Here is a 56,910-nt window from a genome sequence, read left to right as displayed (position 1 = left end):
TACAGTTCCACTTCAACCAAACCATCAGCCGCATTGACCACAACGGACTGCGCATCAAAGCCGTTGAAACCGACAAAGGGCGGTTTGAAGCAGATGCCGTTGTCTGCGCGCTCGGCTGCTTCAGCAGGACTGTTTTGGCGCAGTTGGATCTCAGTCTGCCGATTTATCCCGTCAAAGGCTATTCCTTGACCCTGCCGGTCACCAATTCAGACGGCGCGCCGGTGTCCACCGTTTTAGATGAAAGTTACAAAGTCGCCATCACGCGCTTTGACAACAGAATCCGTGTCGGCGGCATGGCGGAATTGTCGGGATATGAAATCAAACTGCCCGAAAAACGCCGCGAAACCTTGGCTTTAGTCGTCAACGACTTGTTCCCCGAAGGCGGCGATTTGAAACAAGCATTGTTCTGGAGCGGCCTCAGACCGATGACGCCCGACAGCACGCCGTTAATCGGACGCACCTGCTTTGAAAACTTATTCCTAAATACCGGCCACGGCACTTTGGGCTGGACCATGTCGCTGGGTTCGGCAAAATTAACTGCCGATATCGTGAGCGGCAAAGACACCGAAATCCGAAGCGACGATTTGAGCCTGTCGCGCTATCGGGCTTAAGCTGGAAAGCGATAAGGTTTAGCGATGTTTCAAATTTAAAGGCCGTCTGAAAATTATTTTTCAGACGGCCTTTTGTTTAAAATCCATGTATCCAATCAATAAAATAAATAATAACTATTATCATATGCATTAAAAAGTGTTAGTCTGAACCTGTCCCAGCTTTTAGTGCAGGTTTTCTCATGCCCGATTTTTCGATGTCCAATTTGGCCGTTGCCTTTTCCATCACGTTGGCTGCCGGTTTGTTTACCGTATTAGGCAGCGGCTTGGTGATGTTTTCCAAAACGCCTAATCCGCGCGTGTTGTCGTTTGGTTTGGCATTTGCCGGCGGTGCGATGGTGTATGTTTCCCTGACGGAGATTTTCAGTAAATCCAGTGAGGCGTTTGCTGAAATTTATGATAAAGACCACGCGTTTGCGGCGGCGACCATGGCATTTTTGGCTGGGATGGGTGGCATCGCGCTGATTGACCGCCTGGTGCCGAACCCGCATGAAACCTTAGACGCGCAAGACCCGTCGTTTCAAGAAAGCAAACGCCGCCATATTGCGCGAGTCGGCATGATGGCGGCGTTTGCGATTACGGCGCACAATTTCCCCGAAGGTTTGGCGACGTTTTTTGCCACCTTGGAAAATCCGGCGGTCGGGATGCCTTTGGCCTTGGCGATTGCCATCCATAATATTCCGGAGGGCATTTCCATCGCCGCGCCGGTTTATTTTGCCACCCGCAGCCGTAAGAAAACGGTATGGGCGTGCCTGCTATCCGGCTTGGCCGAGCCTTTGGGGCGGCATTGGGCTATTTGGTTTTACAGCCGTTTCTATCGCCTGCCGTGTTTGGTTCGGTATTCGGCGTGATAGCCGGTGTGATGGTATTTTTGGCATTGGACGAGCTGCTGCCGGCCGCCAAGCGCTATTCAGACGGCCATGAAACCGTTTACGGCCTGACAACAGGAATGGCGGTAATTGCCGTCAGCCTGGTATTGTTCCGTTTTTAAAACCCGTATGCCAAAGGCCGTCTGAAATGATTCAGACGGCCTTTTTGCGTTATAATCCGCACATCAAAAATAACCTTAATTTCACAAAGTTCCATCATGTTAGACAAATACAATCCAGCCGAAATCGAATCCAAACATTATCAAAACTGGGAAGAGCAGGGCTATTTCCAGCCTGATATGGATTTGACCAAACCGTCTTTCTCCATCCAACTGCCGCCGCCCAACGTAACCGGCACGCTGCACATGGGCCATGCCTTCAACCAAACCATCATGGACGGCCTGACCCGCTACTACCGCATGAAAGGCTGCAACACCGCCTGGATTCCCGGCACCGACCACGCGGGCATCGCCACGCAAATCGTGGTCGAGCGTCAGCTTGCCGCGCAAAACGTGTCCCGTCATGACTTGGGCCGTGAAAAATTCTTGGAAAAAGTGTGGGAATGGAAAGAAGTTTCCGGCGGCACGATTACCCAACAAATGCGCCGCGTGGGCTGCTCTGCCGACTGGACGCGTGAGTATTTCACGATGGACGACGTGCGTGCCGAAACCGTGACCGAAGTGTTTGTGCGCCTGTTTGAGCAAGGCTTGATTTACCGCGGCAAACGCTTGGTGAACTGGGATCCGGTTTTAGGTACGGCAGTATCTGATTTGGAAGTGGAAAGCGTGGAAGAACAAGGCTCTATGTGGCACATCCGCTATCCGTTGGCCGACAATCCTGCCGAAGCCGTTATCGTGGCGACCACCCGTCCCGAAACGCTGCTGGGCGACGTGGCCGTTGCCGTCAATCCCGAAGACGAACGTTACACTCACTTAATCGGCAAAGAATTAATCCTGCCGCTGACCGGCCGCACTATCCCCGTGATTGCGGACGAATACGTTGAAAAAGACTTCGGCACAGGCTGCGTGAAAATCACGCCTGCGCACGACTTCAACGACTACGAAGTCGGCAAACGCCACGACACGCGCCTGATTAATGTGTTCGACTTGGAAGCCAAAGTGCTGGTAAACGCTGAAGTGTTCAACTTCAAAGGCGAAGCGCAACAAGGTTTTGCCCTGCCTGAAAAATACGCAGGTTTGGACCGCTTTGCCGCGCGCAAACAAATGGTTGCCGATTTGCAGGAACAAGGCTTCTTGGTCGAAATCAAACCGCACACGCTGATGACGCCGAAAGGCGACCGTACCGGCTCAGTGATTGAGCCGATGCTGACCAGCCAATGGTTTGTCGCCATGTCCGCCACGCCAAACGGTGGCGAGCCTGACAGCGAATTCAAAGGATTGAGCCTCGCCGACAAAGCCAAAAAAGCCGTCGACAGCGGCGCGGTGCGCTTTATCCCTGAAAACTGGGTCAACACCTATAACCAATGGATGAACAACATCCAAGACTGGTGTATCTCACGCCAACTGTGGTGGGGTCATCAAATCCCTGCATGGTACGACAACGAAGGCAATGTTTACGTTGCCCGCAATCAGGAAGAAGCCGAAAAACAAGCCGGCAAAACCGGTTTGACCCGCGAAGAAGACGTATTGGATACATGGTTCTCCTCCGCGCTCGTGCCGTTCTCCACGCTCGGCTGGCCGTCTGAAACCGACGAACTCAAAGCCTTCCTGCCGTCCAACGTCTTGGTTACCGGCTACGAAATCATCTTCTTCTGGGTGGCGCGCATGATTATGATGACCACCCACTTCACCGGCAAAGTACCGTTTAAAGACGTGTACATCCACGGCATCGTGCGCGACCACGAAGGCAAAAAAATGTCCAAATCCGAAGGCAACGTCATCGACCCTGTGGATTTGATCGACGGCATCGATTTGGAAAAACTGCTGGTAAAACGTACCACCGGCCTGCGCAAACCCGAAACCGCGCCGAAAGTGGAAGAAGCAACCAAAAAACTCTTCCCTGAAGGCATTCCGAGCATGGGCGCGGACGCATTGCGCTTCACCATGGCGAGCTACGCCAGCCTCGGCCGCAGCGTCAACTTCGACTTCAAACGCGCCGAAGGCTACCGCAATTTCTGCAATAAATTGTGGAACGCCACCAACTTCGTGTTGATGAACACCGAAGATAAAGACTGCGGTCAAGACGAAATGCAGCCGTTGGCGTTTACCTTTGCCGACCAATGGATTATCGGCAAACTGCAACAAGCCGAAGCCGCCGTTGCCGAAGCCTTTGAAACCTACCGCTTCGACCTTGCCGCGCAAACGCTGTACGAATTTGTATGGAACGAATATTGCGACTGGTACATCGAGCTAGCAAAAGTGCAAATCCAAACCGGCTGCCCGACAACCCAGCGCACCACACGCCGCACCCTCGTGCGCGTACTCGAAACCATCCTGCGCCTGCTGCACCCAATCATGCCGTTCATTACCGAAGAGCTGTGGCAGGTCGTTGCGCCTCTGGCGAATGCCAAAACCGCCGACAGCATCATGTTGGCCGCCTATCCGCAAGCCGATAAAGAACAAATCGTTCAGACGGCCTTCGATAAAATGGCCGCATTGAAAGACTTGGTGGAAGAAGTGCGCAAACTGCGCGGCGAAATGGGTATCGCGCCAAACGTCAAAGCGCCGCTCTTCGTCGAAGGCAGCGCAGAACTCGAAGGCCTGCTCAAATACCTGCCGTCGCTCACCCGACTGACTGAAGCCAAGCTGGTGGACAGCCTGCCCGAAGCGGAAGACGCCCCCGTCGCCGTCTGCAACGGCGCGCGCCTGATGCTGAAAGTCGAAATCGACAAAACCGCCGAAACCGCCCGTTTGAGCAAAGAAGCCGAGAAGCTGCAAAAAGCCTTGGACAAACTCAACGCCAAACTCTCCAAACCCGGCTACACCGAAAAAGCCCCGGCACATTTGGTGGAAAAAGACAAAGCCGATTTGGCGGAATTGGAAGACAAAATGGCGAAAGTTCAAACTCAGTTGGCGAAGTTGAAAGACTGATTTTGATTGAATAGGCAAGGCCGTCTGAAGAATGTTTTTTCAGACGGCCTTATCAAAAGGAAATCAAATGATGGACTTCATCATGCCTATATTGCTCATCGTCGCCATCGTCGTACTTCATATTTATACCTGCTTTACCGAAGCAGTCCACCTCAACAAATGGCGGCCGTGGTTGATTATTCTACTGTTGATTTTGACCGGCACTTGGTTTATCTACTTCGTCAGTCGTACCGCACTGATGAAGTTGGGTGTCCAGCTGGTGCTGATTGCCGGTCTCGTGATTTATATTTCTTGAACGTCCGCCTGCAGTAAAATACTCGCAAAGGCCGTCTGAAAATGCAGCTTCAATGTCGTTGCAACTTTTCAGACGGCCTCTTTTAAGAAAGGAAATAGATGAAACTCTTTATTCTGCCGGTGCTTTTATCCGCAACAACCGCCCTGGCTTCTCCGATTGTCGGTACATGGCATTGCGTTGGCTCTGATGAAAACATTCACAGTGATACAAAAGTCGAATATCTTCAGGACGGCAGTTTCCGTGGCGACGCTAAACTCAAAGTGGACGATGACGGCAATGTCTTGGCATACCATGTTGTTGGTGGGGGTAAATGGCGTTTTGCGAACAATGCCTTAACTCAAAGTCAAATCAAGTACAGCGAAGTTTCACAACTCCACAGCCCTGAAACATTGGCATGGTTGGAAGAATCAGAAGACGGCCAATTCTTGGAAAGCATGATATACACCGGATTGGTTGCGTAGATGGCCAAGCCCGGTGAAGATGAAGTGTATCAACTGGATAAAACAGGCAAATTGGTGTCTGAAGACGGGACTTCCCGTGAGGTATGTACGAAAGTGAAGTAAAAAGTGCTTGTAGATCAGATGGGTTTGTCTGATTGATGGCTGAGATAACAAAGGCCGTCTGAAACTTAATTTTCAGACGGCCTTTTTCTTTTTCTCAACCCATCAGATTCAATCAAACCAAACGATCTGACTTTCATCCACGCTGATGCGGATTTCCTGTCCGGTTTGCGGTTTGTCCGTATCGTGGTCGGCGTGGGGATACCAAATCAAATCGCCGTATTGCGGATGGGCGAGGGTAAGGCGTGTGCCCTCGGCGAGGGGGACGGCTTCACTGATGCGGACGGCTGTGCCGTTCGGGTCGAATCGGATGGCGTGTTGGGGAATGTAGCGTGTGTCGCTGGTGTTGGCCAAACCGAGTAGCAGGGCGGCTTGGGCGTTGACGGGGCGGCGGATAAGGGTTTCCGGCGTACCGTGTTGGAGGATGCGGCCTTCGTGCATGATGGCGATGGTGTCGGCCATGGTGCAGGCTTCCTCGGCGGAGTGGGTCACGAGGATGGCGGGAATGTTTTGACTGCGGATGCGTTCGGCGGTCAGGGTGCGCAGGTGGTGGCGCAGGTGGGTGTCGAGGCTGGAGAAGGCTTCGTCCAAGAGCAACAGCGACGGGCGCGTGATGAGGGCGCGTGCGAGGGCAAGGCGTTGCTGTTCGCCGCCGGAGAGGCTTTCGGGTTTGCGTTGCGCTTCGTGTTCCAAACCGATGTCGCGCAAGGCCTGCATGGATTGTTCTTCGATTTCGGCTTTGGGTAGGCGGCGCATTTTGAGGCCGAAGCCGACGTTGTCGAGGGCGGTTAAATGCGGCAAAAGGGCGTAGTCTTGAAACATCAGCGAGATATTGCGCTTTTCAGACGGCATGTCGGTGATGTTGTCGCTGTTGAGCCAGACTTCGCCGCTGTTGGGATGCACCAGGCCGACGATGGTTTTGAGCAGGGTGGATTTGCCGCAGCCGGAGCGGCCGAGTACGGCGAGGATTTCGCCTGCTTCGACGTTTAGGTTGATGTCTTGGGCAACGATTTTGCTGCCGAAGCGTTTGTTGATGTTTTTGAGTTGCAACATGGTTTCAGACGGCCTTTAAAAATGGGGTCGGCAACGGATGCTGTCGAGCCATGCGGACAGCGGATGTTTGGGGTCGATCAGGCCGTATCGCCGGCAGGCTTCGATCGTGACCAACTGGGCATCGTGCATCATGTGCCCGCCCAACATGGCATCGAGCAGGGCGGGGATGTCCATCAGTTCAAAACCGGCGACTTCGCCGTCTTGGTTGGCGGGTTGGAAGCCTTCGGGCAGGACGATGTCGAAGATATACAGAATTTCGTTGTGGACACCGCGGTTAACGGGGCGCAAACTATATATTTGGGCAGTCGGTCGGATATGAGGTGTTAATGAAGCGGGAATGCCTGCTTCTTCTTCGCCCTCGCGGCAGACGGCTTCAGACGGCCTCTCGCCGCTGCTGATACCGCCGCCGGTCAGGTTGTCGAGTTTGTTCGGATCAACGGCTTTGTGCGGACTGCGGCGGCCTATCCAAAAGCGCAAACCGTCTTCTGTTTCGACCAATCCGTTCAAATGCACTGCCTGACTCATCAGGCCGAACGGACGGAAGGCGGCGCGTTCGAGTGCGCATAAAGGCTTGCCCGACTGGTCGCAGATGTCGAACTTTTCACCGCGCCAACCTTTGAGCCAACCGCACTCGCACCATTGTTGCGCCAGCGTTTGCAAACTGTCGCCCATTTCCGCCCAGCTGTCGGTTTCCAAATTCAGGCCGTCTGAAAGGGTCGACTGCCTGCCTGTCCAATCTTGCCCGAGGCGTTCGCGCCATAACGGGTTCAGACGGCCTAAAGGCAGGCCGTTGAGATACAGAATGCACCAATCGTCGGATGCGCCATAGCTTGTCTGCGCCCAATCCCACAATGCGTCGTGGACATTGGGTGTGAATACCTGTTCAAAACGGAAAGACTGAGACATGGCGCATCCTCCAAAAGAACTAAAGATACGTCGATTTTAGCCGTTTACGGCGAATTTGCAAAACAACCGCACTACCCGAAAACCGCTATAATAGAGTAAACCATCCGAAACGAGCACATCATGAGCGAATTGAGCGAAATCCTCGCCTATAACCAACATTTCGTTGAATCGGGCGAGTACGAAAAATATTTCACCAACAAATACCCCGGCCGCGAGCTGGCCATCCTTTCCTGCATGGATGCACGCATTATTGAATTGTTGCCCAATGCGTTGGGCTTGAAAAACGGTGACGCCAAGCTCATCAAAAACGCCGGTGCGCTGGTGACCCACCCTTGGGGTTCGGTGATGCGCAGTTTGTTGGTGGCCGTATTTGAACTCAAAGTCAAAGAAATCATGGTCATTGCCCACCACGACTGCGGTATGCGCGGATTGCACGCCGAAGAGTTCCTCCAACGCGTACACGACAGCAATATCCCCGACGACCGCATCGAAACCCTGCGCAATGCCGGTATCGATTTGGACGGCTGGCTGACCGGTTTTGACAACGTCGAAGACAGCGTACGCCATACCGTCGAGCTGATTCGCAAACATCCGCTGATGCCCGACAACATCGCCGTCCACGGCCTGGTTATCCACCCGACTACAGGCAAGCTCAACCTGATTGTTGACGGCAGCCTGCCTGCTTCAGACGGCCAAAACATCTAACGCAGACACCACCACGAAATGAAAAACATCGGATTATTCGGCGGCACGTTTGACCCCATCCACAACGGCCACCTCCACATCGCCCGCGCCTTCGCCGACGAAATCGGTTTGGACCTTGTCGTCTTTCTGCCGGCAGGCGACCCGTACCACAAAGACAGCACGCGCACGCCGGCGCAAGAGCGCCTCAATATGGTTGAACTCGCCATCGCCGACGAGCCGAAATTTGCCGCCAGCGACTGCGATATCGTCCGCGACGGCGCAACTTATACGTTTGACACCGTCCAAATCTTCCGCCAGCAGTTTCCCGGCGCGCAACTGTGGTGGCTGATGGGCAGCGACAGCCTGATGCAGCTGCACACATGGAAAAAATGGCAAACCCTCGTGCGCCAGACCCATATCGCCATCGCCATGCGCCAAGGCGACAACCTCAACAAAACCCCGCGCGAATTGCACGCATGGCTCGGCGAAGCACTGCAAAACGGCAGCGTCCGCATCCTCAACGCGCCGCTGCACAACACCAGCTCTACCCAAATCCGTGCCGATCTCGCCAAAACCCACCATTCAGACGGCCTGCCGCAACCCGTTGCCCAATACATCCGCCAACACAAACTCTATGAAAAATAGCGTTTATTCAGGCAGATAAGCTATAATGCCGTCTGAAAACATTTCAACTAGGAAAACAATGAACGAACAAGAATTGCAAGACCTGCAAAAAATGGTCGAAGTGGCCGTAAACGCCCTCGAAGACATTAAAGCCAAAGACATCTCTGTTTTGGAAACCCAAGACAAAACCTCCCTGTTCGCCCGCATGATTATTGCCAGCGGTGACAGCACACGCCAAGTCAAAGCACTGGCGAACAACGTTGCCGTCGATTTGAAAGAAGCCGGTTTCGAAATCCTCAGCACCGAAGGCGACACCGGCGAATGGACGCTCGTCGACGCAGGCGACCTCGTTGTCCACGTCATGCTCCCTGCCGTGCGCGACTTCTACGACATCGACACCTTGTGGGGCGGAGAAAAACCGAGTTTCCACGCCGGTATGCAAAAACCTTGGCACGCCGCCGACTAAAACGGTTTATCCATACAAAGGCCGTCTGAAACTTGAAAGCAAGCAAGTTTCAGACGGCCTTTTGCTATAATTCCATTCTTTTCACATTATTTAATTTATTGCACCATCATGCCGCAACCCGATTTCGCCCAAACCCTCTCCAAAGACCGCCATTTTCTGCGATCTGCCTTTAAAAACCCCAATAAATACGGCGGCTTGGCCAAGGTTGAGGAAAAATACAAAAAATCGCACGATCTCTATCTGCAACGCCTGTCCAAACTGCCCAAGCCCGAATTTGACAACACGCTGCCCGTTCACGAAAAACTCGACGAAATCAAAAAAGCCATTGCCGAAAATCAGGTAACGATTATTTGCGGCGAAACCGGTTCGGGCAAAACCACGCAGTTGCCCAAGATTTGTTTGGAACTCGGGCGCGGGGCGGCAGGATTGATCGGGCATACCCAGCCGCGCCGTTTGGCCGCGCGTTCCGTAGCAGAGCGGATTGCCGAAGAGCTGAAATCCGAAATCGGCAGCGCGGTCGGCTATAAAGTACGCTTTACCGACCACACCTCGCGCGATGCCTGCGTCAAGCTGATGACCGACGGCATCCTGTTGGCAGAAACCCAGACCGACCGTTATCTCGCTGCCTACGACACGATTATCATCGACGAAGCGCACGAACGCAGCCTGAACATCGACTTCCTCTTGGGCTATTTGAAACAGCTCCTGCCGCGCCGCCCCGATTTGAAAGTCATCATCACCTCGGCAACGATAGACGCAGAACGCTTTTCCCAACACTTCAACGGCGCGCCTGTGCTGGAAGTAAGCGGACGGACGTATCCCGTCGAAATCCTCTATCGACCGCTGACCAGCAAAGATGAAGACGATGCAGAAGTAGAGCTGACCGACGCGATTGTCGATGCAGCCGACGAATTGGCACGCTATGGCGAAGGCGATATTTTGGTGTTCCTGCCGGGCGAACGCGAAATCCGAGAAGCCGCCGAAGCCCTGCGCAAATCTACACTGCGCCGCAACGACGAAATCCTGCCCCTGTTCGCACGCCTGTCGCACGCCGAGCAGCACAAAATCTTCCACCCCTCCGGCGCAAAACGCCGCATCGTGTTAGCAACAAACGTCGCCGAAACCTCGCTCACCGTGCCGGGTATCAAATACGTCATCGACACCGGCCTCGCGCGCGTCAAACGCTATTCCGCACGGGCAAAGGTGGAGCAGCTTCATGTCGAAAAAATCTCCCAAGCCGCCGCCCGCCAACGCTCCGGCCGCTGCGGCCGCGTCTCCGCAGGCGTCTGTATCCGACTGTTTTCAGAAGAAGATTTCAACAGCCGCCCCGAATTTACCGACCCAGAAATCGTCCGCAGCAACCTCGCCGCCGTCATCCTGCGCATGGCATCACTGAACTTGGGCGACGTAGCAGCATTCCCGTTTTTAGAAATGCCCGATTCGCGGTATATCAATGACGGTTTTCAGGTATTGCTGGAGTTGGGGGCGGTGGAGGCAATATGATTTCAAACAACCAGAAAAAGAAATTACACAAAAAATACCGCTTGGAAAATAAATTTCAGATGGTATTTTGCATTTTTAGACTGGCTGAATACTACACAATTTCTGCTAACGCATTGGCAACGTGCCACATCAATACAGGCGGTACAGCATTGCCAATTGCCCGATATTGACGATTATCTGACACGCTGTCAAATTGAAAATCAAGCGGAAAAGATTGAATATTAGCGGCTTCACGCGGTGAAAATCGGCGATACCGTTCGCCAATCATCAATACAGGGTCTGTGCCATTCAAACTCACTTTTGCCAAATGTGCGCTAATCGTATTGCATGGCTGTTCAATATTTTGTACGCGCCCTTTATTCATTTTTTCACGCACACGCAACATACCCTCTACCGCTTTAGGGCTGAAAAACCATTTTTCATCAAGATTAGCTTGTGCATCCAATGCGAATTTAAGCGGTACTTTTTCAGGCAGCATAACAGGAAATTGAAATTTGAAATAATCGTCAAAATCCCGAAAACCCACCATAAAAACACGTTCGCGCTTTTGCGGTACGCCATATTCAGACGCATTCAGCAATTTATAGTGAATGTGATAACCAGCTTGTTCAAATTCACGCAAAATCATCGGAAAAGCCTGTTTATTATTTGCCGATAACAAACCTTTTACATTTTCCGCAATAAAAAATCGAGGTTGTTTTTCCTTTAAAACTTTAACCATTTCAAAGAATAACTTACCTTTTTCATCTTTATAACCCAAACGCGGCGGATTTTGCGCCACAATAGAAAACGATTGACACGGAAAGCCCCCCAGCAAAATATCATGGTCAGGCAATTCATGTGCCACAATATCGCGAACATCTTTCAATTCAGCATGATGCGTAAAATTGTCGTTGTAAATTTTAATGGCGTAAGGGTCGTTATCGGCAGCATATACAATTTCAAATGGTAATTTGGCGTAGTAGTGCCCTAAATAATCAAATCCACCCAAAATACCTTTATCCATGCCACCGCAACCGCAAAATAGGGATGTTACTCGGAGCATGATACCTCCAACAAAGGCTGCCACTTGCCAGCTTGCGGTAAAAATTCAACCATCCAATGGCTGTCAATTTTTAATAAATTCTCACGATATTTTTTCGCAGGATTTTGAATAATAAAAATATTTTTGCCTGTCTCATTCATAACTAGATAATAAATAAAGTAACTGTCTCCCAAGGTTTCCGCGCTATCCCATTCATTTGGCGTTAATTTAAAGCGATTGCTGTTAATTGCCTTTTTAGAGCGCGTACTTTTCACTTCAATGTATCGTTTATGCTTTTCAATTTCAATACTTTGCAAATCATAACCTACACCCAAAGGCGTTGGGATTTTGTTAATCAAATGTTGGCGGTTGGATTGACCTTTGGTACGTAAATATTCATGCGCCAAAATCAAAGTTTCGCCATAATCGCCAAAAATTTTGGTAGGTAACAATTCTTTACCTTGCATTTTGGCGTAATATTCTTGTACTAATACAGAAATATCTGCTTGTTCCGCTTGATTTAATGACGGAGAAAATTCTGCGATATTGTCAAATTGGTTCACATAATCAAACCATTGTCGTTCTAATGCCCTAATTTCAGCATTACTGATTTCTTTTTGATAATAAAAACAATTGTATTGGTTGAAATAAGCTGTATTTTGCAAATGGCGATTGATTAAATCTGGATTATCCGTATTCAAATAATAGTAATAGTGTGTTCCCTTTGTTTTCAATAAATTAGCCAAAACCATATAATCTAAAATATCGCCAGCATAACGATAGACATCACTAGCAGATGGATAATTACCGTTTATCTTTTTTAATTGCTCATATTCATGAGAGTATTTAATTTTATTTTCTCTATTTTCAATAATGTGCTTGGCAACATCATGTGCTGTTTTGCTATGTTCAGCCGTTACGCGCAAATCAAAATAGGCGCATTGCGTTAATTCTTCGGCGGTTAAACTAAATGGCTTATCGCTTAATTCGCAGGCCGCCTGAAAAATTTGCAAAATAAATTTACACGGCTGAAATTGAATGCCTTTTTTGATCTGTTCAATCACTGCATGATTTTTATTGTGTCCTGCTGGGTATTGAAAAGTGTATAAAAAATAATTAAAAAATTCATCAAGATATTGATTTTCAGCCAGCCTTTTTGCCATGAGACTGGGAAATAATTTTCCTGTTTCGGTTTCTTGAATAAAAGAAAATAAGGCAGCAATTTCAGTGCGCCAATTATCGATGGTTTTTTGTTTAGCAGTTTGATTTTTACCAAAATTTCTCAAAACCGCATTTAATTGTTCGTTAAATTCTTTTTCAGGCAGCGTGTTCAAATCAGAAATAGAATTGGCAACGTACAATAACACTTCTTCTACATTACTTTTAAAACGTGGGCGAATATGATGTAAACGGAAAAAATATTCATCAGGAATTTGATAAATTTGGCTCATAAAAATTCTTTCATTTTCAATGCAATCACTTTTGCCAACATAGGCGGAACAGCATTGCCAACTTGTTTATATTGACTGGTTTTTGTCCCTAAAAACACAAAATCATCAGGAAACGATTGAATCCGCGCACTTTCGCGCACCGTTGGCACACGGTTAAATTCATAATGGAAATGGTGGCGGTGTCCTGTATCAATCGTAAAACTTGGTTTTTGGCTGTTTAAGCGTGTCCATGCAATATTGACGTTTCTCGTTTGGCGCAAATGTTCAGGTAGGCTTTTGTAATTGCCGCCATCAGGTACGAGTGCGATAATTTCTTTTGTTTTATCATTATGTTGAGTGATTTGATGATTAAACAAGCCAGTTGCATTTTGGCGCATCATGTGTTGATATTCGCTGCTGCCTAAAAGTGGATAAGCCGCGCCATCATCAACCGAATAATCAGGTAAATCAGAAATGGCTTGTTTTACAGTAACATATTGATTAACCGTTTGTTTGGGAAAATCAAATGTTATGCCATTTTTAAATCCCACAAAAAATGCGCGTTTACGATTTTGCGGTACCCCATAATCAGAAGCCATTAAAATTTGACTTTTGACGATATAGCCTAGTTGCTCAAAATCTTGAGTAATTTGTTGTTTAATCGCTCCTTTTCCCATTGACATTATATTAGGGACATTTTCCATTAGAAATGCTTTGGGCTGATAAAAACGGACAAAATCCACAAACGCTTTATAAAGTTGATTGCGTTCATCATCAATCATGCGTTTGCCGGCGATAGAAAAACCTTGACATGGTGGCCCGCCAATAATCACATCTATTTGTTTAATTTGAGTTTGTTGGGAGATTTGTTCGGGTGTGATGTTGAATAAATCGGCGACAATGCCTTGTGTGCCTTTGTGTGTGGCGGTGTAGGTGGTAATCGCGTCTTGCCAATAATCTATGCCCAATTTGACATCAAAACCAGCTTGAATAAAACCGAGCGATAAGCCGCCACAGCCGCAAAATAAATCTAAAACAGTAGGTTGGTGTGTGTTATTCATCATATTTTCAAAAATAAGATTTCAGGTGGCCTGAAAAAGCAGAATTATAACTTAGGATAGAACAAATACCGTCTTAAATATTGCTTTAAGACAACATTATCTGTTATTTTTCAGGCAGCCTAAAAGCCCCAAAACCGCACTATCAATTAACCCCTATTGGCAAACAAATGGGTCAACTACCAATTGACCCCAAAGTCAGCCGAATACTGATTGCTGCACAACAAAATGACTGCATGGCAGAAATATTGGTGATCGCGTACGCGCTGTCGATTCAAGATCCACGCGAGCGGCCGCTAGAGGCGCGCGAGGAGGCAGCCAAAGCACACGAGCGTTTTACCGACAAGCAGTCTGATTTCCTTGCCTACCTGAACATTTGGGACAGCTTCCAGCGCGAGTGCGACAAAGACTTATCCAACAAGCAGTTGGTGCAGTGGTGCCGCCAATATTTCCTGTCGCACCTGCGGATGCGTAAGTCGCGCGCGATTGAAATGGGTTTAACCACCAAGGAAGCCGCTTTCAGACGACCTCCCGAAGTCAGGCAACTTTTATTGTGAAATTTCCCATTATGAAAAAATCCCTTTTCGTTCTTTTTCTCTATTCATTTCTACTTACCGCCAGCGAAATCGCCTATCGCTTTGTATTCGGGATTGAAACTCTGCCGGCAGCAAAAATGGCGGAAACGTTTGCGCTGATATTTGTGATTGCTGCGCTGTATCTGTTTGCGCGTTATAAGGCTTCACGGTTGCTGATTGCGTTGTTTTTTGCGCTCAGCATCATTGCCAACAATGTGCATTACGCGGTTTATCAAAGCTGGATGACGGGCATTAATTATTGGCTGATGCTGAAAGAGGTTACCGAAGTCGGCAGCGCGAGCGCGTCGATGTTGGATAAGTTGTGGCTGCCTGCGTTGTGGGGCGTGGCTGAAGTCGTGCTGTTTTGCAGCCTTGCCAAGTTCCGCCGTAAGACGCATTTTGCCGCCGATATTGTGTTTATTGCGGCGATGTTGCTGATTTTTGGACGTTCATTCAGTACGACGCAGGAACACGGTATTTCGCCCAAGCCGACATACAGCCGCATCAAAGCCAATTATTTCAGCTTCGGCTATTTTATCGGGCGCGTATTGCCGTATCAGTTGTTTGATTTAAGCAAGATTCCTGTTTTCAAACAGCCTGCGCCAAGCAAAATTGGGCAGGGCAGTGTTCAAAATATCATCCTGATTATGGGCGAAAGCGAAAGTGCGGCGCATTTGAAATTGTTTGGCTACGGACGCGAAACTTCGCCGTTTTTAACCCAACTTTCGCAGGCCGACTTTAAACCGATTGTGAAACAAAGCTATTCCGCCGCTTTGATGACGGCTGTGTCCCTGCCCAGCTTTTTCAATGCGATACCGCATGCCAACGGCTATGAGCAAATCAGCAGCGGCGATACCAATATGTTCCGCCTCGCTAAAGAGCAGGGCTATGAAACGTATTTTTATAGCGCGCAGGCGGAAAACGAGATGGCAATTTTGAACTTAATCGGTAAGAAATGGATAGACCATCTGATTCAGCCGACGCAGCTTGGCTACGGCAACGGCGACAATATGCCCGATGAGAAGCTGTTGCCGCTGTTCGATAAAATCAATTTGCAGCAGGGAAAGCATTTTATTGTGTTGCACCAACGCGGTTCGCACGTCCCATACGGCGCATTGTTGCAGCCTCAAGATAAAGTTTTCGGCGAAGCCAATATTGTGGATAAGTACGACAACACCATCCACAAAACCGACCAAATGATCCAAACCGTATTCGAGCAGCTGCAAAAGCAGCCTGACGGCAACTGGCTGTTTGCCTATACCTCTGATCATGGTCAGTATGTGCGCCAAGATACCTACAATCAAGGCACGGTGCAGCCTGACAGCTATCTTGTGCCGCTGGTGTTGTACAGCCCGGATAAGGCCGTGCAACAAGCTGCCAACCAGGCTTTTGCACCTTGCGAGATTGCCTTCCATCAGCAGCTTTCAACATTCCTGATTCACACGCTGGGCTACGATATGCCGGTTTCAGGTTGTAGCGAAGGCTCGGTAACGGGCAATCTGATTACGGGCGATGCAGGCAGCTTGAACATTCGCGACGGTAAGGCGGAATATGTTTATCCGCAATAAGCGGCGTGAAACCAATAAAGACAAATTTAGATGATGTCGGGGATAGATGCCCGACCGACAAGACTATGCAAAATATGAAAAACCAAGTACGCGGATCAGGCATGGATGCCCGATCCAACCCAGCCAATATTTCAGACGGCCTGCAAAACAGTTCGGGCCATATCGGTGCCAACACGCGCTACCGCCTGACCAAGCTCGGCGAACAAATGGCGCGCCTGCCCATCGACCCGAAAATCGCGCGCATTTTGCTGGCGGCGAAGAAGCACGACTGTATGGCGGAAATATTGGTGATTGCGTCCGCGCTGTCGATTCAAGACCCGCGCGAGCGGCCGCTGGAAGCGCGTGATGCCGCTGCCAAGGCGCATGAACGCTTTACCGACAAGCAATCCGACTTTCTTGCCTATCTGAATATTTGGGACAGTTTCCAGCGCGAGCGCGACAAAGGTTTGTCCAACAAGCAGCTGGTGCAATGGTGTCGTCAATATTTCCTGTCGCACCTGCGTATGCGCGAGTGGCGCGAGCTGCACTACCAGCTTGCCCAAACCGCGATTGAAATGGGTTTGACCACCAAAGAAGCCGCGTTTAGACAACCTCCTTCCCAAGAGCAATTAAGGCCGTCTGAAAGCCAAGGCGATCAAGATTTGGCGGCCAAACTCAAACAAAAACAATTGGATAAGAAACAACACCGCGCCCAAATCCGCGCCGCCAAAGAAGCGGGCTACGAACAAATCCACCGCGCCCTGCTCACCGGCCTTATCGCCAACGTCGGCATGAAATCGCCCGACGGCAACGACTATACCGGCGCGCGCGGCAGCCGTTTCCACCTTTTTCCTGCATCAGCCCTGTTCAAAGCCAAGCCCAAATGGGTGATGGCTGCAGAATTGGTTGAAACCACGCGCCTTTACGCGCGCGACGTCGCCGTTATTCAGCCCGAATGGATAGAGCAGGAAGCTCCGCACCTCGTCCGCTATCATTATTTCGAGCCACACTGGGAACAAAAACGCGGCGAAGTCGTCGCCAGTGAACGCGTGACGCTTTACGGCCTGACCGTATTGCCGCGCCGCCCCGTGTCTTACGGCAAAGTTGCACCCGAAGAAGCGCGCGAAATCTTTATCCGCGGCGCATTGGTGGCGCAAGAAAGCAATCTTCAGACGGCCTTTTTTGCCCACAATAAAAAGCTGATTAAAGAAATTACCGAACTCGAACACAAATCGCGCAAACAAGACGTATTGGTCGATGACGAAGCCCTGTTTGCGTTTTATAACGAACGCCTGCCCGAGCTGGTGTGGAAAGACGCGAAAGGCGGCGTTTGGGGAAGCGAAGAGGACGGACAAAACCAGTCGGACAAGACGGCCGGACAAAACGGACAAGCAAACCAGCGCAACGCAGGGCGTGTGGCGCAAGCCACGCACGCGGATTCCAAAGATGCGGACAACCGCGAGCATGAACCGAGTGTACACAACCGACAAAATGTTTCAGACGACCCCAAACCCAAAAAGCAGCCAGCATCTCAAAAAGGCCGTCTGAAACCTTTACCCCTTGCCGATATCCGCACCTTTGAAGCCTGGCTCAAAACCGCCGAGCGCGACAATCCGCGCCTGCTGTTCCTAAGCCGCGACGATTTGATGCAACACGCTGCCGCACACATTACCGAAGAGCAGTTCCCCAAATTTTGGCAAACCGCAGACGGCAAGTTCAAACTTTCCTATCGCTTCGAGCCGCACCATCCGCTCGACGGCGTGACCATGACCGTGCCGCTGACCGTCCTCAATCGCTTGCACGCGCCGTCGCTCGAATGGCTGGTGCCCGGTATGTTGCGCGAAAAAATCCAGCTGCTGATTAAAGCACTGCCGAAGCAAATCCGCCGCATTTGCGTGCCCGTACCCGATTTCATCACCAAATTTCTCGAAAGCAATCCCGACCGCCAAGCCGCCATCATTCCCCAGTTGGCGCACTTTATCGCCAAAAGCGCCGGCGATATGCGGATTCTTGAGCAAATCGACCAAGACGCATGGGCGGCGCAAGAGTTGCCCGAACACTGCTATCTGAATCTGCGCATTATCGACGACGGCGGACAAGAGCTTGCCGGCGGCCGCAAACTGCATGAGTTGCAACAACAACTTGGCCAAGCCGCCACCGTCACCTTCCGCGACAACACCCAAGAATTCGAGCGCGACAACGTTACCACATGGGACATCGGCACCCTGCCCGAATCCATCAAATTCGCCCGCGGCAAACAACAGCTCACCGGCTACCTCGGCCTGCAAAAAGAAAAAGACGGCCGCATCGCCCTGCGCCTGTTTGACACCACCGAAGCCGCCGAACAGGCACACCGTCAAGGCGTAATCGAATTGATGAAGCTGCAATTAAAAGAGCAGGTAAAAGATTTGAACAAAGGCATCCAAGGCTTTACCCAAGCCGCCATGCTGCTCAAACACATCAACGCCGATACCCTGCGCGACGACCTCACGCGGGCCGTCTGCGACCGCGCCTTTATCGGCGAAGACGAGCTGCCGCGCAACGAAAAAGCCTTTAAAGAGCAAATCAAACGCGCCCGCAGCCGCCTGCCCGCCGTCAAAGAAGCCCTTAGCCGCTACTTGCAGGAAACCGCCGCCGCTTACGCCGAGCTCAACAGCAAACTCGGCAAACACCCATTGACCCACCTTCTAAGACTACGCCTGCAAACCCTGCTCGCCGCCGGCTTCGCCAGCCATACCCCGTGGGCACAATGGCCACGCCTCCCCATCTACCTCAAAGCCATGACCCTGCGCCTTGAAAAATACAGCAGCAACCCCGCCCGCGACGCAGCCCGCGAAGCCGATATTCAAGAGCTGGAACAAATGTGGCAGGAGAAAACCGACAGCCTGATCAAACAAGGCCTCCCCATTTCAGACGGCCTTGCAGGGTTTAAATGGATGATTGAAGAATTGAGAGTGTCGCTGTTCGCGCAGGAATTGAAGACACCATATCCGGTGTCGGTGAAGAGGTTGATGAAGGAGTGGGGGGAAAGTAAATGAAAGCTAACTAAAAAATATAATGCATATGTTTTTATGCAATTACTGCAAAATAAAATATAAGATAGTACAATCTAGACCATTTCAAATAAAAAAAATATACAAAATATTGTATCAAATATTTTTTTAATACTTATATGAATGATACGTTATGGAGTTTAGCAACATGGCACAAAATAATTTAATTAATCCAAATTCAGATAAAAATACTGTAGATCAACTAGATTTGTCAGATCGAAATAATTTCCCTTTATTCATAAAAAAAATAACCATAGATCGATTAAAACAAATTAATAATCTAACTGTAGAATTTAAGCATCCTATCTCCATTATTGCAGGTGTCAACCGTTCAGGAAAAACCACTATGCTGACCACAATTGCATGTAGTCATGAGAATTTCAAAAAGAGGAATATAACGAATGGCATTCTAGAAAGGCATACATGGCAAGATTTTATGAAATTCACAGTAAATGATTGCCAAAATGATGATTACAAATATTCCATTGAATATAAAATTGGTGGCAAAATCCAAACAAAGAGTGGAAAGCGAAATCAGTTTACGAAAAAATGGTCTGGGGTAGCAAAAAAAGAAGGACAAATTAAAAATAGGGAAGTTAGATATATAGACCTATCTAGACTATTACCTGCTCGTAATTTTGGAAAGGCTATTCTACGAAAAAATCCCAGCAACAGTGCTGTAGATGCAAAACTAACGATGTGCTTATCGCATATTTTAGAAACTAATTTTACTATAACAACCCAATTTTCTCATCAAGATAAGGACACTTTTTGCTATCAAGGGTTATATTCTAGTTTTAATGCTGCCTCAGGCGAAGAATCTTTAATTAGATTATTAAGAGAGATTATAGAGGCATCAGAAAAATCATTAATTTTAATTGATGAAATAGAGGCTAGCTTACACCCCAAAATTCAACGTAGGCTAATAGATATTCTATATTTCTTTTCTAGATATGAAAAGAAACAGTTTATTATTACCTCCCACTCTCCAATAATTTTATCATGCTTACCTAAACACAGTAGAATTTTCATAGAGGAAAAAAATGGCAACTATAAATGCGAACAAGATAAAAGTATAAACTTCATCTTGTCAAAAATGGATTCAATTACATATCCATTAATTGATTTATGCTGTGAAGATGCGGTTGCAATGAGAGTTATAAATAAGTTACTGGATGAATTAATTCATCAAGATTCTTCATATCGAAATTTGATTAACGTTATGGTAACAGGTGCTGCATCAACGACCTTCAATATATTTAACGCTTTCAAAAATACATATAAAGATAGAAAGATTAAAACGGGATATGCTTGTATTTTAGATGCAGATATGAAATCAAACCAAACATACCAAAATAATGAATATATTCATTTTTTACTAGGTCAATATACTAATGAAAATCCCGAAACATTTTTAGTAAAAGAATATTTAGGCCAAAATCCACATGAGAATCTTCAATATTATGTAAATAATGCTAATAACCATGTTCTTTTTAAGAAGATGCATGAATTAGATATAGTTAATTCAAATACTGATGATAATCTAGAAGCATTCAATTTGTGCTGGGGCTCTTTTATTCAAAACAACCCTGATTATTTCAATGATTTTAAATTATTTATTGATAATTTAATTGATAAATTTTCCAATGACAACCTTTAAATTACCTAAAAATAGCAAACCGTAGCCCGCATCCATCTAATTACGTGTGTGCCTTCAGATACATGCCTCATCCATCTGTAGGGTGTGTGCGGTACGCACGCACGCGGTCTTTCTAAACTACTTCCCTTCCTACCCAAACCAAAGGTTGTCTGAAACCCATTTTCAGACGACCTTTTGCCTCTTTGCCAAACAAATCTTCCCTCTACCATCTCCCCAAACGCTGCCCGAACCAGTAAACTTCCCATGTTTCAACCACTTCTTGAAACCAACCATGCCCCGTATCCACCCGCTCCACCTGTTCCCGCCCCACATTGCCGAACGCGGCCTGCTGTATTTTCAGCAGGGCAAGGTTCGCGATGTCCAAAAAACTTCCTCCGGGCGTTATCGGGCGGAGGTGTGCGGTTCGGAAAACTATTGGGTATGGCTGAAGTTGGATAGTGATTTGTACATTAAGGATGGGGGCTGCGATTGTCCTTATGGCGGGGCGTGCAAGCATATGGCGGCGTTGTGGTATGCGGTGCACGCTCAAATGCTGGATGGGCAGCCGGACGAATCCGATGCGCAACAGCCTAAAAAGGGCGGCAATCCGTATCGGCAGCAGCTCTCCCGAATCTTTTCCCGAACCCGATATTATGATTACTACGAAGCCGCTGATTTGGGTATCAGGCTGCAAAACTGGTTGGAAGATGTGGCGCAAGAGGGAACGGCAGCGTTGGCGCAGGCTTTGCCTCTGTTGATACCGCGTTTGCAGGATGCTTTTGAAAAGGCGGACGATTCGGACGGTATGTTGGTCGATGCTATGTATATGGCAATTGACCTTCTGGAAGAAGCGGTCATGGAAAACGTCCCAAAGCGTTTGATCAATTTTTTAGACAAATGTTTGGACGACAGCCGCTATTTTGATTTCTCGGAGGCAGGCAATAAAATCTACCAAATCCGCGCCCGAATCTGGCGGCTGCGCGGTGAATGGCAGGCGTGGCAAGATTGCGTGAATAAACGTTTGGCAGTTGCCAAATTGGATTGGGATTATGAATTTTGGGCACTCGAAGGCTGGCAGGTTTTGCAGGCGAAAGGCGATACTGCTGCCGCGCAGGATTATTTCAGACGACATCTGCGCTTGCCGAAATTCAGACAAATTGCGGTAGAACAAGCAGTCGGGCAGCGAGACCGGGCAGAAGCGGAACGCCTCTTGCGCGAAGGCATCAGTATTGCCGAAGCTGAAGGAACACTCGGCACAGCGCACAAATGGAAGCTGCAACTTTTTGATGTATTGAAGGAAACCGGTAAAAATGTACGCGAAATCGCAGCGGATTTGGCGTTTTCCGTCCCCTTTCATTGCCGCATTATGAAGCATGGAAAGCCACGTTTTCCGCCGCCGAATGGCCGCATGAATTCAACCGCCTGCTTGCGCGCTTGTCGGGTCAATATTCGCTGCAAGCTGAAATATTGGAGCATGAACAGGAATTCGACCGGCTGCTCGCCCTATTGCAGCAACACCTCTTGTTGTTGTACCCAATGGATCGTTTTGCCCCGTCTTTCCCCGAGCCGTATCACGACCAAATCGTGGCTTGCTACCTGAAAATCTTTGCGGCTGAAATCAATAAGGCAAGCAACCGTAAGCAATACCGCCAGCTCTTGAACCAATTAAAGACCCTCCGCCGCCAATATTCCGCACAACGGCAGGCGATGGAAGACTTTGCCGACAAAGTTAGGGAGCAATATAGCGAAAAACCACGCCGACCTGCGCTGTTGGAGGAGTTGGTTCGGGCGGGATTTTAGGAAAAAGCTGTTCATCTTCACTTTATGTAATGGATCTTTCCAAATAGGCTTAAAATCCTTACACATATTCAACGTATCGATTACTCGAAGTTTATGAATATTTAATACAGTCAGAAAATATAAGTGGAAATATTAAGTCTAAGTCGTATGAAGATATCCATAAGTAAGCTGTAGCCAACATCAAACCGCGTGCGTGCCTTTGGGCACACACCCTACCTATGAATCATAAAGAGTTTGAAATTTATATGTAGCAAGCCGTAGCCTCCATGCAACCGCGTGCGTGCCTTTGGGCACACACCCTACCTATGAATCATAAAGAGTTTGAAATCTATGTGTAGGGTGTGTGCGGTACGCACGCACGCGGTCTTTTAAAAATGTTCTTTCCAATCAAACCAAAGGCCGTCTGAAAGTATTTCCCAACTTTCAGACGGCCTTTTTATATTCATATTTCTGTTTATTTTTCCAACCGTGCAATCAGTTCATCAGCTAAGTCCAGATAAGCTTGGGTGCCTTTGGCGTGGGCGTCGTAGGCGAGGGCGGGGAGGCCGTGGCTGGGGGCTTCGGCGAGGCGGATGTTGCGGGGGATGACGGTGTCGAAGAGTAGGTTGCCGAAGTGTTGTTTGAGCTGTTCGCTGACTTCGACGACGAGGCGGCTGCGGCTGTCGTACATGGTGCGGACGATGCCGGTTACGTCAAGGTTGGGGTTGATGGCTTGGCGGATTTTGCGGACGGTGGCCACTAAGTCGGAAATGCCTTCGAGGGCGTAGTATTCGCAAAGCATGGGGACGATGACGCCGTTGGCGGCGACCAGGCCGTTGAGGGTGAGCAGGGTCAGGGACGGGGGCAGTCGATGAGGACGTAGTCGTAGTCGTCGGCAACGAGCTGCAGGGCGTTTTTGAGGCGGATTTCGCGTGCGATTTCTTGGACGAGTTCGACTTCTGCGCCGGCCAGTGTGCGGTTGGCGCCCAATACGTCGTAGCCGCCTTCCTTGCTGCGGACGACGGCGTTGGGGATGTCGGTTTCGCCGAGGACAACTTGGTAAACGCCGTTTTCGATGGTGGCTTTGTTGATGCCGCTTCCTGTGGTGGCGTTGCCTTGGGGGTCGAGGTCGACGACGAGGACGCGGCGGCCTTTGGAGGCCAGGGAGGCGGCTAGGTTGACGGTGGTGGTGGTTTTGCCGACTCCGCCTTTTTGGTTGGCGACGGCGAGGATTTGTGCGCTCATGTGCTTTGCTGTCGTGTTAAGTGTGGATGGCTGGATTGTACCGTTATTCGGTATGCTTGGGTTGTTTTCAGACGGCCTTTTTGCGGATGATGACGATATGGCGTTCGGCATTGAGTTGGGGGACGTGCAATGCTTCGACTTTTTCGACGGCGACACTTTCGGGCAGTTTGTCGATTTCTTCTTGCGGGTATACGCCTTTCATGGCCGCCCAGTAGCCGCCGTCTTTGAGGAGGTGCTCTGTCCAGTTGACAAAGTCGGCGAGTTCGGCAAAGGCGCGGCTGGTGATAACGTCGGCGCGGCAGTCGGCGGCGGCTTCTACGCGGCCGCTGATGACGCGGACGTTTTTTAGGCCGAGTTCGATGACGGCTTGTTGCAGAAAGGCGGTTTTTTTGGTGTTGGCATCGAGGAGGGTGATGTCGAGGTCGGGACGGCAGATGGCGGTGGGTATGCCGGGCTGTCCGCCGCCGGAGCCGACGTCGAGCATGGTTTGCGCGTGTTCGATGTAGGGCAGGAGGGTCAGGCTGTCGAGCAGGTGATGGCTGACGGTTTGGGCGGGATCGCGCAGGGCGGTCAGGTTGTAGGTTTTGTTCCACTTTTGCAGCAGGGCGGCATAGTCTAGAAGTTTGGCCTGTTTGGCTTCGTCGATGTCCAAACCCAGTGCCTGTATGCCGTCGCGGAGCTGTTGCGCCTGATTCATTTGTTATTCCTTATTGGTTAAAACGCGTTGGATGTAATGGTAACGGAAAGCATGCCGTCTGAAAATGTTTGTGCCTGTTGAATCAACGTTTCATCTTGTGAAAGACGATGGGCTGCTCCGGCGCGCGCGTGAGCTGTTTGGGCAGGGCCAGCATGGCGATGATCCATACGGAGAGGGTGTAGTAGAACACGCCTTGCCCACGCAAGCCTGCCAATGCGGCATTGCCTAAGATGGCTTCAAAAATCAATCCTGCCGCCGCCGAGGCACACGCTGCGACCCCGGCAAGGAAGATGGCGTAACGCGAATGCCGGCGCATCATTTTTTATACGCCAGCTTAGTCAGTCCGCCGGCAATCGGCAGGTTGAGGAAGGCAAACATGCCGCAGACGAACCATGCGACGGAATCCTGCCAGCCGCTTTGCCATGCCCATGCGCCGTCTTTGACCGTGACCAGCAGTCCTTGGCCGTCTGAAAAGGCGATTTGCACGATATTGTGCAATATCATCGCCAACGGCAGGGTGAGGAACATCAGTGCGACCAATAGGGGGCGGTAGGGTTTTTCTTGTGTCAGATACATGGCGGTTTGCCTTGTTGTGGGATAAGTCGAAATGATAGCAGATTGGCGGTTGATTCACGTTTGTTAGCGCTGAAATTGCTGACAAAAACGGTCAATTAAAAAAGAAATGAAAAATTCTTTTTCTTGGCAAACGTTGGCGGATAAAGGTTAAGAAAACGTTTTCAGATGGCCTAGTCTCTTATTTTTATATGAACCGAACAGAAAATCTTTGCATTTCTCCGTAAAATCTACTAAATTCTCAATAACATATTATAAAGACCTGAAATCTGGAACCCAAACCGAAACTGCCTTCCGCCATTTACGCTCGGAAACTCAGCAGGCAACAAAAGTTTCATGCACAACAAAAATACAAAATAATTCCTCTGAAATCAGTTGTTTATAATGATAGATAACCACAAGGCAAACCATGCCTGACTTTAGTAGGAGTAAAACCATGGCTGAAGCAACCGATGTCGTATTAGTAGGCGGCGGCATTATGAGCGCCACTTTGGGCGTATTGCTCAAAGAACTCGAACCATCTTGGGAAATCACCCTGATCGAACGCTTGGAAGATGTAGCGTTGGAATCATCAAATGCATGGAACAATGCCGGTACGGGACACTCTGCGCTGTGTGAATTGAACTATGCGCCCCTGACTGCCGACGGCACGATCGATCCGACCCGCGCCCTTAATATTGCCGAACAATTCCATATCAGCCGCCAATTTTGGTCGACTTTGGTCGAAGAAGGCAAACTGACCGACCGCTCTTTCATCAATTCCGTCCCCCACATGTCGCTGGTGATGAACGCCGATCATTGCGATTATCTGCAAAAACGTTTCGACGTGTTCAAAAACCAAAAACTCTTCGAAAAAATGGAGTTTTCTACCGACCGCGCCAAAATCGCCGAATGGGCGCCGCTGGTTATCAACGGCCGTGATGAAAACCAATCCATCGCCGCCAACTACTCCGCCGAAGGCACAGACGTCGATTTCGGCAGCCTGACCCGCCAGATGGTCAAATACTTGAGCGACAAAGGCGTAAAAATCAAATTCAACCGCCATGTCGACGACCTCAACCGCGAATCGGACGGCGCATGGGTGCTGAAAACCAGCAGCACCAAAGACGATGACGACCCGTTGACACTCCGCACCCGTTTCGTCTTCCTCGGCGCAGGCGGCGGCGCACTGACTCTGCTGCAAAAATCCGGTATCCCCGAAGGCAAAGGCTACGGCGGCTTTCCGGTTTCCGGCCTCTTCTTCCGCAACAGCAATCCCGAAACGGCCGCGCAACACAACGCCAAAGTGTACGGCCAAGCCTCCGTCGGCGCGCCCCCTATGTCCGTTCCGCATTTGGATACCCGCAACGTGGACGGACAACGCCATTTGATGTTCGGCCCGTATGCAGGCTTCCGTCCCAACTTCCTCAAACAAGGCTCGCTCATGGATTTGCCGATGTCCATCCACATGGACAACCTCTATCCTATGCTCCGCGCCGGTTGGGCTAATATGCCGCTGACCAAATACCTCTTGGGCGAATTGCGTAAAACCAAAGAAGAACGCTTCACTTCGCTCTTAGAGTATTATCCGGAAGCCAATCCTGACGATTGGGAACTGATTACCGCCGGTCAGCGTGTGCAAATCATCAAAAAAGACCCGAAAAAAGGCGGCGTACTCCAATTTGGTACCGAAATCGTCGCCCATGCCGACGGCTCGCTGGCCGCATTGCTGGGCGCGTCCCCAGGTGCATCAACCGCCGTACCTTTGATGATTAAGCTGATCAACCAATGCTTCCCAGATCATGCCGAATCATGGTCAGGCCGTCTGAAAGAATTGGTGCCCGGCTACGGTATCAAGCTGAACGACAATCCGTCTTTGGCGGACGAAATCATCAGCCACAACGCGTCCGTTTTGGGCATTCATCACTAAATTGAAGCAGACACAAAGGCGGGCATTCTTGCCCGCCTTTTTTCAAACCATTAAAATAGCGGCATTCAGGCCGTCTGAAATCTAATCTGCAGCAGCATGTTGCACGATTCAAACCCGAAAATCAGCCCCAATAGAAAAACGCCATGACCGATATTCTCAACAAAATCCTTGCCACCAAAGCAGAAGAAGTGGCCGCCCAAAAAGCCGCCGTTTCCTTGGAAGACATCAAAGCCCAAGCGCAGGCTGCTGCGCCGGTTCGCAGCTTTATCGGCTCGATCCGTGAAAAACACGCGCAGAATCTGCCTGCCATTATTGCCGAAGTCAAAAAAGCCAGCCCGAGCAAAGGCCTGATCCGTCCTGATTTTCATCCTGCCGAAATCGCCGCTGCCTATGAAAAAGCCGGCGCGGCCTGTTTGTCCGTGTTGACGGACGAACCTTATTTCCAAGGCTCGCCCGAATATTTGAAACAGGCGCGTGCGGCTGCGGCGCTGCCGGTCTTGCGTAAAGATTTCATCATCGACGAATACCAAATCTATCAGGCGCGCGCGTGGGGTGCGGATGCGGTTCTTCTGATTGCCGCTGCCTTGGAAGCCGAGCAGCTTGAGCGTTTTGAAGCCGTTGCCCACGAATTGGGCATGACTGTATTGTTGGAGTTGCACGATGCGTCCGAGCTGGAAAAATGCCGCAACATGACCACGCCGTTGTGGGGCGTCAACAACCGCAACCTGCGTACGTTTGAAGTGACCCTGCAACAAACCCTCGACCTCTTGCCCGAATTAAACGGCAAAACCGTTGTAACCGAAAGCGGCATCCGCAACAAAGAAGACGTCGATTTCATGCGCGGCCACGGCGTGCATACTTTCCTGATCGGCGAAACCTTTATGCGAGCCGACGATATCGAAGCCGAAGTCAAAAAACTGTTCTAAACCCTAAAAAACATCAGGCCGTCTGAATTTTCAGGCGGCCTGAATCCATTGGAGACGAAAAAAATGTTTACCGTACAGCGCATTTACGCCTATCAACCCGATTCTAAACAAACCGCCGTCTTTATCGACCGCCTCTATCCGCGCGGCGTCCGCAAAGAGGTTTTCGCTACTGCACTTTGGCTGAAAGACATTACGCCCAGTGCAAACCTGCGCCGCTGGTATCACGAAAATCCGGCTCAAAATTTCGACGGTTTTGTCAGCCGTTATCATGAAGAGTTGCATGGCGATACGGAGCAAGCCGCCATCAAGCGGCTGCTGGATTTGGAAAAACAACACGGCAATATCTTGTTGCTGACCGCCATCAAAGACCCTCGACATTCCCACGTCTCCGTACTGGCTCAATTTTTGGGCGCAACGTTTGAATATCGCGATTAAAAAATCAGTGTTTGGGCTGAATACAAAAAGGCCGTCTGAAATCAAGGTTTCAGACGGCCTGCTATTTTCAAATCAAGAAGGATAACGGTGTGCCACCAATTTTCCGTCTATGTATTCGCCGATATAGACTTGCGAGGCTTCAAGGTGGAGGCGGGCAAGCTCTTGTTGCAGCCATTCTTCATCACGCTTAATGATTTCGAGGATGTCGGGGTCAACTTGGCCGTCTGTAATCAGTGGATAGCGCAGGCTTTCGTCGCCGTACTTAATGACGGCGAGCTGGCCGTTTTGTTCCATCACGGCACGTTTGACGGCAGAGATTTCGTAGATGCCGGCGGCGCGGAGTTTGAACATGAGGTCGTGTGCGCTGATGCCGTTTTTCATGCATTCATCGGTTTGGATTTTGCCGTTGACGATAACCCAGACGGATTTGCCGTCAATGATGGATTTGACCCAGCGATTGTGGTTTTTGATGAATTTCAGGCTTAAGACCAACAGCGTCCACAAAATCAGTACGAGGAAAAATTGCAACAGGCCGACGCTGTCGCTGTAAATCACGCCACCGATGATGCCGCCGAGTACATAGTTTTGCACTTGGTCCATGGCAGAGGTCGGCGCGAGGTTGCCTTTACCTAAGAGGTTGATTTGCAAAATCAAACCTAAAATACCCATCAGTAGTTTGAGGGCGAGCAGGGAGTATGCTTCCATGTGTGTGTATCCTGTTATTCTTTATCGATGAGTTCGATATTGTTGTTGACCAAATTGATGGGCGTCAGCGTGTAGGCGGAGAAGTCTTGATTGAAATGGACTTCGTAGTATTGGTTTTTGATGCCGATAATCATGCCGTTGAACAGGCGCGTGCTGTTGACGATGATGTCTTGTTTTTCAACTTTTTGGTTTTCAATCAAGGCATTGAGAAAACCTACCATGCGCGAAGTATCGGCGGCAAAGTTTTGACGCTCGCTGTATGAAAGATATTGCGTGCCGCAGATGAGGATGAGCAACAACAGCGCAATAATGCTCAGGTCGCGGTATTTGGTGTCCATGCGGTGGCGCAGGTATTGCGATACGGTGAGCAGGAGGATGACGAGGGCGGCGAAAATCAGGATATATTTCAAGTAGTCGTGGAAATACATATGATTTTCAAGATAAAAGTGAGAAAAGAATTTCATGGTATTTGATAAATTTGGGAAGGGTAATAAGGCCGTCTGAAACTTACATTTCAGACGGCCTCGTCTATTAAACAAGGATGTTGCGTCAAGGTTTCGGATAAAGCATACATGGCGCTTCCTGAAGTAGTATCAGTTGATAAATCCGTCGTCCTTCATTTTCTTTTCGGAAAAATACTGGCTGATGACCAGTAAGCTGGCCAGAATGATAATGAAAAAACCTGCCATGGTCAGGGTGATTTTGAGAAACATATCGGCATCGATGAAGGAAAACCAAAGTTGCAAAATCAAGAGCAACACCCAGCTGACGAACAATCCGAGACAGGCATAGACGCCGAGTTTAAACACGTTCTTTTTCCAAAATAACGACGTAGGCTTCACGCACGAAAAACAGCAGCATGCGGCGCTGGTCTTTTTCCATGGTAACGACCTTCCATCCTTGCGAAGCGTGGCTGTTGAGGAAATCGCTGAATTTGACCGGATTGATTTTGGCACTGCCGAAAACCAAACTGGAAAGCAGGTTCTCTTGATAAATGACGGCCTTATATTCTTTCATTTTATTCCTTTAAAAAATAAGGGGGCTTTAAAGCCCCTCATTCTACTCCTTATTATTCAACTGCGGTAATACAGAGCCTTCGCCCAATGCCAACAAACCGCTTTGCGAGTAAATACCCAGTTTGGCGCGTGTGTCGGTGATGTCGAGGTTGCGCATGGTCAGTTGGCCGATGCGGTCGAGCGGTGTGAACGCTGCGTCTTCGACTTTTTCCATGCTCAGGCGTTCCGGTTGGTAGGTCAGGTTAGGCGATTCGGTGTTCAGAATCGAGTAGTCGTTGCCGCGACGCAGTTCGAGGGTGACTTCGCCGGTAATGGCTTTGGCAACCCAGCGTTGGGCGGTTTCGCGCAACATGAGGGCTTGGCTGTCAAACCAGCGGCCTTGGTAGAGCAGGCGGCCGAGGCGCAGGCCGTTGATGCGGTATTGTTCGATGGTGTCTTCGTTGTGGATACCGGTCACCAAACGCTCGTAGGCGATGTGGAACAATGCCATGCCCGGGGCTTCGTAGATGCCGCGTGATTTGGCTTCGATGATGCGGTTTTCGATTTGGTCGCTCATGCCCAAGCCGTGACGGCCGCCGATGCGGTTGGCTTCGAGGAAGAGTTCGACAGGATCGGCGTATTCTTTGCCGTTCAGTGCAACCGGCACGCCTTCTTCAAAGCGTACGCTGACTTCTTCAGGTTTGACTTCGACGTTTTCGTCCCAGAAGGCAACGCCCATGATAGGCTTAACGATTTTGATGCCGCTGTTGAGGAATTCCAAGTCTTTGGCTTCGTGGGTGGCACCCAGCATATTGGAGTCGGTAGAGTAGGCTTTTTCAACCGACATTTTGTAGTTGAAGCCGTTGGCAATCAGAAATTCGCTCATTTCGTGACGGCCGCCGAGTTCGTCGATAAATTGTTGGTCTAGCCAAGGTTTGTAGATTTTCAACGCGGGATTGGTCAAGAGGCCGTAGCGGTAGAAACGCTCGATGTCGTTGCCTTTGTAGGTGCTGCCGTCGCCCCAGATATTCACATCGTCTTCTTTCATGGCGGAAACGAGCATGGTGCCGGTAACGGCGCGGCCCAGAGGCGTGGTGTTGAAGTAGGCGATGCCGCCGGTAGAAACGTGGAACGCGCCGCATTGGATGGCGGCGATGCCTTCGTGTGCTAACTGCGCGCGGCAGTCGATCAGGCGGGCATTTTCCGCACCGTATTCCATCGCTTTTTTAGGAATGGCGTTGTAATCGTCTTCGTCAGGTTGGCCGAGGTTGGCGGTGTAGGCGTAAGGCAGCGCGCCTTTGAGTTTCATCCACAACAGTGCGGCAGAGGTATCAAGACCGCCGGAGAAGGCGATGCCGACTTTTTGACCGATGGGGAGATTTTGTAAAATGGTATGGTTTTGGCTCATTGGGATTCCTCCAGACTTGAAAAGTTGAAACCATTATCTTATAAATGGAATACATTGTCAGCAATTAGGCCGTCTGAATGTTCGGAGGGCCGTATTAAAGAAACCTCATCATGAACGCTTTTAACCTCATCATCATCGGCGACGAAATCCTGCACGGCAGCCGTCAAGACAAGCATTTCGCCTTTTTTAAATCTTTATTGGAATCGCACGGGCTGAAGCTCAATCAGGTGCAATATCTGCCTGATGAACCCGATTTGTTGGTCAAACAACTGCGCCGCAGTTTTTCAGACGGCCTGCCGACTTTCGTTACTGGCGGTATTGGTTCTACGCCTGATGACCACACGCGCCAAGCCGCAGCGGCTGCTTTGGATTTGCCTGTCGTCCGTCATCCTGAAGCCGCCAAGTTTATCGAAGGCGTGACCCAGAAACGCGGCGAACCGCTCGATTCGCCGGAACACGCCCAACGCCTGAAGATGGCGGATTTTCCCGAAGGCGCGGAATTGGTGCCCAATCCGTTTAACAACATCGCCGGATTTTCCATCCGCGAGCATTATTTCTTCCCCGGTTTCCCCGTGATGGCGCACCCGATGGCCGAATGGGTATTGGAAACTTATTACGCCGACCGCTTCAACCAAACCGAACGCGGCAGCCGCAGCGTGTATGTGTTCGACCAACCCGAATCGCGCATTACGCCGATTATGGAACATCTTGAGCGTACCTACGCCGGTATCCGTTCGTACAGCCTGCCCACCGTGGGCCGTACCGATTCAGACGGCCGTTATACTCCGCCGCATATCGAGTTCGGCATCAAAGCGGAAGGCGAGGCCTGCCGCTTGCTGGATGCTGCGTGGGAAGATGCGTTGCAGGGTTTGCAGGCGATTGGCGCGACTTTGAAAGAAACGGTGGAATAATGCACTTATCCCCGGCCCAATCCAAACGCGTACTGACTTTTGCCTCTTTGCTGTTTTTGCCGCCGACCCTCATCATCGGCATTTGGCTGGCGCAATATGGCGGCTTTGCTTTTGAGCCGCCGCTGATGCACGCCGTCCATGCTCACGCAGGCACATGGTTTGATCCGATTGCCACCGTGTTGCACTATCTGGGCAAAACCGCGATTGCCGTGCCGCTGATCGGCGCAGTCGCCGCAGCCCTGTATTTTGCCGATAAGAAGCGCGAGGCACTGTTTTGCGTGTTGGCGGCATTGGTACCGACTTTGAATATGCTGATTGTGAAGGTTTGGTTTGCCCGCGAACGTCCGCTGCTTTGGCCGCGTCTGATTGAAGAGAGCAATTTTTCCTTCCCCAGCGGCCACAGTACGTTTTCCGCCGCCATTGCCGTCATGCTGATATTGTTTTGCCGCCGCACGCGCTACCGCCGCGCCGCTTGGATAGGCGGTATTTCCTTTGCCCTGCTGACCGGGTTTTCACGCATTTATTTGGGCGTGCATTATCCCACCGACGTTTGGGCAGGCTGGACAAACGGCACGCTGACTGCCTTGCTGGTGTATATACTCATCTTCAGGCCGTCTGAAAAATAGAAGAAACGAATTATGAATACACGTTCACCCAACACGCCTTATTGGCTCAGAAACGGCCATGCCGACACCCTGTTTGCCAAGCTGCTGCAAGGCAAAGCGCCCGACTACCGCCGCGAGCTTCTGCCCGACAGTACCGGCAAAACCCAAGTTGCCTACGATTTTGTCGACAGCGCCGACCCCGATGCGCCGTTGGTGGTTTTGTTCCACGGACTGGAAGGCAGCAGCGAAAGCCATTACGCAGTCGAGTTGATGAAAGCCGTACAGCAGCGCGGTTGGAACGGCGTGGTTGCCCATTTTCGCAGTTGTGGCGACATAGAAAACACCGCGCCCGTGTTCTACCATCTCGGCGATACGCCCGAAATCGCTTTTATGCTCAACACGCTGGCACAACGCTATTCAACCATCTACGCTGTCGGCGTTTCTTTGGGGGGTAATGCCCTGGCCAAATATTTGGGCGAGCAGGGCAGCAATGCCGTTCCGCGCGCTTCTGCCGTCGTTTCCGCACCGGTTGATGCCGTGGCGGCCGGTACGCGTTTTGATCAGGGCATGACGCGACTGATTTACACGCGCTATTTTTTAAACTCGCTGTTGCCGAAAGCCCGAGCGATTCCCCGGTTTCAGACGGCCTTAAGCCAGCAAAACTGCAAAACGCTTGGCGATTTTGACGACCGCTTTACCGCGCCGCTACACGGTTTTGCCGACCGCCACGATTACTATCGCCGCAATTCCTGCAAACCGTTCCTGAAAGGCGTGGATACGCCGTTGCTGCTGCTCAATGCCGTCAACGACCCTTTCCTGCCGCCGGAAGCCCTGCCGACCGGGCGGGACGTGTCCTCGGCCGTTACGCTGCTGCAACCGGCATACGGTGGGCATGTCGGCTTCGTCAGCCGCGATCAAGGCCGTCTGAATCTGCAATGGCTGCCGCAAACGGTGTTGGACTATTTCAAACAGTATCAACCGTAAATGAAAAAGGGCATGTATGCGACATACCCTTAGTGTGTAGAAAGTAAAAAGGCCGTCTGAAAACGAATTTCAGACGGCCTTTTGAATGGCTTGATTATTTGCCTTTGTTGTCGGCTTTAGCTTCTTTTTTCAGAGAAGCGTACAACTCAGGGTCGCGGTTTTTCAGCAAGGACGCAACGGCCAAGTCGTCACGGTTGACTTTAGCCAAATCTACGCGCTCAATGTGTACCAAACGCAGCAATTCGCGTACAGGTTTAGGCATGTTGCGGCCGGATTCGTAACGGGAACCACCGGATTGAGTCACACCAATGCGGCTCCAGAAGTCCATTTGGTTCAGGCCGAGTTTTTTACGGATATCGCGGATGTTTTCAATTTTTTCGAACGATTTCATGAATCTTCCTTATTGTGGTATTTGTTGCATGCCTCTAGGCATAAAAATGGGTCTGCAAGAATGCCGGCATCCCTTTCCTGTAGGCTTTTGGGGTGATATGTAGGCGTATTGCAAATGACTGATCTAGATAATTAGACAGTATATTCGAAAGAAGTTTTCTGCTGTCTACCATAATTTGTGTAAATATTTCTTAATTCATTATTTCGGTAAATTTTCATTATATAAATCATTTAATTATGCGTTTATCTTAAATATGGCGTAAGCAAATTTTTACATAATTAAACAATTCAATTTAGGTAAAAACTTAATTTCGAGTTTTTATTCGGTTTTCTAGGGTGAGAATGCGAATAAATTTCAGGCCGTCTGAATCTGTATTTTCAGACGGCCTGAAGGTTTTTTCAAGGTTAAGGCTTACCGCTGGCAGGGCTGATGGTGAGGATTTCGTAGCCGGTTTCGGTAACCAAAACTTCGTGTTCCCATTGGGCGGAGAGGGAGCGGTCTTTGGTGACCACTGTCCAACCGTCGTTCAGGATGCGCAGATGGCGTTTGCCTTGGTTGATCATCGGCTCGATGGTGAAAATCATGCCCGGTTTGAGGACGAGACCCTGACCTTTGCGGCCGTAGTGGACCACTTGCGGCGCTTCGTGGAAACCGCGGCCGATGCCGTGTCCGCAGAATTCCTGTACTACGGAGTAGCCGGCATTTTCGGCAACCTGTTGGCAGGCATAGCCAACATCGCCGAGGGTGGCGCCGGGTTTGACCGCTTCAATACCTGCCATCATGGAGGCGTGGGTCACGTCGATCAGGCGTTGGGCAATCGGGGAGACTTTGCCGACGGTAAACATACGGCTGGAATCGCCGTGGAAGCCGTCTTTTTTAATGGTCAGGTCGATGTTGACGATGTCGCCTTCTTTCAGCGGTTTGTCGTCGGGAATGCCGTGGCAGATAACGTGGTTGACGGAGGTGCAGCAGGATTTCGGGTAGGGCGGGTTGCCGTAGTTGAGGGGGGCTGGATAACCGCCTTGAACGTTGACGTGGTAGTCGTAAACGAGTTTGTCGATTTCGTTGGTGGTTACGCCGGGTTTGACGAATTGGCCGATGTAGTCGAGGGCTTCGGCGACCAAGCGGCCGAGTTCGCGCATTTTTTCGATTTCTTCGGGGGTTTTGATGATGACTTTGTCCATGAGGTTTCCTTCTTGTTTCAGACAGTATGGAGGCCGTCTGAACGGGACGGGTATGCCGTCTGTTTAAAACAGGTTGTCGAGATTGTCTTTATTGCGCGGTTTGGCTTGTGGTTTGGCATCAGGCTCGGCTTTCGGAGTCGGTTTGGACTCGGGGGCTTTGGTTTTTGCCGGTTTGTTTTCTGCTGCTTGTGCGGCAGGTTTGCTGTCTGCGGCTTTGTTTGCTACCGGCTGGCTGTCTGCTTGAGGTGTGTTTTGGGCGGCAGGGCTGCTGTTGTCGGATTGTGTTTTTTCTGATTTGTCGGTTTCGGCGCGTTTGTTTTCTGTGCGTTTGCCGCGGTGTGCGGCAGGACGGTCGTTTTTTGCACCTTCTTCGGCGTTGTCGCTTTTTTCGTTCTGTGGGACGACAGGATTGCCGGAGGCGGTTTTTGCGTCGCTGTCTTTGGTAGGCTGAACGGTTTCAGGTTCGACAGTGCCGTTGGGGCGCCAAACTTCAATGCGTGTGTCGGTTTGTTCGGCAGGGCTTTTTTCGGGTACGTCGGTTTTACCGGAGTTTAGGGTGCTGAATACGCCGGCAACAAGGGCTGCGACGGCGATAAAGCTGACAAGGAATAAAGCGCGGATTAAGTGTTTGGGCTTAAGTTGGAAAGGGGTTTTATTATTCTTGGACATGATGTGGCAGGTAATTGTTGGAGGAATGGCCGTCTGAATGTTCAGACGGCCCCAGGTTGCCTGTGAATCAGTTGGCAACGTAGTTTTGATAGAGGGTCACGACTTTTTGTACGCCGACGGTCGTGCTGACTTTTTGGGTCACGCGGGCTTGTTCGTCAGGCGTGAGAATGCCCATCACATAGGTCACGTTGCCGTAAGTCACGATTTTGACGCGTGCTTGGGTGGCCGGGCTGAGACCCAACAGGGTGGCGCGGACTTTGGATGTGCCCCAGGTATCGTTGGTCACATCGCCGAGCGAACGCGCTTGTGAGGCAACGGTGATGTAGTTGTACACGCCTTCTGCGGCTTGTTCGGAACGGGCGATGCGTTCAACAAATTGTTTTTCGCCTTCGGTAGCCACTTGGCCGAGCAGGAGCAGGTGGCGGTTGTAGCCGACAACGTTCAGTTTGGGCTTGTAGCCTTGGACTTGGTTGTTTTGGCGCAGATACGAGCGTGCAGTGGTTTCGACGCGCAAGGCCATAACGTTGTCGTCGGTTTGCGCGCCGGTGGTGCGGCGGTCGACGGCGGATTTGGTGCCCACGGCTGCACCGCCGATCAGTGCGCCGACGCAGCCGCTCAGACTCAGGCTCAAGAGGGTCGCTGTCAGAACGGGGAGGGCGTAGCGTTTGATATTCTTCATATCCTTTTCCTTGGGTATGGACGGTTGGGTGTTCAGACGGCCTTTAAGGGATGGGCCGTCTGAAAAGAAAGGGTTACATGCCTTCAAGCAGGACGGAGTCGATGCAGTCGCACATGGCGTGAATCAGCAAAATATGGTTTTCCTGAATGCGGGCAGTGCGCGGATAAGGGACGTTGAGCAAAACGTCGGTATCTTTGAGCATGGCGGCGATTTTTCCGCCGTCGCGGCCGGTCATGGCAATGACGTGCATGTCGCGCTCGTGTGCCGCTTTGATGGCTTCGATGATGTTGGTGGAATTGCCGGAGGTGGAGATGCCGACCAATACGTCGCCGGCACGTCCGAGCGCGCGCACTTGTTTGCTGAATACGTGGTCGAAACCGTAGTCGTTACCGATGGCGGTCAGGGCGGAAGTGTCTGTTGTCAGTGCGACAGCGGCCAATTCCATGCGTTCTTTTTCAAAACGGCCGGTCATTTCGGCGGCGAAGTGTTGCGCGTCGGCAGCCGAACCGCCGTTGCCGCAGGCCAGGATTTTGCCGTCGTTCATCAGGCATTGCAGCATCAGCTCGGCAGCCTGTGCAGTCGGCTCGACCAGTACTTTTTCAGCTTCCTGCTTGGCGCGGATGCTCTCGGCAAAATGTGCGGAAACGCGTTCTTGTAATGTTGTCATGAGGTTAACCTGTAATATTTTGAATCCATTCGGGTTGGCCGTCGCCCTCAATCAGTACCGCATCCAAGCGGCAGGGCGCATGGTTTAACCCGTGCTTTTGCAGATAATACTCTACACTTCGTTGCAATTTCAATAATTTGGACGGCGAGATGCTGTATGCTGCACCACCGAAACCTCGGTTTTTGCGGTATTTTACTTCAACAAACACAATCGTACCGCCGTTTTTGACGATTAAATCGATTTCGCCGTAGGCACAATGCCAGTTCCGTGCCAGCAGCGAGCAGCCTTTGCCCAGCAGGAATACCAGCGCCGCATCTTCGGCCACCGCCCCCTGTTTGTGGTTTAAACGCATGAAAAGTTTACCCGTTATATAATCATTGTTTTTAAAGAGACGCCGTTTCAGACGGCCTTGAATCTATGTACACAAAACACCTGCAAAAAGCCGTCGACAGCATCGAAAAACAGACATTATACGTTGTCGCCACACCCATCGGCAATTTAGCCGACATAACGTTGCGCGCACTGGCCGTGCTGCAAAAGGCCGACATGATCTGCGCCGAAGACACCCGTGTTACCGCCCAGCTTTTGAGTGCGTACGGCATTCAGGGCAAACTTGTGAGCGTGCGCGAACACAATGAGCAGCAAATGGCCGATAAAATCATCGCCCATCTTTCAGACGGCCTGAGCGTCGCCCAAGTTTCGGATGCGGGTACGCCTGCGGTTTGCGATCCCGGTGCGAAACTTGCCGCCCGCGTGCGCGAAGCCGGATTTAAAGTGGTGCCTGTGGTCGGCGCAAGCGCGGTCATGGGGGCATTGAGCGTGGCCGGTGTGACGGAATCCGATTTTTACTTCAACGGTTTCCTGCCGCCTAAGGCCGGAGAACGCCAAAAGCTGCTGGCCAAATGGGCGGAAGCCGATTTTCCGATTGTGATGTTTGAAACGCCGCACCGTATCGAGGCAAGCCTTGCGGATATGGCCGCGCAGTTCCCCGATCGCCGTTTAACATTGGCGCGAGAAATTACCAAAACGTTTGAAACCTTCCTCAGTGGCACGGTTGCCGAAATCCAAGCCGCCCTTAAAAACGACAGCAACCAAACGCGTGGAGAAATGGTGCTGGTGTTGCATCCTGCGGTGAAAGAGAAACACAGCGATTTGCCCGAGGCGGCGCAAAACACCATGAAAATCCTTGCGGCCGAGTTGCCGACCAAACAAGCTGCCGAGCTTGCCGCCAAGATTACCGGCGAGAATAAAAAGGCGCTGTATGATTTGGCTTTGGAATGGAAACGGATTTCAGACGACGCTTGAGGTCTTGCAGGCTTATTTCTCTCAACCTGTGGTGTAAACAACGCGACGATTTCCTACAGGTAAGGCTGGGTATTGTTCGTTATCCGTTTGCCGGTTCTACAGGCTTTATATAGGTAAAGTTCTGTTTGCCGCATTGCTCCCCCCCCCCTTGTAATTTACAATGACACTGCATACAACTAGTATGTTCTTAAATCTTTCAATCTACGGGAGTGGACTTATGAAACAAAACATCATCGTTGCCTTATTCGACATCTCCAGCGAAGCTTATCAAGCCTTTTCTGAATTGAAAGCTTACTCGCAGATAACAGATGCTTTGGTGGCACAAGCCGTTTTGGTTAAAAAGGAAAATGGTCTGATTATCCCAGCAGAAAGCACCGACTTTACCGCCAATACGGTCGAAGGCACATGGACGGGCGGCCTCATTGGTTCGCTGGTCGGCATCCTCGGCGGTCCTATCGGTGTTCTGTTGGGTGGAGCTACTGGCGCACTCATCGGCAGTGATGTAGGCACTGCCCAAACATTGGGAGAGGGGGCGTTGCTGGAAAATACAGCCAAAAAACTGGATAACGGCAGTACTGCAATCATTATTTTGGCGCAAGAATCCGACGAGGCTGTATTGGATGCTTTCTTCCACCGTTTCAAAACCGTTATTCTCCGGCAAGATGCAGCCGTTGCCCAACAGGACGTATTGGCAGCAATAGAAGCGCAGGAAGAAGTGGCACGTCAGGCACACGAAGCTTGGAAAAAACAGCGCAAAGCCGAACGCAAAGAGAAAGTGGAAGCCTTCAAGGCCGACATCAAACAAAAATTCGACGAATTGGCAGCCAAGTTGAAATAACACTGCCACCAACCCAAGGTATGTAACCGCTCAAATTTTCCGTTTCGGATGCATGCCAAACCGGTTTGAGGCTACCTGAAAATCTATTTTTCAGGTAGCCTCTCCCTTTTTCATGCCCCGAGACCTTTGCAAAGGTCTCGGCCTTTTTATAATTGGATTTTAGATTGATCCAATAGGTTCAATACGCTTCTAAGTTTGCGTTTCAGACGGCCGCGATGTTTGGCAAACCTGCTTCAACGCTGCCATGCGCTGCGCAAATATTCGATGCAGTCGGTCAGGGAGTAAAACGGGGCGTTGCCGTGATTGGCGTTGGGGTAGAGGGTGAAGCGGACATCTGCGCCGAGGTGGTGCAAAGTGCCGGCAAGGATTTTGGCTTGTGCGACCATGCCGCGGCTGGTTTGGTCGGGGCGGTTGTTTCTGCCTTCATGTTCGCCTGCGCCAAGGCGGATGCCGATTCCTTGCGGTAAAGCGTCGGGCAGCCAATCGAGTACGCGGCGGTCTTGCCACCAGATAGACGGCGAAACCAGCAAATAATGGCGGAATCGTTCGGGATGGGTGAACAGGGAATAGAGGCCGTACAGTGCGCCGAACGAATGGCCGAATACGGCTTGGTTTTGGGTATCGATGCGGTATTTGCTGTTGAGCAGGGCGGAGAGTTCGTCATCGATAAAGCGACTGAAGCGGTCGGCTTGGCCGTATTGTTTGCGTTCGGATTCGGGCGCGTTGTCGGGCAGCGGCGGCGTGTAGTCGAGGGCGCGTTGGCTTAAGTCGCGGATGTTGCCGCCGGTGTAGCCGATACCGACAATCAGACAGGCGGCATGGCTTTTGGTGATGGGGTTGATGAGCAGGGATTGCGCCATATTGAGGATGGCGGGGAAAAAGGCATCTCCGTCAAGGATATACAGTACGGGATAGCCGTCTGCCGGACGCTCGCCGAGTGCCGCGGCTTGAATGCGGTAGGTGCGGCCGGTGTGGGCGGAGGTAACGGAGGTTTCTTCGGCTTGCAGCAGGGTGGCGGTTTGCCAGTTGGGACGGATGGGCATGATGGGGTGCTTTAATCAATGGGTTGCTTAAGTAAAAGGAGAGAAGGCCGTCTGAACAATGGATTTCAGACGGCCTTATTGTACGGATTTCTGCTTTTTTAACAATACGCGCAATTAGCGTACGTCAACGTATGAGCTGCTGTGCAGTTCGCGTAGGAGGTTGGTGGTCGCCTGTTGTGCTTTTTGTTGGGACAGATATTGGCGGACGGCGTTTTGTTGGCGCTCTTCAGGCGTACCTGCTTCGCGGACGTCGTTCAGCTTGATGATGTGCCAGCCGAATTGGGTGCGGACAGGGGCGCTGATTTGGCCGGGTTTGAGTTTGTGGACGGCTTCTTCAAATGGGGCAACCATCATGCCGTCGGCAAACCAGCCCAAATCGCCGCCATTGCCGGCGCTGCTGTCTTGCGAGTATTGGCGTGCCAAACCGCCGAAATCTGCGCCGCTGCGGGCCTGTGAGTAGATTTTGCGGATGGTGCTTTCTGCGCCGACGGCGGCATTGTCGTTGTCGGCTTTAATGAGGATGTGTTGGGCATGGTATTGGCGCACAGGGTCTGCTTCAGGCAGGGTCACGCCTTGTTGTTTGGCCTGCTCGATGTAACGTGCCACTTCGGAGTCGCTGACGCGGCTGTTTTGCATGATGGCTTGTTGGCGCACTTTTTCAACAATAATGCTGTCGGCGATATCTTGACGGACGGCGGCAGACGGATTTTTGATGTTGGGGTTGTGCGCGATAACGGCTTCGATTTCGCTATCGGTCGCTTGGATGTTGCGGCGTTTGCCTGCTTGGAGGATCAGGGATTGGTTGATCATTTGTGCCAAAACTTGTTGGCGCAGCTCGTTGGCGTCCATTTGCGTGCCTTTAGGCATGGTTTGACGCGCTTGCGCTACGGCTTGCGCTACTTGGCGGTGGGTAATGACTTCGTTGTCGACAACCGCGGCAATGCCGTCTGAAAGATGTACGCCGCTTTGTATGGCAGGCATGGTAGTGGCGCTGACGACTGGAGTTTTGTTGGTACGCGCTTTGGTCGCTTTGGCTTTAGGAGCGGCGTGTGCGCCTGCTGCGAGAGTGAGTGCGGCGACGAGAATCAGGGGTTTGAAGTTCATTGTTTGACTACCTCGTTGGTTTTGCTGTAACCGGGGATGGCTAAGCGGAGTTTTTCGAATGGGTTGTTGCCGATATTGCTCAAGTCTTTGAGTTGGAGGTTGAAGAATACGGCGTTTTTGTGGCTGTTTTCGCCGGTAACATAGCGTTGGCCGACCAAGCTTGCGCTCCAGCAGCCGCAGTTGCTTTTGTATTCTGCACCGATGAGCATTTCCAGCGGTTTTTTGGCTTCGATTTCGTAGTTGTAACGGGCGACGGCGTACAGGTTTTTACTCAACGGCCATTGGGCGACAAGGTCGATTTGACTGAGTCTGTCGTAGAAATAGTCGCCGTTGGCTTGCAGATAAATGCGCTCGTTGCGTCCATATTTGTAGCGCGCGCTTAAGACTTTGCCGGGCTCGGGGTTGTAGGTAATCCCAGCGGCGTAGCTTTCGGCACGGCTTAGGTTTTGGTTGTAGTGGATATCCAAATCAATGCGGGTGCTCGGAGTAAGGTTGCCGTGTGCAAAGGCTACCCAGTCGGATTGGCTGCGCGGATAATTGCTGACGTTGCCGTCAGGCAGGACGTTGTCTTTTTTGAAATAAAACTTCTGGCCGATACCTGCACGGAAGAGTTCCGCACCGGTGTTGGGGTTGAGGATACGGCTTTGTGTAGCCAGCGTCAGGCTGTTGGCCGAATTGATGCGATCGTTGCCCGAATACAGGTTTTCGCGGAACAGCTGCGAATAGGTAAAGCTGTTTTCGGAGCTGTCGAAATTAGGCAGGTCGTTTTGGGACTTGGTCGGAATGTAGTTGTAAAACATGCGCGGTTCAAGCGTTTGCAGGTATTCTCCGCCGAATAGACGGGCCCTGCGCTCGAAAGTCAGGCCGCTGTCGACGTTGATGATCGGCAGGACGCGGCTGACATTGCGGCTGCTTTGGCCGTTGAAGCTGTTGAGGCTGTAATAAGTGGCATGTACGCCGACTTTAGGTCGGATGTAGCCCCATTGGTTGTGGAAGTCCCATTTAACGCTCGGGTAGAGTACCACGCGGCTGCCGTCTTGCTTGGTATCGTGGTCAAAACGGGTGAATTGGCCGAACACGTTGAGTTGCGCTTTGCCGAGATGGCTTTGCCAACGGCCGGTCAGACGGGGCATGATGGCATAAGGTTCGTCCTTATAGCCGTCTTGGTTGGCCAGCGTTTGGTATTTTTGTACGCGTAACGAGCCGTCGAAGCTGCCGCCCAACAGTTTGTCGCTGTAATTGAGCCATGCCTGACGGTCGAGGTTGACGTTGCGCGCGATGTCTTCGCGGCCGTAGAAGTCGCGGTAGTAATCGTCGTCGGAAACTTGGTTGTAGTTGATGCCGCCGCTGATTTTGCTGTTCAGCTGCTGCTGGTGTTTCCATTTGAACTGGTAGCGGTTGTTGTGGACGCTTTTTTGGTCGTTCGGCATCCAGTCGCCATCGACTTCGCCGCTGTAATTCGGTTGCAGATAACGCACTTGGCCGCCCAGTTGTACACCGCGTTTACTGATAATGCCCGGGCGGAAGGTGGCATCCAAATTCGGCGCAAGGTTGAAGTAGTAGGGCAGGCTCAGCTCAAGGCCGTCTGAACCGGTGGCAATGGTCGGAACGAGCAGGCCGCTTTTGCGGTTGCCGTTGATGGGGAAGTCCGCCCAAGGCGTGTAGAGGACGGGGACGCCGCCGAATACCAGTGAAGCGTGTTTGGCCACGCCGATGCCTGTCGATTCATCGGCTTCGATGCTTTGCGCTTGGATATACCAGCTGGCGTCGCCGGGCGAACAGGTGTTGAATTTGGTATTGATGAGTTTATAGAGGCCTTTGCCTTTGAGTTCGGCTTTTTCGCTGACACTTTGAAGGCGGCGGCCGCCTTGTTCGGTATTGAGGCGCACGGCGGTGCCGGAACCGGTTTGGTTTTTGAGGTTGTAAACCAATTGGTCGCCGGATACGGTCGAACCGTTTTGATACAGGGTAAAGCGGTCGCCGGCGGTAACAGTATCGGCGGCTTGGTCGTATTGTGCCCAATCGGCGTTGAGAACATCGGCATTGCGCTCGACAATGACGTCGCCTTCGGCACGGACGCCGACTTGGGTCTGGCCTTCTATTTTATCGGCGTTGACGCGGGTGTAATCGGCAGGCAGGGCAGGCTCGCCGCTACGTTTGATTTCGGCGGTTTCGGCCGGCTTGGCATCTTCATGGTCGCAAAACAGGCAAGTGCTGCCCAAGGAAAGCGGATCGGCTTCGCTTTGGCCTGTTTTTGCCGGTTTGGATTCGGCGGCGTGGGCAGGGGTATAGTCTTCCGCCTGCGGAACAGAAGCATCTTCCGCGCGCACGGCTGTTGCGCCAAAGCCCATAATTAAGGCGAGTACCAAGGGTTTGAGTGAAAATAAACGAGCCAAAATCGCCCCTTAAATCGGTTTGCCAGTTAGAATAGCGGTTATTGTAACCTGAAATTCTGCGATACCGCTATGCAACGACAAACCGAATTACAAAACTGGCTGGCGTCTGTTTACCCGAACCAGCCGTTCGAATTGAGCTTTGCGGCAGCCGATGCCGACTTCCGCCGTTATTTCCGCGCGACGTTTTCAGACGGCCAGACCGTTATCTGTATGGATGCGCCTCCTGAGAAGATGAGTGTTGCGCCTTATTTGAAAGTGCAAAAACTGTTTAACATGGTCAATGTGCCGCAAGTGCTTCATGTGGATGAAGCGTTGGGCTTTATGGTGTTGAACGATTTGGGCAATACCACATTCCTGACCGCCATGAATCAGGAAAACAGTGAAACCGCCCACAAAGCCCTGCTGCTCGAAGCCATCGACGAACTGATCGAGCTGCAAAAAGCCAGCCAACCCGGCAAACTGCCGGAATACGACCGCGAAGTCATGCTGCGCGAGATTAACTTGTTCCCCGAATGGTTTGTGGCCAAAGAATTGGGCCGCGAGTTGACCTTCAAACAACGCCAGTTGTGGCAGCAAACCGTCGATACGCTGCTACCGCCCCTGTTGGCACAGCCCAAAGTGTATGTCCATCGCGACTTTATTGTCCGCAATCTGATGCTGGCAAAAGGCCGTCCGGGCGTGTTGGATTTCCAAGACGCGCTTTACGGCCCGATTTCCTATGATTTGGTGTCGCTGTTGCGCGATGCGTTTATCGAATGGGAAGAAGAATTTGTGTTGGACTTGGTCATCCGCTACTGGGAAAAAGCACGCGCTGCTCAATTGCCTGTGCCTGCCGAGTTTGACGAGTTCTACCGCTGGTTTGAATGGATGGGTGTACAACGCCATTTGAAAGTGGTTGGTATTTTTGCCCGCCTGTACTACCGCGACGGCAAAGACAAATACCGTCCTGAAATCCCGCGCTTCTTGAACTACTTGCGCCGCGTATCGCGCCGCTACAACGATTTGGCGCCGCTCTATGCGTTGCTGGTCGAATTGGTCGGCGATGACGAATTGGAAACAGGCTATACCTTTTAAGCTTGGTTTTTTAAGATTTGATTCCACTTTTCAGACGGCCTGATCAATAAAAGGCCGTCTGAAACCTTTACAGAACACATAAAAATGACTTACATGATTTACCCCAAAACCTACGACGTGATTGTCGTCGGTGGCGGCCATGCCGGTACCGAAGCCGCACTTGCCGCCGCACGCATGGGTGCGCAAACCCTGCTGCTCTCACACAACATCGAAACCCTCGGCCAAATGTCGTGTAACCCTTCCATCGGCGGCATCGGCAAAGGCCACCTTGTGCGCGAACTCGACGCATTGGGCGGCGCGATGGCGTTGGCCACCGACAAATCCGGTATCCAGTTCCGCCGCTTGAACGCCAGCAAAGGCGCAGCAGTGCGAGCCACGCGCGCGCAGGCAGACCGCATCCTATATAAAGCCGCCATCCGCGAAATGTTGGAAAACCAAGAAAACCTCGACCTTTTCCAACAAGCCGTCGAAGACGTAACGCTTGATGGCGAACGCATCAGCGGCGTGGTTACCGCGATGGGCGTGGAGTTTAAAGCACGCGCCGTCGTGTTGACCGCAGGCACGTTTTTGTCCGGCAAAATCCACATCGGTTTGGAAAACTACGAAGGCGGCCGTGCCGGCGATCCAGCTGCCAAATCCTTGGGCGGCCGTTTGCGCGAATTGAAGCTGCCGCAAGGCCGTCTGAAAACCGGCACACCGCCGCGTATCGACGGACGCACGATTGACTTCTCCCAACTGACCGAACAGCCCGGTGATACGCCTGTGCCCGTAATGTCCGTACGCGGCAGCGCCGATATGCACCCGCGCCAAGTGTCCTGCTGGATTACGCATACCAACACGCAAACCCACGACATCATCCGCTCAGGCTTCGACCGCAGCCCGATGTTTACCGGCAAAATCGAAGGCGTCGGCCCGCGTTATTGTCCGTCTATCGAAGACAAAATCAACCGCTTCGCCGACAAAGACAGCCACCAGATTTTCCTCGAACCCGAAGGCCTGACCACGCACGAATACTATCCTAACGGTATCTCCACCAGCCTGCCGTTCGACATCCAAATCGCGCTCGTGCGCAGCATGAAAGGCCTGGAAAACGCCCATATCCTGCGCCCCGGCTACGCCATCGAATACGACTATTTCGATCCGCGCAACCTCAAAGCCAGCCTCGAAACCAAAACCATCCAAGGCCTCTTCTTCGCCGGACAAATCAACGGCACGACCGGCTACGAAGAAGCCGCCGCACAAGGCCTGCTCGCAGGCGCAAACGCCGTGCAATATATCCGCGAACAAGATCCGCTCCTGCTGCGCCGCGAACAAGCCTATCTCGGCGTATTGGTGGACGACCTCATCACCAAAGGCGTGAACGAACCCTACCGCATGTTCACCAGCCGCGCCGAATACCGCCTGCAACTCAGGGAAGACAACGCCGACATGCGCCTGACCGAAGACGGCTACAAAATCGGCTTGGTGGGTGAAGAGCAATGGCGCATGTTCAACGAAAAACGCGAAGCCATCGAACGCGAAATCCAACGTTTGAAAACAACGTGGTACACGCCGCAAAAACTCGCCGAAGAAGAGCAGCTGCGCGTATTCGGCCAAAAACTCAGCCGCGAAGCCAACCTGCACGACCTCCTGCGCCGCCCGAACCTCGACTACGCCGCGCTGATGACTCTGCCCGACGCACAACCTGAAACTGCGCTTGCCGACAGCGTGGTCGAACAAGTCGAAATCCAAGTCAAATACCAAGGCTATATCGACCGCCAAAACGAAGAAATCGACAGCCGTCGCGACATCGAAACCTTGAAACTACCTGAGGATATTGATTACAGCAAAGTCAAAGGTTTGTCGGCAGAAGTGCAGCAAAAGCTCAATCAGCACAAACCCGAAACCGTCGGACAAGCCAGCCGAATTTCCGGCGTCACGCCTGCCGCCGTCGCATTGCTGATGGTGCATTTGAAACGCGGATTTAAAGATGCTAAGTAAGGTTTAATCCGAATAAAGGCCGTCTGAAACTTTCAGACGGCCTTTATTTATCAGGAGATTGACGGTGTTGCACCTTATTTCATTAATTTTTTAAAGAGTTCGGATTGTCAGCAAGATGGGCGTGTTCTGATGAAAAAATGAAGAAGAAAACGTTTTTTCAGGACGCGTCATAAGCTGCCGCTTTTTCGAGCAGTTTTACCCTTGCCTGCGGCCATTCCTCACGCAGCAGGCTGTATTCAACCGTATCGCGCACGCTGCCGTCTTTCCGCAGCTTGTGGCAGCGCAAGATGCCGTCTTGGTGTGCACCCAAGCGTTCGATGGCGCGTTGGGAGGCGGTGTTGAGGTTGTCGGTCTGCCAGCAGGCGCAGCGGCAGTTTAAAGTGTCGAAAACGTAGTCGAGCAACATGATTTTGCAGGCGGTATTGATGCGTGTGCGCCGTGCCGACAGGGCGTACCATGTGAAACCGATGTAGAGGCGGGGGATGGCGGGGTCGATGTGGTAAAGCGAAGTCGAGCCAACAATTTTTCCCGTGTCTTCGTTGATGACGGCAAAGGCGAGGCGGGTTTGCGTGGCGGTGCGGATGTAGTCCGCCACTTGGTCGGGTTCGGGCGCGCTGGTTACGTTCAGCTTCCAGACTTCGCCGTCGCAAACTGCTTCGCGCAAACCAGCTTCGTGTGCCGCCGTCAAAGGTTCGAGACGGACACGGTCGAAGGACAAAACGGGAGCGGATGAAAAATCAGCCATGTGGTTTCCTTTGTATTTGATGGTTTGATTTTTCAGACGACCTTTTATAGTGTCTTAACGGACGGCATCTCTGAGGTCGTCTGAAAGCTATTGATTAATGATGTTTGAACACCAGCACGCCCGACTCCGATACAAACCCGTCCAACGGCAGGTCGTGCGGTTCGCGTGGCAGTGTGTCGGTCAGTTGGCAGCCGAAGCCTACGCCGAGGGTTTGGGTTTGCAGGCGGTATTTCATGGCGGAGAGGGTGGCGTCGTAATAGCCGCCGGCCTGTCCGAGGCGGTAGCCGCGTTTGTCGATGCCGACGATGGGGACAAGCAGCAGGCTGAGTTGGTGGACGCGGATTTTTTTGCCGGTGAATTGGGGGACATGCAATTTGGCGCGGCCGCGTTTGCGTTCTTGTTTGGCACCGTCGGCAGGGTAGGGGGTGAACCACATCCGCCGTGTGTTCGGTTCGATATAGGGCAGGTAGAGTTTTGCGCCGCGTTTTTGTGCGGCACGGACAAAGCCGTCCAATCGCAATTCCTTGCCCATCGGCCAATACACGCCGATTTTCCGTCCTTTTTTGATGTAGGGCTTGAGCAGGCGGTTGATGGTTTCGGTGGCGGCGTTTCGCTCGTCTGCGCTCATTTGGGCGCGTGCGCGGCGAAACTGTTTGCGTAATGCCGATTTTTCGGGATTCCTCATTTTCAGACGGCCTTTCAGGATTGCGGTAGAATGTTGCGATTATAACGATTTTGTTAACATTCAAACAGGACGCACACAATGTGGCACATTGTCGCCATCGGCTATCTTTTTGTTGCCGTGATGTTTTCCGCCGCGCAGCCGAGTATTGCGCGCGCGTTGATTTATTTGGTTTTTTGGGCGGTGTTGCCCACTGTGTTCACGGTCTTCGTCGTGACCATCCGCCGCCGCAACCGCTTGATGAAACGACAGGAGCAGGCGGAGTTTGAAGCGGCCCGCCAAAAGGCGGTACAGACGGATAAAAAACAGGACGGAAAGGTATAAAATCCCTTTTCAGACGGCCTCTTATCCGCTATAATCCGTCAGTTTTCCATTTCGGAAACACTCTTTTATTTTTTTAAACTTATGCCCACTTTCGCCGAAGGGTGCTTGACAATAGGCGCCGCCTATCAAGTTCTATGCGATTGAATGTGTGCTCTTTAACCCTTTCAAGGAAATAACATGTCTCAAATTACTATGCGTCAGATGATTGAAGCCGGTGTTCACTTCGGTCACCAAACCCGTTTTTGGAACCCGAAAATGGCTCAATACATTTTCGGTGCGCGCAACAAAATCCATATCGTAAACTTGGAAAAAACTCTGCCAATGTTCCAAGAGGCGCAAGAAGCCGTACGTCGTCTGGTTGCCAACAAAGGTACAGTATTGTTCGTAGGTACCAAACGCCAAGCCCGCGACATTATCCGCGAAGAAGCTACCCGTGCCGGTATGCCTTTCGTTGATTACCGCTGGTTGGGTGGTATGCTGACTAACTACAAAACCGTTAAGCAATCCATCAAACGCCTGGAAGAAAAAACTGCTGCCCTGGAAAACGCTGCTGAAGGCGGTTTCAACAAAAAAGAAATTCTGGAAATGCAACGCGACGTTGAAAAACTGGAACGTTCTTTGGGCGGTATCAAAAACATGAAAGGCCTGCCTGACGCGATTTTCGTTATCGATACCGGCTACCAAAAAGGTACTCTGGTTGAAGCTGAAAAATTGGGCATCCCTGTTATCGCCGTAGTCGATACCAACAACAGCCCTGACGGCGTGAAATACGTTATCCCTGGTAACGATGACTCCGCTAAAGCTATCCGCCTGTACTGCCGCGGCATCGCTGACGCAGTTTTGGAAGGCAAAAACCAAGCGCTGCAAGAAACTGTAGCCGCTGCCCAAGAAGCTGCTGCCGAGTAATTCGGTACACAGAAGAGGGGCGTTATGCCCCTTTTCTCAAATCCCGTTCTGAAATCCGTTTCAGACGGCCACTATTTCCAAACACGGCGATGGCCGTGTTCCCAAAAATCTAGGAGATTCAAAATGGCAGAAATTACTGCAAAAATGGTTGCCGACCTGCGCGCCGCTACCGGCCTGGGCATGATGGAATGCAAAAAAGCCTTGGTTGAAGCTGAAGGCAACTTCGACAAAGCCGAAGAAATCCTGCGTATTAAATCTGGTGCGAAAGCCGGTAAACTGGCTGGCCGTACTGCTGCCGAAGGCGTATTGGCTTACGCGATCAACGGCAATGTCGGCGCATTGGTTGAGGTAAACTGCGAAACCGACTTCGTTGCTAAAGACGCCGGCTTTGTAGAATTTGCCAACTTCGTTGCTAAAACTGCTGCCGAGAAAAAACCGGCTTCTGTTGAAGAACTGAGCGAACTGGTTGAAGCAGAACGTAAAGCCATCATCGCTAAATTGGGCGAGAACATGTCTGTTCGCCGCTTCCAAGTGATCGACACTGCCAACCAACTGGTTGCCTACATCCACGGTGCTTTGGCTACCGAAGGCGTATTGGTTGAGTACAAAGGCTCTGAAGACGTAGCACGCAAAATCGGTATGCACATTGTTGCCGCCAAACCTCAATGCGTAAGCGAAGCCGAAGTAGATGCTGAAACCGTTGAAAAAGAACGCCATATCTACACCGAGCAAGCTATCGCTTCCGGCAAACCTGCCGACATCGCCGCTAAAATGGTTGAAGGCCGTATCCGCAAATTCTTGGCTGAAATCACTCTGAACGGCCAAGCATTCGTGATGAACCCTGACCAAACTGTTGCCCAATTCGCTAAAGAAAACGGCACTGAAGTGATTAGCTTCGTACGCTACAAAGTAGGCGACGGTATCGAGAAAGCCGTTGTTGACTACGCAGCCGAAGTTGCTGCCGCTGCTAAAGTGTAAGGCACTTATGAAAAAGAAAGCACCTAGATTCCAAACGAATCAGGGTGCTTTTTTTTGAGAAAACCGTTTACGGTACCTATTTTAAGACGACCGAATATAAAGGCCGTCTGAAAACAAAACAATAATAGAACGACACACCATATCATTGTAATCCGACCGTTTGAAATTCAGACGGCCCAACTCCGACCGACGACATTCAAGAAAGCAAGGTATCCCATGACACAGCAAATCAAATACAAACGTGTATTACTGAAACTCTCCGGCGAATCCCTGATGGGCTCTGATCCATTCGGTATCAATCACGATACCATCGTTCAAACTGTCGGCGAAATTGCCGAAATCGTGAGAATGGGCGTGCAAGTCGGTATCGTTGTCGGCGGCGGTAACATTTTCCGCGGCGTATCCGCCCAAGCAGGCAGCATGGACCGCGCCACTGCCGACTACATGGGCATGATGGCGACCGTTATGAACGCCTTGGCACTCAAAGACGCATTTGAAACCTTGGGCATCAAAGCGCGTGTTCAATCCGCACTGTCTATGCAGCAAATCGCTGAAACTTACGCCCGTCCTAAAGCCATTCAATATTTGGAAGAAGGCAAAGTCGTGATTTTCGCCGCCGGTACCGGTAATCCGTTCTTCACGACCGACACTGCCGCCGCATTGCGCGGCGCGGAAATGAACTGCGACGTGATGCTCAAAGCCACCAACGTCGACGGCGTGTACACCGCAGACCCGAAAAAAGACCCATCTGCAACACGCTACGAAACCATTACTTTTGATGAAGCCTTATTGAAAAACCTCAAAGTGATGGATGCCACTGCTTTCGCCCTCTGCCGCGAACGCAAGCTCAATATCGTGGTATTCGGCATTGCTAAAGAAGGCTCGCTCAAACGCGTGGTAACCGGCGAAAACGAAGGTACGCTGGTTCACTGCTAATCATTGAAAGGCCGTCTGAAACAGCCGAACGGGATACATTCGGCTTTCAGACGGCCTTTTATTTTCAGTCGGTTGCGTGGGCATTGGCTCATGGTTTGAAAAGGTTGAGAACTTGCTTGACCATAATGCCCAACCGACAATTCGATAACAAAGGATACTCCATGAATATCACCGTCTTGGCTGTCGGCACGAAAATGCCGCGTTGGGTGGATGAAGCCGTCGGCGAGTACGCCAAACGCTTCGGGCGCGATGTCAATTATGCGCTGAAAGAAATCAAGCCCGAAAAACGCGGCGCGGGTGTGAATGCGGCTCAGGGCATGGCAGCTGAAGAAAAACGCCTGCTGGAAGCCATACCGCAGGGCGCGTTTTTGGTGGTATTGGACGAACGCGGCAAAGCGCCGACTTCGGTCGAATTGGCACAACATCTGAAAAGCTGGCAGCAAAACGGCGAACACGTCTGCTTTATTATCGGCGGCGCAGACGGCATGACCGACCGTTTGAAACAGCAGGCAAACATGATGATGCGCCTTTCCAGCCTGACTTTGCCGCACGGCATGGTGCGCGTTTTGCTGACCGAGCAGCTTTATCGCGCCGTTTCGATTTTGCACAATCATCCGTATCATCGGGAATAATCTGTTTTGGTCGCTGGGATAAGACGGCAATGCCACCTTGTCGGTTTGAAAGGGAATAGGGCAAGTCGGTTTAAAGCGGGACTGAACCTGCTTTCAGACGGCCTGATTTTTCCGCATGAATCCTTTATAATCGTTTCTTTGATAAATCAACATCTTTCGGGAGAACCCAAATGTCCGATTTCCGTCAAGACTTCCTCAAATTCGCTTTGGCACAAAACGTGTTGAAATTCGGCGAATTTACGACCAAGGCCGGCCGTCAGTCGCCTTATTTTTTCAATGCCGGTTTGTTCAATGACGGCGCATCGACTTTGCAGCTGGCGAAGTTTTACGCCGAGGCCATTATTGCCAGCGGCGTGAAGTTCGATATGCTGTTCGGCCCAGCCTATAAAGGCATTATTTTGGCGGCGGCAACAGCGATGATGTTGGCGGAAAAAGGCGTAAACGTACCGTTTGCCTACAACCGCAAAGAAGCCAAAGACCACGGCGAGGGCGGTGTGTTGGTGGGTGCGCCTTTAAAAGGCCGCGTGCTGATTATCGATGATGTGATTTCCGCCGGTACATCTGTGCGCGAGTCAGTCAAACTGATTGAGGCCGAAGGTGCAACGCCTGCTGCAGTGGCCATTGCGCTCGACCGTATGGAAAAAGGCACGGGCGAATTGTCGGCGGTGCAGGAAGTCGAAAAACAATACGGCCTGCCGGTGGTTTCGATTGCCAACCTGAACGACTTGTTCACGCTCTTGCAAAACAATGCCGAATTTGGCGGCTTCTTCGAGCCGGTCAAAGCCTATCGCGAACGTTACGGCGCGGTTTAAACCATAACATCATGCTCAGGTCGTCTGAAACAGTTTTCAGACGGCCTGAAACATTGGCTAAAATATATTTTTGATTCAATACACTTACGGAAAATACTCATGCCTGCTTGTTCTTGTCCTCATTGTAAAACGCCGCATTGGGTGAAAGATGCCCAGTTGAACGTAGCGCAGGGTTTCGTGGTCTGCACGCGTTGTTCGGGGATGTTTAAGGCCAAGGATTATCTGTCGGGCAACCTGCCGGCCGATCCGGCCCATCTGCCTGTGGCGGTAACGGATGTGCGCCTCGTGCATAACATCGGCGCGCAAATCCTCAAGCATTCCAAACTTTCGCGCAAAGAAATTTCCGATTTGCTCAACAGCGCGCTCAAGGAAGAGCCTAAGGCGGAAGAGCAGGCGGCAGTCAAAACGCGCAAGGACGGTTTCAACTGGACGTTGGCATCGCTGATTGCGCTGACGGTTTTGATTATGCAACTCTTTTATCTTGCCCTGCTATGAGTGCCATCGCCTATTTTGTTGCCAGCTTTCGCGAGGCCGCGCCCTATATACAATATTTGCGCGGCAAAACCATGGTGGTCGGCGTGACCGACAGCTTGTTGGAAGGCGAAACCCTGATTCGTTTGGCCGCAGATTTGAACCTGTTGGCCAGCTTGGGCTTGCGTTTGGTCTTGGTACATGGTTCGCGGCATTTGCTCGACAAATTGGCTTCGGGTCGGAATTTTGTTCCGAAATACAGCGGCAGCCGACGGATTACCGATGAAGCGACTTTGATGGAAGTGAAGCAGGTGGCAGGGATTATCCGCAGTGATGTGGAAGCCGCCTTGTTCAGCAGCGTATCCGCACAGCAACGGAGTAAGCCGCCGGTTATCGCGTGCGGCAACTTTATTACCGCCCGTCCGTTGGGCGTTATCGACGGTGTGGACATGGGCTATACCGGTACCGTCCGCAAAATCGACGCGGAAGAAATCCGTTTGCGTTTGGATGGCGGCGCGGTGGTGCTTATCAGTCCTTTGGGGCATTCGTACAGCGGCAAAACCTTCAACCTGAGTATGTGCGAAACCGCGCAGGAAGTGGCCATGGCTTTGCAGGCGGAGAAACTGGTTTTCTTGACCGAAGAAGCCGGTATTCGTCGTGCCGACGGCTCGTTGGCCAATACTTTGTCTGTCGGCGAAGTGCAGGAATTGATACACGACAATCCCGATGCGCCGGCCGATTTGCTGCATGCGGCGGTAGGCGCGTTGGAAAACGGCGTATCGCGGGTGCAGATTCTCAACGGCCGTGAAGACGGCAGCCTGCTGCGTGAGCTGTTTACCCGCGAGGGCAGCGGTACATCTATTGCCCGTGAGCCGTTTGTTTCCATCCGTCAGGCACGCAGCGACGACATTCCGCACATCATCGCCTTAATCCGTCCTTTGGCGGAACAAGGCATCTTGTTACACCGCAGCCGCGAGTATTTGGAAAACCATATTTCCAGTTTTTCCGTATTGGAACACGATCAAAACATTTACGGCTGCGTGGCGTTGAAAACCTTTTCCGAGCCGGACTGCGGCGAATTGGCCTGCCTGGTGGTGTCGCCCGAAGCGCGTGATGGCGGCTACGGCGAATTGCTGTTGGAACATCTGTTTCAAAAAGCACGCGCCTTAAATATTAAAACGCTCTTCGCCTTATCCACGCATACGGGCGAATGGTTTGTCGAACGGGGCTTTCAGACGGCCTCAGCCGATGACCTGCCTGCCGAACGCCGGCAGGAATACAATGCCAACGGCCGCAATTCCAAAGTATTTGTTTATGACTTGCAGGCCGTCTGAAAACCTCAATCCTATTATCCGTTTTTAAAAATCACTCAAATCTTATGTTGAAAATCATCTCTGCCAACGTCAACGGCATCCGCTCCGCCTATAAAAAAGGTTTTTATGAATACATCGCCGCTTCCGGTGCCGACATCGTCTGCGTGCAGGAACTGAAAGCACAAGAGGCTGATCTGTCAGACGATATGAAAAATCCGCACGGTATGCACGGCTACTGGCATTGCGCCGAAAAGCGCGGTTACAGCGGCGTGGCGGTGTACAGCAAACGCAAGCCCGACAATGTGCAAATCGGCATGGGCATTGAAGAATTTGACAGGGAAGGCCGTTTTGTCCGTTGCGATTTCGGCAATTTGTCGGTAATTTCGCTGTATCTGCCCAGCGGCAGCAGTGCGGAAGAGCGCCAACAAGTGAAATACCGCTTTTTGGACGCGTTCTATCCCATGCTCGAAGCCATGAAAAACGAAGGGCGCGACATCGTCGTCTGCGGTGACTGGAACATTGCCCACCAAAACATCGACTTGAAAAACTGGAAGGGCAATCAGAAAAATTCGGGCTTCTTGCCTGAAGAGCGCGAATGGATAGGCAAAGTCATCCACAAGCTCGGTTGGACGGATATGTGGCGCACACTTTATACCGATGTGCCGGGCTATACCTGGTGGAGCAATCGCGGACAAGCGTATGCGAAAGATGTCGGGTGGCGTATCGATTATCAGATGGTTACGCCGGAGTTGGCCGAAAAAGCTGTTTCCGCACATGTTTATAAAGACGAAAAATTCTCGGATCACGCCCCTTTAGTTGTGGAGTATGACTATGTTGCCGAATAAGGTTTTTGGTAAATATGATTGGAATATAAACGGCAAAACCGGCGTAGGCGCAGCGTGGGTCGTAGCGGCATTTGTGCTGCCTATGCTGGTGTGGGCGGTGTTTATGCTGGCGCGGATGTCCGGCTGGGTTGCGCCGACCAAGGCCAATCCGACGTGGGCGTTGGTATGGCTGCTGTTTTCCCTGCCTTGCCTGCTGATTGCGGCCAAATGCTTTGCTTGGAAGGGCTGGCGGCTGGTGGCTAACATCGTACTTTGTCTGGCGACTTGTGCCATCCTCAGCGTGCCTGCCGCATTGCTGATTGCATTTACTCTCAACGACTTGCTCAAATAGGCCGTCTGAAATGCAGAGCTTCGAACTCGAAGAAATGGCACTGTTTCTGATACGCGATGCGGATGAAGCAGAAATGTGGATAGATCGCTGGGCGGTTAGCTATCCGATTGTTCAAACTGCCGAAGCCGATAGTCGGCAAACCATTTCCGAATGGCAACACGCCATTCAGACGGCCTTCGAGCATATCGTCAGCAGAAGTATTGCCGTTGTAGCTCATGGTGCCGGCGTATCCGCATTTTTGGCATGGTTGTATCAAGCCGACATCATGACGCAAAAACGCCTGACCAATATTATTTTGGTCTCGCCGCGTCCAGAAGCTTTTCCCGAAGACGAAATCCATACGTTCCAGCGCGTCCGCTGCCCTTGCCGTACAGCGCTGGTTATTGCCGAAACAAACGGCACGCCACGCGATTGGGCGCAAGAACAGGCTGACCGCTGGCATGCACGCCTGCTTCAATCGCCGCATTCCGGCCGGTTAAACGGCGCACT

At 51.2% G+C, this 56,910-nt stretch carries 56 protein-coding genes and 4 pseudogenes (2 of these 60 only partly in view); 36 read left to right on the top strand and 24 right to left on the bottom strand.

What is annotated here, in order from left to right; translation table 11 throughout:
* The 5 genes and pseudogenes from KCG54_RS10495 to KCG54_RS10475 all read left to right on the top strand — a co-directional run.
* Window positions 1–611, top strand: the final stretch of a protein-coding gene (locus KCG54_RS10495) for a D-amino acid dehydrogenase (protein ID WP_254324138.1). 646 nt of this gene lie to the left of the window's left edge; 611 of the gene's 1,257 nt are visible here — the last part of the coding sequence; its start codon lies off the left edge, out of view; the stop codon is at window positions 609–611.
* Window positions 612–790: 179 nt separating this feature from the next.
* Window positions 791–1,599: pseudogene (zupT, locus tag KCG54_RS10490) on the top strand (zinc transporter ZupT).
* A gap of 96 nt (window positions 1,600–1,695) precedes the next feature.
* Window positions 1,696–4,527, top strand: coding sequence for a valine--tRNA ligase (locus tag KCG54_RS10485; RefSeq protein WP_254324137.1), 2,832 nt, complete (start codon window positions 1,696–1,698; stop codon window positions 4,525–4,527).
* Window positions 4,528–4,594: 67 nt separating this feature from the next.
* Complete coding sequence (locus KCG54_RS10480; protein WP_063076217.1) at window positions 4,595–4,822, top strand: hypothetical protein; 228 nt, start codon at window positions 4,595–4,597, stop codon at window positions 4,820–4,822.
* A 98-nt stretch (window positions 4,823–4,920) separates the two neighbouring features.
* Window positions 4,921–5,283, top strand: coding sequence for a hypothetical protein (locus KCG54_RS10475; protein ID WP_254324136.1), 363 nt, complete (start codon window positions 4,921–4,923; stop codon window positions 5,281–5,283).
* Between the two features lie 210 nt (window positions 5,284–5,493).
* Here KCG54_RS10475 and KCG54_RS10470 read toward each other — a convergent pair whose 3' ends face one another.
* Together KCG54_RS10470 and KCG54_RS10465 are read right to left on the bottom strand one after the other, a co-directional pair.
* A complete protein-coding gene (locus tag KCG54_RS10470) occupies window positions 5,494–6,435 on the bottom strand; it encodes an ABC transporter ATP-binding protein (RefSeq protein WP_254324135.1) in 942 nt (313 codons plus the stop codon).
* A 15-nt stretch (window positions 6,436–6,450) separates the two neighbouring features.
* Window positions 6,451–7,341, bottom strand: a complete 891-nt coding sequence (locus tag KCG54_RS10465; RefSeq protein ID WP_254324134.1) for an NUDIX hydrolase — start codon at window positions 7,339–7,341, stop codon at window positions 6,451–6,453.
* A 120-nt stretch (window positions 7,342–7,461) separates the two neighbouring features.
* On the opposite strand from KCG54_RS10465, the gene KCG54_RS10460 reads away from it, so the two are divergent.
* From KCG54_RS10460 to hrpA, 4 genes are all read left to right on the top strand, one after another.
* The gene (locus KCG54_RS10460; RefSeq protein ID WP_254324133.1) at window positions 7,462–8,046 is read left to right on the top strand and encodes a beta-class carbonic anhydrase; all 585 of its coding nucleotides are present in this window, start codon (window positions 7,462–7,464) and stop codon (window positions 8,044–8,046) included.
* Window positions 8,047–8,064: 18 nt separating this feature from the next.
* Window positions 8,065–8,670: a nicotinate-nucleotide adenylyltransferase gene (gene nadD, locus KCG54_RS10455; protein ID WP_003684732.1), complete on the top strand. Its 606-nt coding sequence runs from the start codon at window positions 8,065–8,067 to the stop codon at window positions 8,668–8,670.
* Between the two features lie 58 nt (window positions 8,671–8,728).
* A complete protein-coding gene (gene rsfS / locus KCG54_RS10450; protein WP_049322451.1) occupies window positions 8,729–9,115 on the top strand; it encodes a ribosome silencing factor in 387 nt (128 codons plus the stop codon).
* Window positions 9,116–9,223: 108 nt separating this feature from the next.
* A complete protein-coding gene (gene hrpA, locus KCG54_RS10445; protein WP_254324132.1) occupies window positions 9,224–10,618 on the top strand; it encodes an ATP-dependent RNA helicase HrpA in 1,395 nt (464 codons plus the stop codon).
* Between the two features lie 91 nt (window positions 10,619–10,709).
* On the opposite strand, the gene dcm is transcribed toward hrpA, so the two are convergent.
* From dcm to KCG54_RS10430, 3 genes are read right to left on the bottom strand one after another with little or no spacing between them, the layout of a single operon-like run.
* Window positions 10,710–11,663, bottom strand: a complete 954-nt coding sequence (gene dcm / locus KCG54_RS10440; RefSeq protein ID WP_070631767.1) for a DNA (cytosine-5-)-methyltransferase — start codon at window positions 11,661–11,663, stop codon at window positions 10,710–10,712.
* The gene (locus KCG54_RS10435) at window positions 11,651–13,093 is read right to left on the bottom strand and encodes a protein NO VEIN domain-containing protein (RefSeq protein WP_070631763.1); all 1,443 of its coding nucleotides are present in this window, start codon (window positions 13,091–13,093) and stop codon (window positions 11,651–11,653) included. Before KCG54_RS10435 ends, dcm begins: the two co-directional genes overlap by 13 nt.
* The gene (locus KCG54_RS10430) at window positions 13,090–14,136 is read right to left on the bottom strand and encodes a DNA cytosine methyltransferase (RefSeq protein WP_254324131.1); all 1,047 of its coding nucleotides are present in this window, start codon (window positions 14,134–14,136) and stop codon (window positions 13,090–13,092) included. Before KCG54_RS10430 ends, KCG54_RS10435 begins: the two co-directional genes overlap by 4 nt.
* Window positions 14,137–14,300: 164 nt before the next feature.
* On the opposite strand from KCG54_RS10430, the pseudogene KCG54_RS10425 reads away from it, so the two are divergent.
* The 6 genes and pseudogenes from KCG54_RS10425 to KCG54_RS10400 all read left to right on the top strand — a co-directional run.
* Window positions 14,301–14,678: pseudogene (locus KCG54_RS10425) on the top strand (ATP-dependent helicase); the annotation flags it as partial.
* A gap of 17 nt (window positions 14,679–14,695) precedes the next feature.
* On the top strand, window positions 14,696–16,273 hold the full coding sequence (locus KCG54_RS10420; RefSeq protein ID WP_254325023.1) for a phosphoethanolamine transferase: 1,578 nt from the start codon (window positions 14,696–14,698) through the stop codon (window positions 16,271–16,273).
* Window positions 16,274–16,374: 101 nt separating this feature from the next.
* Entirely contained in the window at window positions 16,375–19,290 is a 2,916-nt protein-coding gene (locus KCG54_RS10415) for a DUF3418 domain-containing protein (protein ID WP_432761031.1), read from the top strand.
* Window positions 19,291–19,453: 163 nt separating this feature from the next.
* Complete coding sequence (locus KCG54_RS10410; RefSeq protein ID WP_254324129.1) at window positions 19,454–20,965, top strand: AAA family ATPase; 1,512 nt, start codon at window positions 19,454–19,456, stop codon at window positions 20,963–20,965.
* A gap of 145 nt (window positions 20,966–21,110) precedes the next feature.
* The gene (locus KCG54_RS10405) at window positions 21,111–22,544 is read left to right on the top strand and encodes an SWIM zinc finger family protein (protein WP_254324128.1); all 1,434 of its coding nucleotides are present in this window, start codon (window positions 21,111–21,113) and stop codon (window positions 22,542–22,544) included.
* Entirely contained in the window at window positions 22,529–22,744 is a 216-nt protein-coding gene (locus tag KCG54_RS10400; protein ID WP_254324127.1) for a hypothetical protein, read from the top strand. Before KCG54_RS10405 ends, KCG54_RS10400 begins: the two co-directional genes overlap by 16 nt.
* Before the next feature lie 454 nt (window positions 22,745–23,198).
* On the opposite strand, the pseudogene KCG54_RS10395 reads toward KCG54_RS10400, so the two are convergent.
* The 3 genes and pseudogenes from KCG54_RS10395 to KCG54_RS10385 all read right to left on the bottom strand — a co-directional run bounded on the left by KCG54_RS10395 (window position 23,199) and on the right by KCG54_RS10385 (window position 25,241).
* Window positions 23,199–23,968, bottom strand: a pseudogene (locus KCG54_RS10395) (ParA family protein).
* A gap of 67 nt (window positions 23,969–24,035) precedes the next feature.
* Window positions 24,036–24,665: a 16S rRNA (guanine(527)-N(7))-methyltransferase RsmG gene (gene rsmG / locus KCG54_RS10390; RefSeq protein ID WP_036493627.1), complete on the bottom strand. Its 630-nt coding sequence runs from the start codon at window positions 24,663–24,665 to the stop codon at window positions 24,036–24,038.
* An 82-nt stretch (window positions 24,666–24,747) separates the two neighbouring features.
* Window positions 24,748–25,241 (bottom strand): annotated as a pseudogene (locus KCG54_RS10385) (hypothetical protein).
* Between the two features lie 433 nt (window positions 25,242–25,674).
* Between KCG54_RS10385 and KCG54_RS10380 the strand changes: the two are divergent.
* From KCG54_RS10380 to KCG54_RS10370, 3 genes are all read left to right on the top strand, one after another.
* Complete coding sequence (locus KCG54_RS10380; protein WP_254324126.1) at window positions 25,675–27,147, top strand: malate:quinone oxidoreductase; 1,473 nt, start codon at window positions 25,675–25,677, stop codon at window positions 27,145–27,147.
* Window positions 27,148–27,290: 143 nt separating this feature from the next.
* Window positions 27,291–28,073: an indole-3-glycerol phosphate synthase TrpC gene (gene trpC, locus KCG54_RS10375; RefSeq protein WP_254324125.1), complete on the top strand. Its 783-nt coding sequence runs from the start codon at window positions 27,291–27,293 to the stop codon at window positions 28,071–28,073.
* A gap of 63 nt (window positions 28,074–28,136) precedes the next feature.
* Window positions 28,137–28,508 (top strand): DUF488 domain-containing protein, encoded by a 372-nt coding sequence (locus tag KCG54_RS10370; RefSeq protein ID WP_254324124.1) that lies wholly within the window; start codon window positions 28,137–28,139, stop codon window positions 28,506–28,508.
* A gap of 72 nt (window positions 28,509–28,580) precedes the next feature.
* On the opposite strand, the gene KCG54_RS10365 is transcribed toward KCG54_RS10370, so the two are convergent.
* The 5 genes from KCG54_RS10365 to argG all read right to left on the bottom strand — a co-directional run bounded on the left by KCG54_RS10365 (window position 28,581) and on the right by argG (window position 31,616).
* On the bottom strand, window positions 28,581–29,213 hold the full coding sequence (locus tag KCG54_RS10365; RefSeq protein WP_254324123.1) for a DUF421 domain-containing protein: 633 nt from the start codon (window positions 29,211–29,213) through the stop codon (window positions 28,581–28,583).
* A gap of 14 nt (window positions 29,214–29,227) precedes the next feature.
* Complete coding sequence (locus KCG54_RS10360) at window positions 29,228–29,677, bottom strand: DUF3290 domain-containing protein (protein ID WP_107724199.1); 450 nt, start codon at window positions 29,675–29,677, stop codon at window positions 29,228–29,230.
* Window positions 29,678–29,806: 129 nt separating this feature from the next.
* Window positions 29,807–30,022 carry a hypothetical protein gene (locus tag KCG54_RS10355; protein ID WP_254324122.1) on the bottom strand — a complete coding sequence of 72 codons (216 nt, stop codon included), beginning with the start codon at window positions 30,020–30,022 and terminating at the stop codon, window positions 29,807–29,809.
* Window positions 30,015–30,230: a DUF4177 domain-containing protein gene (locus tag KCG54_RS10350; RefSeq protein WP_003749376.1), complete on the bottom strand. Its 216-nt coding sequence runs from the start codon at window positions 30,228–30,230 to the stop codon at window positions 30,015–30,017. The genes KCG54_RS10355 and KCG54_RS10350 overlap by 8 nt, the downstream gene beginning before the upstream one ends.
* Window positions 30,231–30,272: 42 nt before the next feature.
* The gene (gene argG, locus KCG54_RS10345; protein WP_049322465.1) at window positions 30,273–31,616 is read right to left on the bottom strand and encodes an argininosuccinate synthase; all 1,344 of its coding nucleotides are present in this window, start codon (window positions 31,614–31,616) and stop codon (window positions 30,273–30,275) included.
* Window positions 31,617–31,726: 110 nt separating this feature from the next.
* Between argG and KCG54_RS10340 the strand changes: the two genes are divergently transcribed.
* Genes KCG54_RS10340 through KCG54_RS10330 form a run of 3 tightly spaced genes read left to right on the top strand, consistent with a single transcriptional unit; the run spans window position 31,727 to window position 34,116 of the window.
* On the top strand, window positions 31,727–32,527 hold the full coding sequence (locus KCG54_RS10340; protein WP_070590443.1) for a competence/damage-inducible protein A: 801 nt from the start codon (window positions 31,727–31,729) through the stop codon (window positions 32,525–32,527).
* On the top strand, window positions 32,527–33,153 hold the full coding sequence (locus tag KCG54_RS10335) for a phosphatase PAP2 family protein (RefSeq protein WP_254324121.1): 627 nt from the start codon (window positions 32,527–32,529) through the stop codon (window positions 33,151–33,153). Before KCG54_RS10340 ends, KCG54_RS10335 begins: the two co-directional genes overlap by 1 nt.
* Window positions 33,154–33,165: 12 nt before the next feature.
* Entirely contained in the window at window positions 33,166–34,116 is a 951-nt protein-coding gene (locus KCG54_RS10330; RefSeq protein ID WP_254324120.1) for a YheT family hydrolase, read from the top strand.
* Between the two features lie 94 nt (window positions 34,117–34,210).
* On the opposite strand, the gene KCG54_RS10325 is transcribed toward KCG54_RS10330, so the two are convergent.
* From KCG54_RS10325 to KCG54_RS10300, 6 genes are all read right to left on the bottom strand, one after another.
* On the bottom strand, window positions 34,211–34,507 hold the full coding sequence (locus tag KCG54_RS10325) for a helix-turn-helix domain-containing protein (RefSeq protein WP_003680641.1): 297 nt from the start codon (window positions 34,505–34,507) through the stop codon (window positions 34,211–34,213).
* 404 nt (window positions 34,508–34,911) lie between these two features.
* Window positions 34,912–35,712, bottom strand: coding sequence for a type I methionyl aminopeptidase (gene map, locus KCG54_RS10320; RefSeq protein WP_432761030.1), 801 nt, complete (start codon window positions 35,710–35,712; stop codon window positions 34,912–34,914).
* Between the two features lie 42 nt (window positions 35,713–35,754).
* Entirely contained in the window at window positions 35,755–36,360 is a 606-nt protein-coding gene (locus tag KCG54_RS10315) for a hypothetical protein (protein WP_254324119.1), read from the bottom strand.
* Window positions 36,361–36,427: 67 nt separating this feature from the next.
* Entirely contained in the window at window positions 36,428–37,039 is a 612-nt protein-coding gene (locus KCG54_RS10310) for a BON domain-containing protein (RefSeq protein ID WP_039862284.1), read from the bottom strand.
* A 73-nt stretch (window positions 37,040–37,112) separates the two neighbouring features.
* Window positions 37,113–37,706, bottom strand: coding sequence for a phosphoheptose isomerase (locus tag KCG54_RS10305; protein WP_070503928.1), 594 nt, complete (start codon window positions 37,704–37,706; stop codon window positions 37,113–37,115).
* A gap of 4 nt (window positions 37,707–37,710) precedes the next feature.
* Entirely contained in the window at window positions 37,711–38,058 is a 348-nt protein-coding gene (locus KCG54_RS10300; protein WP_254324118.1) for a YraN family protein, read from the bottom strand.
* A gap of 65 nt (window positions 38,059–38,123) precedes the next feature.
* Between KCG54_RS10300 and rsmI the strand changes: the two genes are divergently transcribed.
* Complete coding sequence (gene rsmI / locus KCG54_RS10295; RefSeq protein WP_254324117.1) at window positions 38,124–39,011, top strand: 16S rRNA (cytidine(1402)-2'-O)-methyltransferase; 888 nt, start codon at window positions 38,124–38,126, stop codon at window positions 39,009–39,011.
* A gap of 217 nt (window positions 39,012–39,228) precedes the next feature.
* Window positions 39,229–39,849, top strand: coding sequence for a DUF1269 domain-containing protein (locus KCG54_RS10290; RefSeq protein WP_070814123.1), 621 nt, complete (start codon window positions 39,229–39,231; stop codon window positions 39,847–39,849).
* 233 nt (window positions 39,850–40,082) lie between these two features.
* Here the strand turns inward: KCG54_RS10290 and KCG54_RS10285 are convergent, their stop codons facing one another.
* From KCG54_RS10285 to KCG54_RS10275, 3 genes are all read right to left on the bottom strand, one after another.
* On the bottom strand, window positions 40,083–40,892 hold the full coding sequence (locus tag KCG54_RS10285) for an alpha/beta hydrolase (RefSeq protein ID WP_254324116.1): 810 nt from the start codon (window positions 40,890–40,892) through the stop codon (window positions 40,083–40,085).
* A gap of 114 nt (window positions 40,893–41,006) precedes the next feature.
* Window positions 41,007–41,996, bottom strand: a complete 990-nt coding sequence (locus KCG54_RS10280; RefSeq protein ID WP_063076196.1) for a peptidylprolyl isomerase — start codon at window positions 41,994–41,996, stop codon at window positions 41,007–41,009.
* Window positions 41,993–44,392: an LPS-assembly protein LptD gene (locus tag KCG54_RS10275; protein ID WP_349306429.1), complete on the bottom strand. Its 2,400-nt coding sequence runs from the start codon at window positions 44,390–44,392 to the stop codon at window positions 41,993–41,995. The genes KCG54_RS10280 and KCG54_RS10275 overlap by 4 nt, the downstream gene beginning before the upstream one ends.
* A 69-nt stretch (window positions 44,393–44,461) precedes the next feature.
* On the opposite strand from KCG54_RS10275, the gene amgK reads away from it, so the two are divergent.
* Complete coding sequence (amgK, locus tag KCG54_RS10270) at window positions 44,462–45,466, top strand: N-acetylmuramate/N-acetylglucosamine kinase AmgK (RefSeq protein ID WP_254324115.1); 1,005 nt, start codon at window positions 44,462–44,464, stop codon at window positions 45,464–45,466.
* Between the two features lie 84 nt (window positions 45,467–45,550).
* Window positions 45,551–47,446, top strand: a complete 1,896-nt coding sequence (gene mnmG, locus KCG54_RS10265) for a tRNA uridine-5-carboxymethylaminomethyl(34) synthesis enzyme MnmG (RefSeq protein ID WP_254324114.1) — start codon at window positions 45,551–45,553, stop codon at window positions 47,444–47,446.
* 157 nt (window positions 47,447–47,603) lie between these two features.
* Here mnmG and KCG54_RS10260 read toward each other — a convergent pair whose 3' ends face one another.
* Window positions 47,604–48,191, bottom strand: a complete 588-nt coding sequence (locus KCG54_RS10260) for a GNAT family N-acetyltransferase (protein ID WP_254324113.1) — start codon at window positions 48,189–48,191, stop codon at window positions 47,604–47,606.
* Window positions 48,192–48,285: 94 nt separating this feature from the next.
* A complete protein-coding gene (locus tag KCG54_RS10255; RefSeq protein ID WP_254324112.1) occupies window positions 48,286–48,876 on the bottom strand; it encodes a 5-formyltetrahydrofolate cyclo-ligase in 591 nt (196 codons plus the stop codon).
* Between the two features lie 78 nt (window positions 48,877–48,954).
* On the opposite strand from KCG54_RS10255, the gene KCG54_RS10250 reads away from it, so the two are divergent.
* The 11 genes from KCG54_RS10250 to KCG54_RS10200 all read left to right on the top strand — a co-directional run.
* The gene (locus KCG54_RS10250; RefSeq protein WP_254324111.1) at window positions 48,955–49,197 is read left to right on the top strand and encodes a hypothetical protein; all 243 of its coding nucleotides are present in this window, start codon (window positions 48,955–48,957) and stop codon (window positions 49,195–49,197) included.
* Between the two features lie 177 nt (window positions 49,198–49,374).
* On the top strand, window positions 49,375–50,103 hold the full coding sequence (rpsB, locus tag KCG54_RS10245) for a 30S ribosomal protein S2 (RefSeq protein ID WP_002230071.1): 729 nt from the start codon (window positions 49,375–49,377) through the stop codon (window positions 50,101–50,103).
* 123 nt (window positions 50,104–50,226) lie between these two features.
* Window positions 50,227–51,081 carry a translation elongation factor Ts gene (gene tsf, locus KCG54_RS10240; RefSeq protein WP_002223203.1) on the top strand — a complete coding sequence of 285 codons (855 nt, stop codon included), beginning with the start codon at window positions 50,227–50,229 and terminating at the stop codon, window positions 51,079–51,081.
* Window positions 51,082–51,297: 216 nt separating this feature from the next.
* Complete coding sequence (pyrH, locus tag KCG54_RS10235; protein ID WP_003708812.1) at window positions 51,298–52,017, top strand: UMP kinase; 720 nt, start codon at window positions 51,298–51,300, stop codon at window positions 52,015–52,017.
* Window positions 52,018–52,178: 161 nt separating this feature from the next.
* A complete protein-coding gene (gene rlmH / locus KCG54_RS10230; protein ID WP_036493712.1) occupies window positions 52,179–52,649 on the top strand; it encodes a 23S rRNA (pseudouridine(1915)-N(3))-methyltransferase RlmH in 471 nt (156 codons plus the stop codon).
* Window positions 52,650–52,819: 170 nt separating this feature from the next.
* Window positions 52,820–53,461: an orotate phosphoribosyltransferase gene (pyrE, locus tag KCG54_RS10225; RefSeq protein WP_003682682.1), complete on the top strand. Its 642-nt coding sequence runs from the start codon at window positions 52,820–52,822 to the stop codon at window positions 53,459–53,461.
* Between the two features lie 99 nt (window positions 53,462–53,560).
* On the top strand, window positions 53,561–53,956 hold the full coding sequence (locus KCG54_RS10220; protein WP_039862294.1) for an MJ0042-type zinc finger domain-containing protein: 396 nt from the start codon (window positions 53,561–53,563) through the stop codon (window positions 53,954–53,956).
* Window positions 53,953–55,266 carry an amino-acid N-acetyltransferase gene (gene argA, locus KCG54_RS10215; RefSeq protein WP_254324110.1) on the top strand — a complete coding sequence of 438 codons (1,314 nt, stop codon included), beginning with the start codon at window positions 53,953–53,955 and terminating at the stop codon, window positions 55,264–55,266. Before KCG54_RS10220 ends, argA begins: the two co-directional genes overlap by 4 nt.
* A 44-nt stretch (window positions 55,267–55,310) precedes the next feature.
* A complete protein-coding gene (locus KCG54_RS10210; protein WP_254324109.1) occupies window positions 55,311–56,090 on the top strand; it encodes an exodeoxyribonuclease III in 780 nt (259 codons plus the stop codon).
* Window positions 56,077–56,421 carry a hypothetical protein gene (locus KCG54_RS10205; RefSeq protein WP_070608462.1) on the top strand — a complete coding sequence of 115 codons (345 nt, stop codon included), beginning with the start codon at window positions 56,077–56,079 and terminating at the stop codon, window positions 56,419–56,421. Before KCG54_RS10210 ends, KCG54_RS10205 begins: the two co-directional genes overlap by 14 nt.
* 10 nt (window positions 56,422–56,431) lie before the next feature.
* Window positions 56,432–56,910, top strand: the 5' portion of a protein-coding gene (locus KCG54_RS10200; protein WP_254324108.1) for an alpha/beta hydrolase. Its footprint extends 55 nt past the window's final position; 479 of the gene's 534 nt are visible here — the first part of the coding sequence; its start codon is at window positions 56,432–56,434; its stop codon lies beyond the right edge, outside the window.

The sequence above is a fragment of the Neisseria subflava genome, assembly GCF_024205705.1.
Lineage (GTDB): Bacteria > Pseudomonadota > Gammaproteobacteria > Burkholderiales > Neisseriaceae > Neisseria > Neisseria subflava_D.
The sequence above is the reverse complement of the archived record's forward strand: the minus strand, read 5'-3'. Positions and strand labels throughout refer to the sequence as shown.

Coding starts and splice junctions, on each gene's coding strand:
- rlmH (WP_036493712.1), top strand. CDS start 52,179: ATGAATATCACCGTCTTGGCTGTCGGCACGAAAATGCCGCGTTGGGTG.
- KCG54_RS10290 (WP_070814123.1), top strand. CDS start 39,229: ATGAAACAAAACATCATCGTTGCCTTATTCGACATCTCCAGCGAAGCT.
- KCG54_RS10255 (WP_254324112.1), bottom strand. CDS start 48,876: ATGAGGAATCCCGAAAAATCGGCATTACGCAAACAGTTTCGCCGCGCA.
- KCG54_RS10340 (WP_070590443.1), top strand. CDS start 31,727: ATGAACGCTTTTAACCTCATCATCATCGGCGACGAAATCCTGCACGGC.
- rsfS (WP_049322451.1), top strand. CDS start 8,729: ATGAACGAACAAGAATTGCAAGACCTGCAAAAAATGGTCGAAGTGGCC.
- KCG54_RS10330 (WP_254324120.1), top strand. CDS start 33,166: ATGAATACACGTTCACCCAACACGCCTTATTGGCTCAGAAACGGCCAT.
- KCG54_RS10470 (WP_254324135.1), bottom strand. CDS start 6,435: ATGTTGCAACTCAAAAACATCAACAAACGCTTCGGCAGCAAAATCGTT.
- mnmG (WP_254324114.1), top strand. CDS start 45,551: ATGACTTACATGATTTACCCCAAAACCTACGACGTGATTGTCGTCGGT.
- KCG54_RS10430 (WP_254324131.1), bottom strand. CDS start 14,136: ATGATGAATAACACACACCAACCTACTGTTTTAGATTTATTTTGCGGC.
- KCG54_RS10300 (WP_254324118.1), bottom strand. CDS start 38,058: ATGCGTTTAAACCACAAACAGGGGGCGGTGGCCGAAGATGCGGCGCTG.
- KCG54_RS10415 (WP_432761031.1), top strand. CDS start 16,375: ATGGATGCCCGATCCAACCCAGCCAATATTTCAGACGGCCTGCAAAAC.
- KCG54_RS10485 (WP_254324137.1), top strand. CDS start 1,696: ATGTTAGACAAATACAATCCAGCCGAAATCGAATCCAAACATTATCAA.
- KCG54_RS10305 (WP_070503928.1), bottom strand. CDS start 37,706: ATGACAACATTACAAGAACGCGTTTCCGCACATTTTGCCGAGAGCATC.
- KCG54_RS10465 (WP_254324134.1), bottom strand. CDS start 7,341: ATGTCTCAGTCTTTCCGTTTTGAACAGGTATTCACACCCAATGTCCAC.
- nadD (WP_003684732.1), top strand. CDS start 8,065: ATGAAAAACATCGGATTATTCGGCGGCACGTTTGACCCCATCCACAAC.
- KCG54_RS10325 (WP_003680641.1), bottom strand. CDS start 34,507: ATGAAATCGTTCGAAAAAATTGAAAACATCCGCGATATCCGTAAAAAA.
- KCG54_RS10435 (WP_070631763.1), bottom strand. CDS start 13,093: ATGAGCCAAATTTATCAAATTCCTGATGAATATTTTTTCCGTTTACAT.
- KCG54_RS10220 (WP_039862294.1), top strand. CDS start 53,561: ATGCCTGCTTGTTCTTGTCCTCATTGTAAAACGCCGCATTGGGTGAAA.
- KCG54_RS10350 (WP_003749376.1), bottom strand. CDS start 30,230: ATGAAAGAATATAAGGCCGTCATTTATCAAGAGAACCTGCTTTCCAGT.
- KCG54_RS10210 (WP_254324109.1), top strand. CDS start 55,311: ATGTTGAAAATCATCTCTGCCAACGTCAACGGCATCCGCTCCGCCTAT.
- KCG54_RS10475 (WP_254324136.1), top strand. CDS start 4,921: ATGAAACTCTTTATTCTGCCGGTGCTTTTATCCGCAACAACCGCCCTG.
- trpC (WP_254324125.1), top strand. CDS start 27,291: ATGACCGATATTCTCAACAAAATCCTTGCCACCAAAGCAGAAGAAGTG.
- KCG54_RS10460 (WP_254324133.1), top strand. CDS start 7,462: ATGAGCGAATTGAGCGAAATCCTCGCCTATAACCAACATTTCGTTGAA.
- KCG54_RS10380 (WP_254324126.1), top strand. CDS start 25,675: ATGGCTGAAGCAACCGATGTCGTATTAGTAGGCGGCGGCATTATGAGC.
- hrpA (WP_254324132.1), top strand. CDS start 9,224: ATGCCGCAACCCGATTTCGCCCAAACCCTCTCCAAAGACCGCCATTTT.
- KCG54_RS10365 (WP_254324123.1), bottom strand. CDS start 29,213: ATGGAAGCATACTCCCTGCTCGCCCTCAAACTACTGATGGGTATTTTA.
- KCG54_RS10260 (WP_254324113.1), bottom strand. CDS start 48,191: ATGGCTGATTTTTCATCCGCTCCCGTTTTGTCCTTCGACCGTGTCCGT.
- rsmI (WP_254324117.1), top strand. CDS start 38,124: ATGTACACAAAACACCTGCAAAAAGCCGTCGACAGCATCGAAAAACAG.
- KCG54_RS10360 (WP_107724199.1), bottom strand. CDS start 29,677: ATGAAATTCTTTTCTCACTTTTATCTTGAAAATCATATGTATTTCCAC.
- argA (WP_254324110.1), top strand. CDS start 53,953: ATGAGTGCCATCGCCTATTTTGTTGCCAGCTTTCGCGAGGCCGCGCCC.
- KCG54_RS10370 (WP_254324124.1), top strand. CDS start 28,137: ATGTTTACCGTACAGCGCATTTACGCCTATCAACCCGATTCTAAACAA.
- KCG54_RS10205 (WP_070608462.1), top strand. CDS start 56,077: ATGTTGCCGAATAAGGTTTTTGGTAAATATGATTGGAATATAAACGGC.
- KCG54_RS10410 (WP_254324129.1), top strand. CDS start 19,454: ATGGCACAAAATAATTTAATTAATCCAAATTCAGATAAAAATACTGTA.
- dcm (WP_070631767.1), bottom strand. CDS start 11,663: ATGCTCCGAGTAACATCCCTATTTTGCGGTTGCGGTGGCATGGATAAA.
- tsf (WP_002223203.1), top strand. CDS start 50,227: ATGGCAGAAATTACTGCAAAAATGGTTGCCGACCTGCGCGCCGCTACC.
- KCG54_RS10480 (WP_063076217.1), top strand. CDS start 4,595: ATGATGGACTTCATCATGCCTATATTGCTCATCGTCGCCATCGTCGTA.
- KCG54_RS10250 (WP_254324111.1), top strand. CDS start 48,955: ATGTGGCACATTGTCGCCATCGGCTATCTTTTTGTTGCCGTGATGTTT.
- KCG54_RS10280 (WP_063076196.1), bottom strand. CDS start 41,996: ATGAACTTCAAACCCCTGATTCTCGTCGCCGCACTCACTCTCGCAGCA.
- KCG54_RS10310 (WP_039862284.1), bottom strand. CDS start 37,039: ATGAAGAATATCAAACGCTACGCCCTCCCCGTTCTGACAGCGACCCTC.
- KCG54_RS10285 (WP_254324116.1), bottom strand. CDS start 40,892: ATGCCCATCCGTCCCAACTGGCAAACCGCCACCCTGCTGCAAGCCGAA.
- KCG54_RS10335 (WP_254324121.1), top strand. CDS start 32,527: ATGCACTTATCCCCGGCCCAATCCAAACGCGTACTGACTTTTGCCTCT.
- pyrE (WP_003682682.1), top strand. CDS start 52,820: ATGTCCGATTTCCGTCAAGACTTCCTCAAATTCGCTTTGGCACAAAAC.
- KCG54_RS10315 (WP_254324119.1), bottom strand. CDS start 36,360: ATGTCCAAGAATAATAAAACCCCTTTCCAACTTAAGCCCAAACACTTA.
- argG (WP_049322465.1), bottom strand. CDS start 31,616: ATGAGCCAAAACCATACCATTTTACAAAATCTCCCCATCGGTCAAAAA.
- rpsB (WP_002230071.1), top strand. CDS start 49,375: ATGTCTCAAATTACTATGCGTCAGATGATTGAAGCCGGTGTTCACTTC.
- amgK (WP_254324115.1), top strand. CDS start 44,462: ATGCAACGACAAACCGAATTACAAAACTGGCTGGCGTCTGTTTACCCG.
- rsmG (WP_036493627.1), bottom strand. CDS start 24,665: ATGAATCAGGCGCAACAGCTCCGCGACGGCATACAGGCACTGGGTTTG.
- pyrH (WP_003708812.1), top strand. CDS start 51,298: ATGACACAGCAAATCAAATACAAACGTGTATTACTGAAACTCTCCGGC.